40 protein-coding genes (2 of these 40 running past the window's edge) are annotated in these 57,671 nt (G+C 50.4%); 12 read left to right on the top strand and 28 right to left on the bottom strand.

What is annotated here, in order from left to right:
* Positions 1–502, top strand: partial view of a methyl-accepting chemotaxis protein gene (locus AAIH57_RS22015; protein WP_430022997.1) — the 3' portion only. Its footprint begins 338 nt before the window's first position; 502 of the gene's 840 nt are visible here — the last part of the coding sequence; its start codon lies off the left edge, out of view; the stop codon is at positions 500–502.
* Between the two features lie 112 nt (positions 503–614).
* Here the strand turns inward: AAIH57_RS22015 and AAIH57_RS22010 are convergent, their stop codons facing one another.
* Positions 615–1,223 (bottom strand): LysE/ArgO family amino acid transporter, encoded by a 609-nt coding sequence (locus AAIH57_RS22010; RefSeq protein WP_430022996.1) that lies wholly within the window; start codon positions 1,221–1,223, stop codon positions 615–617.
* A 153-nt stretch (positions 1,224–1,376) separates the two neighbouring features.
* Between AAIH57_RS22010 and AAIH57_RS22005 the strand changes: the two genes are divergently transcribed.
* Positions 1,377–2,864 (top strand): PLP-dependent aminotransferase family protein, encoded by a 1,488-nt coding sequence (locus tag AAIH57_RS22005; protein WP_430022995.1) that lies wholly within the window; start codon positions 1,377–1,379, stop codon positions 2,862–2,864.
* Between the two features lie 93 nt (positions 2,865–2,957).
* Here AAIH57_RS22005 and mobA read toward each other — a convergent pair whose 3' ends face one another.
* On the bottom strand, positions 2,958–3,587 hold the full coding sequence (gene mobA / locus AAIH57_RS22000; protein WP_175396708.1) for a molybdenum cofactor guanylyltransferase: 630 nt from the start codon (positions 3,585–3,587) through the stop codon (positions 2,958–2,960).
* Positions 3,588–3,676: 89 nt separating this feature from the next.
* Here mobA and AAIH57_RS21995 point away from each other — a divergent pair, with 89 nt between their 5' ends.
* Positions 3,677–4,915, top strand: coding sequence for an MFS transporter (locus tag AAIH57_RS21995; RefSeq protein WP_175396709.1), 1,239 nt, complete (start codon positions 3,677–3,679; stop codon positions 4,913–4,915).
* 338 nt (positions 4,916–5,253) lie between these two features.
* Here the strand turns inward: AAIH57_RS21995 and AAIH57_RS21990 are convergent, their stop codons facing one another.
* Positions 5,254–6,981, bottom strand: coding sequence for a glutamine--tRNA ligase/YqeY domain fusion protein (locus AAIH57_RS21990; RefSeq protein ID WP_175397063.1), 1,728 nt, complete (start codon positions 6,979–6,981; stop codon positions 5,254–5,256).
* Positions 6,982–7,171: 190 nt separating this feature from the next.
* Between AAIH57_RS21990 and AAIH57_RS21985 the strand changes: the two genes are divergently transcribed.
* From AAIH57_RS21985 to AAIH57_RS21975, 3 genes are all read left to right on the top strand, one after another.
* On the top strand, positions 7,172–7,429 hold the full coding sequence (locus AAIH57_RS21985; RefSeq protein ID WP_175396710.1) for a DUF2164 domain-containing protein: 258 nt from the start codon (positions 7,172–7,174) through the stop codon (positions 7,427–7,429).
* 32 nt (positions 7,430–7,461) lie between these two features.
* Complete coding sequence (locus AAIH57_RS21980) at positions 7,462–8,010, top strand: GNAT family N-acetyltransferase (protein WP_175396711.1); 549 nt, start codon at positions 7,462–7,464, stop codon at positions 8,008–8,010.
* 208 nt (positions 8,011–8,218) lie between these two features.
* Positions 8,219–8,794, top strand: a complete 576-nt coding sequence (locus AAIH57_RS21975; protein WP_430022994.1) for a hypothetical protein — start codon at positions 8,219–8,221, stop codon at positions 8,792–8,794.
* 128 nt (positions 8,795–8,922) lie between these two features.
* On the opposite strand, the gene AAIH57_RS21970 is transcribed toward AAIH57_RS21975, so the two are convergent.
* Both AAIH57_RS21970 and AAIH57_RS21965 read right to left on the bottom strand, forming a co-directional pair.
* A complete protein-coding gene (locus AAIH57_RS21970) occupies positions 8,923–9,711 on the bottom strand; it encodes an SDR family oxidoreductase (protein ID WP_175396713.1) in 789 nt (262 codons plus the stop codon).
* A 24-nt stretch (positions 9,712–9,735) separates the two neighbouring features.
* Positions 9,736–10,239 (bottom strand): GNAT family N-acetyltransferase, encoded by a 504-nt coding sequence (locus tag AAIH57_RS21965; RefSeq protein ID WP_175396714.1) that lies wholly within the window; start codon positions 10,237–10,239, stop codon positions 9,736–9,738.
* A gap of 201 nt (positions 10,240–10,440) precedes the next feature.
* Here AAIH57_RS21965 and AAIH57_RS21960 point away from each other — a divergent pair, with 201 nt between their 5' ends.
* Positions 10,441–11,592, top strand: a complete 1,152-nt coding sequence (locus tag AAIH57_RS21960; protein WP_430022993.1) for a MerR family transcriptional regulator — start codon at positions 10,441–10,443, stop codon at positions 11,590–11,592.
* 127 nt (positions 11,593–11,719) lie between these two features.
* On the opposite strand, the gene AAIH57_RS21955 is transcribed toward AAIH57_RS21960, so the two are convergent.
* The 3 genes from AAIH57_RS21955 to AAIH57_RS21945 form a co-directional block, all read right to left on the bottom strand.
* On the bottom strand, positions 11,720–15,100 hold the full coding sequence (locus AAIH57_RS21955; RefSeq protein ID WP_430022992.1) for a GH36-type glycosyl hydrolase domain-containing protein: 3,381 nt from the start codon (positions 15,098–15,100) through the stop codon (positions 11,720–11,722).
* A gap of 131 nt (positions 15,101–15,231) precedes the next feature.
* Positions 15,232–15,999, bottom strand: coding sequence for an alpha/beta hydrolase (locus AAIH57_RS21950; protein WP_430022991.1), 768 nt, complete (start codon positions 15,997–15,999; stop codon positions 15,232–15,234).
* Positions 16,000–16,125: 126 nt separating this feature from the next.
* Positions 16,126–17,142: a LacI family DNA-binding transcriptional regulator gene (locus tag AAIH57_RS21945; protein ID WP_175396718.1), complete on the bottom strand. Its 1,017-nt coding sequence runs from the start codon at positions 17,140–17,142 to the stop codon at positions 16,126–16,128.
* 461 nt (positions 17,143–17,603) lie between these two features.
* Between AAIH57_RS21945 and AAIH57_RS21940 the strand changes: the two genes are divergently transcribed.
* From AAIH57_RS21940 to AAIH57_RS21930, 3 genes are all read left to right on the top strand, one after another.
* Positions 17,604–19,250: an ABC transporter substrate-binding protein gene (locus tag AAIH57_RS21940; RefSeq protein ID WP_430022990.1), complete on the top strand. Its 1,647-nt coding sequence runs from the start codon at positions 17,604–17,606 to the stop codon at positions 19,248–19,250.
* 97 nt (positions 19,251–19,347) lie between these two features.
* Complete coding sequence (locus AAIH57_RS21935) at positions 19,348–20,376, top strand: iron-hydroxamate ABC transporter substrate-binding protein (RefSeq protein ID WP_430022989.1); 1,029 nt, start codon at positions 19,348–19,350, stop codon at positions 20,374–20,376.
* A gap of 97 nt (positions 20,377–20,473) precedes the next feature.
* Complete coding sequence (locus AAIH57_RS21930) at positions 20,474–22,186, top strand: ABC transporter ATP-binding protein (RefSeq protein WP_430022988.1); 1,713 nt, start codon at positions 20,474–20,476, stop codon at positions 22,184–22,186.
* Between the two features lie 101 nt (positions 22,187–22,287).
* Here AAIH57_RS21930 and AAIH57_RS21925 read toward each other — a convergent pair whose 3' ends face one another.
* From AAIH57_RS21925 to AAIH57_RS21905, 5 genes are all read right to left on the bottom strand, one after another.
* Entirely contained in the window at positions 22,288–23,202 is a 915-nt protein-coding gene (locus AAIH57_RS21925; protein ID WP_430022987.1) for a class I SAM-dependent methyltransferase, read from the bottom strand.
* A 197-nt stretch (positions 23,203–23,399) separates the two neighbouring features.
* On the bottom strand, positions 23,400–24,623 hold the full coding sequence (locus AAIH57_RS21920; protein ID WP_430023117.1) for an MFS transporter: 1,224 nt from the start codon (positions 24,621–24,623) through the stop codon (positions 23,400–23,402).
* Positions 24,624–24,800: 177 nt separating this feature from the next.
* Positions 24,801–26,864: a molybdopterin-containing oxidoreductase family protein gene (locus AAIH57_RS21915; protein ID WP_430022986.1), complete on the bottom strand. Its 2,064-nt coding sequence runs from the start codon at positions 26,862–26,864 to the stop codon at positions 24,801–24,803.
* 383 nt (positions 26,865–27,247) lie between these two features.
* The gene (locus AAIH57_RS21910; protein WP_175396724.1) at positions 27,248–28,087 is read right to left on the bottom strand and encodes a formate/nitrite transporter family protein; all 840 of its coding nucleotides are present in this window, start codon (positions 28,085–28,087) and stop codon (positions 27,248–27,250) included.
* Between the two features lie 249 nt (positions 28,088–28,336).
* The gene (locus tag AAIH57_RS21905; protein WP_430022985.1) at positions 28,337–29,698 is read right to left on the bottom strand and encodes an FAD-dependent oxidoreductase; all 1,362 of its coding nucleotides are present in this window, start codon (positions 29,696–29,698) and stop codon (positions 28,337–28,339) included.
* Between the two features lie 516 nt (positions 29,699–30,214).
* Between AAIH57_RS21905 and pelA the strand changes: the two genes are divergently transcribed.
* Complete coding sequence (gene pelA / locus AAIH57_RS21900; protein WP_430022984.1) at positions 30,215–31,387, top strand: pectate lyase; 1,173 nt, start codon at positions 30,215–30,217, stop codon at positions 31,385–31,387.
* 72 nt (positions 31,388–31,459) lie between these two features.
* Here the strand turns inward: pelA and AAIH57_RS21895 are convergent, their stop codons facing one another.
* The 11 genes from AAIH57_RS21895 to AAIH57_RS21845 all read right to left on the bottom strand — a co-directional run bounded on the left by AAIH57_RS21895 (position 31,460) and on the right by AAIH57_RS21845 (position 49,296).
* The gene (locus AAIH57_RS21895; RefSeq protein WP_430022982.1) at positions 31,460–31,939 is read right to left on the bottom strand and encodes a glutathione peroxidase; all 480 of its coding nucleotides are present in this window, start codon (positions 31,937–31,939) and stop codon (positions 31,460–31,462) included.
* A gap of 139 nt (positions 31,940–32,078) precedes the next feature.
* The gene (locus tag AAIH57_RS21890; RefSeq protein WP_430022980.1) at positions 32,079–32,891 is read right to left on the bottom strand and encodes a hypothetical protein; all 813 of its coding nucleotides are present in this window, start codon (positions 32,889–32,891) and stop codon (positions 32,079–32,081) included.
* Between the two features lie 91 nt (positions 32,892–32,982).
* On the bottom strand, positions 32,983–33,873 hold the full coding sequence (locus AAIH57_RS21885) for an ABC transporter ATP-binding protein (protein ID WP_175396729.1): 891 nt from the start codon (positions 33,871–33,873) through the stop codon (positions 32,983–32,985).
* A 321-nt stretch (positions 33,874–34,194) separates the two neighbouring features.
* Entirely contained in the window at positions 34,195–34,713 is a 519-nt protein-coding gene (locus tag AAIH57_RS21880; protein ID WP_430022978.1) for a hypothetical protein, read from the bottom strand.
* Positions 34,714–34,912: 199 nt separating this feature from the next.
* A complete protein-coding gene (locus AAIH57_RS21875; RefSeq protein ID WP_430022976.1) occupies positions 34,913–38,113 on the bottom strand; it encodes a hypothetical protein in 3,201 nt (1,066 codons plus the stop codon).
* Entirely contained in the window at positions 38,110–39,369 is a 1,260-nt protein-coding gene (locus AAIH57_RS21870) for a TRAFAC clade GTPase domain-containing protein (protein WP_175396732.1), read from the bottom strand. The genes AAIH57_RS21875 and AAIH57_RS21870 overlap by 4 nt, the downstream gene beginning before the upstream one ends.
* 48 nt (positions 39,370–39,417) lie before the next feature.
* Positions 39,418–40,065 (bottom strand): beta-mannanase, encoded by a 648-nt coding sequence (locus AAIH57_RS21865; RefSeq protein WP_430022973.1) that lies wholly within the window; start codon positions 40,063–40,065, stop codon positions 39,418–39,420.
* 21 nt (positions 40,066–40,086) lie between these two features.
* Complete coding sequence (locus AAIH57_RS21860; protein ID WP_175396734.1) at positions 40,087–41,370, bottom strand: vWA domain-containing protein; 1,284 nt, start codon at positions 41,368–41,370, stop codon at positions 40,087–40,089.
* 72 nt (positions 41,371–41,442) lie between these two features.
* Positions 41,443–43,863: a transcription initiation factor TFIID gene (locus tag AAIH57_RS21855; protein ID WP_430022971.1), complete on the bottom strand. Its 2,421-nt coding sequence runs from the start codon at positions 43,861–43,863 to the stop codon at positions 41,443–41,445.
* Between the two features lie 25 nt (positions 43,864–43,888).
* Positions 43,889–47,278 carry a tubulin-like doman-containing protein gene (locus AAIH57_RS21850; protein WP_430022969.1) on the bottom strand — a complete coding sequence of 1,130 codons (3,390 nt, stop codon included), beginning with the start codon at positions 47,276–47,278 and terminating at the stop codon, positions 43,889–43,891.
* Between the two features lie 224 nt (positions 47,279–47,502).
* A complete protein-coding gene (locus tag AAIH57_RS21845) occupies positions 47,503–49,296 on the bottom strand; it encodes a vWA domain-containing protein (RefSeq protein WP_430022967.1) in 1,794 nt (597 codons plus the stop codon).
* Between the two features lie 434 nt (positions 49,297–49,730).
* Between AAIH57_RS21845 and AAIH57_RS21840 the strand changes: the two genes are divergently transcribed.
* A complete protein-coding gene (locus AAIH57_RS21840) occupies positions 49,731–50,663 on the top strand; it encodes a hypothetical protein (protein ID WP_175396737.1) in 933 nt (310 codons plus the stop codon).
* Between the two features lie 206 nt (positions 50,664–50,869).
* On the opposite strand, the gene AAIH57_RS21835 is transcribed toward AAIH57_RS21840, so the two are convergent.
* The 4 genes from AAIH57_RS21835 to AAIH57_RS21820 all read right to left on the bottom strand — a co-directional run.
* Positions 50,870–52,042, bottom strand: coding sequence for a hypothetical protein (locus AAIH57_RS21835; RefSeq protein ID WP_430022965.1), 1,173 nt, complete (start codon positions 52,040–52,042; stop codon positions 50,870–50,872).
* 356 nt (positions 52,043–52,398) lie between these two features.
* Positions 52,399–53,946, bottom strand: coding sequence for a DEAD/DEAH box helicase (locus AAIH57_RS21830; protein ID WP_175396739.1), 1,548 nt, complete (start codon positions 53,944–53,946; stop codon positions 52,399–52,401).
* A gap of 204 nt (positions 53,947–54,150) precedes the next feature.
* A complete protein-coding gene (locus AAIH57_RS21825; RefSeq protein WP_430022962.1) occupies positions 54,151–55,599 on the bottom strand; it encodes a SulP family inorganic anion transporter in 1,449 nt (482 codons plus the stop codon).
* A 542-nt stretch (positions 55,600–56,141) separates the two neighbouring features.
* Positions 56,142–57,671, bottom strand: the 3' portion of a protein-coding gene (locus AAIH57_RS21820) for an ABC1 kinase family protein (RefSeq protein ID WP_175396741.1). The gene runs 141 nt beyond the window's last position; the window shows 1,530 of its 1,671 coding nt (coding positions 142–1,671); its start codon lies off the right edge, out of view; the stop codon is at positions 56,142–56,144.

The following is a 57,671-nucleotide window of genomic DNA, read 5'->3' as shown; positions in this document are numbered from 1 at the left end:
ACATTTCACTGAATTGATCAGCAGCATCAGTGGCAGATTGACCGACATGGTCCAGACTGTAGCCGCCCAATCTGAGGAGTTGACCGCTTCCTCTTCTCAAATTCTGGACAACACCCGAGTTGCTGTACAAAATGCAACCGAGGTCAATAAAGTCGCCTCGTTTATCCGGGAAGTCTCTGAGCAAACCAATCTATTGGGTCTAAACGCGGCCATTGAAGCGGCAAGAGCGGGTGAAGCAGGCGCCGGGTTCGGGGTGGTGGCATCCGAAGTGCGCAAACTTTCCACCGGGACAAAGGAAGCTACCGTAAATATCGAACGTTCCCTCAAGGATGTACAGCATTCGATCCGTCAGATGGAACAGGAGATCACCTCCATCTCCCAGTCCAGTACCCAGCAAGCCGAGCTCGTAACGGAATTTAGCGAGGTCATTGACCAGTTGAACAATGTGAGTGAGGAACTGAAAGTCTTTATAGAATCCATGATTCTGAAGACAGAATCTTAATAAATATTAATCTCCATGTTATTAGCTCAACTTCATCTATAACTTGGCTAATCCCCGCACATTTACCGTGCGGGGATTGTTTTGTTTTTTAGACTACTGCACCTTTAGACAATTACATATGAATCAGCTTCCATAACATCATGCACGCCATTACAACCATTACCCCTGCGGATAACCGATTGAAGACCAGACTAATACGTCCGGTACGATCCGTTCTCCCAATCAGCCTTCCGGCACTTGCCAGTACGAGAAACCATATCCACGAAACCGCTGCTGCTGTTATGGCAAAGGTGACCCGATCCATCCCTTCATACTGAAGCGAGCTGGTACCGATTACAGCTACCGTGTCCAGCAGCGCATGCGGGTTAAGCAAGGATACGGAAGCGGCGAAGGCAATCTGACGTCCTGCAGACAGCGCGGTTAACGAACCATTTGCTGCCCCGGATGACCTCCAAATATTCCATGCCATATATAGCAGAAACGCAGCCCCTCCTGCATACAACACACCTGCCAGCAGCGGCCACTGGAGCAATATGAGGGATATCCCTCCCACTGCCGCTCCAATTAACAGCGTATCGCTGATCCCTGCTGTCACTACCGCCGGAAGCGCACGCATTAAACTTCGCTGACTCATCCCCTGGTTAAAAATAAAAACATTTTGCACACCAAGTGGCAGGATCAGGCCAAACGCCAGTACCACGGCATGAATAAACACACTCATTGTTCATCCCCCTTATATCTGTCTCCATAATAGGTGAGATGAATTCCGGTGTGACCAACCAATTGGATGGCATAGAACCCAACCAAATGATATAGTGTTCGATACAGAAGCAAGAAGCTTCAATTACCCAAACAAACTGGAGGCAAACTCGGCATGAATCATTCCGATCCACGGCAAGGCATCGATTGGAAACCTGACCCGGCACAATCCTTGCCCCTGTATCGCCAGATCGAATTATATATCAGTCAAAAGATAACGACTGGAGAGTGGACAGCGGGCTACCGCCTTCCCTCGCAGCGAGCATTGGCACAATCTATGGGAGTAAATCGCAGCACACTGGTTACTGCCATGGACAACCTGGCAGCCGCAGGCATGATTGAGGGCAAACACGGCGGCGGAACGTATGTATCCGGCTCCGGTTGGCATGCACTTGCCCATGGAGCCGCACCGGACTGGAACGAAGCCATTCAGGAAGGCTGGTATTATCCCAACCTGCCTGAAGTGCAGCTCATTAACCGAGCTGAGTTCCAGCATGGCATCATTCGACTGGGAACCGGAGAACTTGCGCCTGAACTGATGCCCGAGGACGCCTTCAAGGAAATTCTTCGTTCCTTGTCCAGGCGCTCACGTACACTAAACTACCTTGAGCCCCAAGGCAGTCTCGAACTTCGCGAGGCTTTGTCTGACTATCTACTGACCTGTGGCATTCAGGCGTCTCCAAGTGCCATTCTTATCGTCTCGGGTTCGCTTCAGGCACTGCATTTGATATCGGTCGGTCTGCTTCCCCGCGGATCGGCTGTTCTGCTGGAGAAGCCCTCCTACCTCTACTCCATTCATGCGTTTCAATCTGCCGGAATCAAAATGAATGGCATTCCCATGGATGCGGGTGGATTACACATTCAGCGTCTGAAGGACACTCTACGAAACGGACTTCCTCAGAGTCACACCTCGTCGCTGCTCTATACCATTCCAAGCTTCCATAATCCGACAGGCTCTGTCATGAGTGACACTCGCCGAAACGAGCTGATATCTACAGCCCATGCCGAAGGCATTTCCATTCTGGAGGATGCCGCCTACACGGATTTGTGGCTGGACGAGCCTCCGCCGCAATCGCTTAAGGCGCGGGATCTGGATGGACGCGTGCTTCATATGGGCACACTATCCAAAGCTGTCAGTCCTGGCCTGCGTCTTGGATGGCTGGTTGGGCCAGAGCCGGTTATTCGTCGCCTGGCTGATATCAAGATGCAGACAGACTATGGTACCAGCTCCCTGGCTCAGGAAGCCGCAGCGTTATGGTTTGCGGAAGGGTACCACACCCGGCACATGGACTGTCTGCGGCCTGAGCTTCGCCGTCGCAGAGACTTCATGCTTGAGCTTCTGAAACGTTATTTCACGGAAATTGCCGAGTGGAATAAACCAGCCGGCGGCTTTTACATCTGGCTCCGGTTCACAGCTGGCTCTCTTTCGATTCGCCAGCTGTTTCATGCCTGTCTCCGGGATGGCGTGCTCATTCATCCGGGTTATCTGTATGACCGCCTGGATGCGGACCATCTTCGGCTGTCCTACGCGTATGCTTCGCCTGAGGAGATGGAGCGTGGAATGCAGCTGCTGGCGCAGACAGCCAAAAACCTGTTTAAATGACAACAAATAACCGCCTTAAACCGTAACGGGACACCCTCAAGGCCAAGACGGTTTATGACGGCATTCTATACTTAAATCCGGATGCATCATCGATCACATGATCGGCGGACGGTTGCCCACCAGGTTATGATACTCCTGCATGGTGTTCATATTGCTTAACTGGCCTGCTGCATCCTGGACGCCTGCCTTTTCCAGATCCTCTCCGTCGACATACCTACCCCCAATCTCCTCCAGCCAACGGGTGACCCGCAAACGGTCTTCGACCAAGCACTGTTCGAGGCTGGGAAGTACGCGCGTATGATAAATGCCCACCAGTGGATGAACCCATCCTTCCAAGCGCGGCACAATCGCCGGATGCTTCTGGTCCGATTCAGCCAGCCATTGCAGGGCGGTAAAAAAGGCGGGCTGGATCAGAGGCAGGTCACAAGCACAGACCAGATTCCATTCGGTCTCCGATGCTTCTAGGGCTGCATGCAGCCCGGCCAGCGGGCCCTTTTCCGGGTAACGATCCTGAACACAGGTATAACCGAGCTCATGATAAACAGCTGCATTGGGCCCAGCAGCAATAATGACCCGGGATACTGCAGGAGCCATAGCTGCGGCCACATGCTCCAGAACAATGGAACCATGCAGAGGGAGCAGCGCCTTGTTGGTGCCCATCCGGCTGGACAGGCCGCCTGCCAGTATAATGCCGGTCCATTCCTTCATGTTCACGGTAATCATCCCTTCCGGTTCTCATATAATAAACTTATTCTATACATTGAATCCCCTTTCAACAAATGATACATTGAAGAATATTGATTCTGAAAGGAATGGCTCTATTGGACAGATATGCACCCGGAAGAGGCAATGCCTCTTTGGTCTCGCTGAAACTATATAACTTTTTCATTTACGGAGCCATCTCCATCTTCGCTGGTTTTCTTCAACTGTACCTGCAGGAAATCGGCATGACCAAGCTGGAAATCGGCAGTCTGATGGCAATCGGTCCATTTGTATCCCTGTTCGCCAATCCGTTCTGGGGCTTCTGGAGCGACAAATCCCGCAATATTCGTATTATTCTTATGATGATGATGGGAGGCACATTTGTGCTTGCCCAAGCCGTCTTTCATGCACCGACATATGCCTGGATCTATGGAGCCATGATTTTCTTTTATTTCTTCCAAAGTCCGCTGTTTGCCCAGACCAACAGTCTCATTCTCGGGTACATCGATGGGACCACCCAGAAATTCGGCACCTTCCGGTTGTGGGGCTCACTCGGTTGGGCTCTGACTGCTGCGGCTGCCGGACCACTTATTGACCGCTTGGGCGTGGGCAGTGTATCGATTGTCTTTGCCTGCATGATTGCCATCGCCTTTGCGTTTGCCATGTTTCTGCCAAGGCAGCCCATTGCTTCGGATACCCCAGTGGTCACGTTCCGCCGCTTTGGCAGGGTGATGTTCAATCCGTACTTTATGACGTTTATTGCGCTAGGTGTGCTGGTGTCGGTACCTAATGCGATGAACAGTACATTTATGTCGCTCTACATTACAGAGATGGGTGGCAATAAACAGATGGTCGGGTGGGCCATCTTCACGTCATCCATTCTCGAAGTAGGTGTCTTCCTGCTGCTGGATCGCTTTCTGAAACGAAAAATGAGCATGCTGCTTGCAAGTCTCGTACTCGTCAGCCTGCTGTTCGCTGTCCGCTGGCAGCTGATGGCTGAGGCCGTTAACCCGCTGCAGATTGTATTTATCCAGCTGATGCACTCGATTACGTTTGGTGGGTACTTCTATGTGGGCACCCAGCTGACCATGCTGTTTATCCCAAGGCCCTATCGTTCCTCTGGTCAAGCAGTGTATACGATGGCCTGGGGCGGCATATCCGGTGTCATTGCCGGCTTGTTCGGCGGCTGGTTATTCCAGAGCTTTGGTGCCGAGGTCATGTATAACATTGGCGTCTTTTTCTCACTCATCGGCGCAGTCGGCTTTGGAGTGATGTGGTTGATCAACCGCAGAAACGGTTACCAGCCTGTTGTACTAACCGAGATGGGCAGCATGGATGAGGATGGATAATGTTTTGTTGGCAAAAGTTGAAAGATTTACACTGGAGCACTACAAGGACAGAACAATCTTTCGATCGCTGTTATCCCCAAGTTTTTATGAATTGGTTATATACTGAAAAAATCCGAGGATAAACGCGAACGCTTCGCTTCTCCAGTTTTGTTCTGCCCTCTCCGTTATGGTGTATATAAGAAGTTCAAACATTCCAACAAAGGATTAAGAATAGTAGTAGAGAGAAAGGCGTCTCCATTGGCTTGTTGCCCCGGAGACGCCTTTTACGTTTATAGCTCTAACTTGTAGCCTGACCTTAAACCTTTTACTTTACCTATTGTTCTACCTCTGTTTGTACCTTATGCCTTCGGCAGTTGGAACGAGCTTTTCAGGGACACGACCCGGTTGAATACAGGGCGGCCTGGCTCGGAATGCTTCGGATCCACGCTGAAATATCCATGACGGAAGAACTGGAATTTATCCTGTGCCTTCGCTTCCTTCATCTCTTGCTCCACGTATCCGTGGACAATCTCAAGGGAGTTCGGATTCAATTGATCCAGGAACGTTTTTTCCGGTTGCTCTTCCACGACTTCAGCCCCAGCTACTTCCGCCTCTGCATCTGCTTCCGGTGCTTCTGCCGAGATCAAAGGCTCGTACAAACGGAACTCAGCAGGTACGGCTTGGCTCGCTTCTACCCAGTGGATCGTACCTTTGACTTTACGACCCGTGAAGCCACTGCCGCTCTTCGTCTCCGGATCATACGTGCAGTGAATCTCGACCACATTGCCTTCCGCATCCTTAATGACATCGTTGCATTTGATAAAGTACGCATGCTTCAGGCGAACTTCATTGCCAGGGAACAAACGGAAGTATTTGTTCGGCGGATTTTCCATGAAGTCGTCTTGCTCAATGTAAATCTCACGGGAGAATGGAATTTGACGATTGCCCATTTCCGGATTTTCCACATTGTTCTCCGCTTCCAGCCACTCCACTTCTCCTTCAGGGTAGTTGGTGATGACCACTTTCAGCGGATGCAGAACCGCCATCGTGCGCGGAGCTTTCAGTTTCAAGTCTTCACGTACAAAGTGCTCCAGCGTTTGCAGGTCGATAACCCCTTGGCTCTTCGAAATGCCTGTCTCGAATACAAAATCACGAATCGCTTCCGGTGTATACCCCCGGCGACGGAGACCCGAGATCGTTGGCATGCGCGGATCATCCCATCCATCCACATGTCCTTCGTCCACGAGCAGTTTCAGCTTCCGTTTGCTGGTTACCATCTGGGACAGATTCAGGCGGCCAAATTCATATTGATGAGGTTGGCTCTCCATCTCGCATTCGGCAATGACCCAGTCATAGAATGGGCGTTGGTCCTCAAATTCCAGGGAACACAGGGAATGCGTTACACCTTCGATGGCATCTTCCAGCGGATGAGCGAAGGCATACATCGGATAGATGCACCATTTGTCACCTGTGTTATGGTGGTGCGCATGAGCGATACGGTAGATTACCGGATCACGCAGGTTGATATTAGGCGAAGCCATATCAATCTTCGCACGCAGCACTTTTTCTCCGTTCTGGAATTCACCTGCGCGCATCCGTGCGAACAGGTCGAGGTTCTCCTCAACGGTACGATCTCGGTACGGGCTGTTCTTGCCCGGTTCTGTCAGCGTACCACGCATTTCCCGAATTTTGTCGGCGCTTTGGTCGTCGACATAGGCCTTTCCTTTTTGGATCAGCAGGACAGCACGGTTGTACATCTCGTCAAAATAGTCGGAGGCAAAACGTTTCTCGTTCCACTCGAAGCCGAGCCATTTGACATCCTCCTGAATAGATTGCACGTATTCCACATCTTCCTTGACCGGATTCGTGTCATCAAAACGCAGGTTCGTTTTACCGCCGAATTCAGCGCCCAGCGTGAAGTTGATCCAGATGGCCTTGGCGTGGCCAATATGCAGATAACCGTTCGGTTCCGGAGGAAAACGGGTAATGACTTCCTGGACTTTTCCTGACCGGAGATCTTCGGTGATAATATTTTTGATAAAGTTAGGAGGGGTTGTACGATTGTCCACAGGTATCAAACCTTTCATGAATTGATTGGTGCTTTCAGAAATTACAAAGTGTTTCATCTAAATATACCTTTAACGAGGGACGAGTTCAATAAAGAACGGCACCAAAGTCCGGATTGCCTGCACACAAGATAGGCCAAAAACCATTTTGACGGGTTCGCGCGAATCATGTAGCATGATAGTAAAAACAAAATAAAGGGAGGGATTCCCATTGAACACGCTCAAACTGACCAAAGAACAGCAGGATGAAGCCATCCGTACCATTCAATCGTATTTCGAAGAGGAACGCGGCGAAGAACTTGGCGACCTGGCGGCTTGGGGGGTGCTGGATCTGTTTATGACGGAGCTCGCTCCCTACATATATAATCAGGCAGTCCGTGACGCCCGTACCACCGTGAATCAGCGTATGGCCTCCATGGAAGAAGATTTGTTTGCACTGGAGCGCAAACTGCCTCCAGCCTCCCGCTAAACCACTAATTATAAAGAAAGAAGGTTGCACTCATGTTTACCTATTCATTGGATGAATATACCGAGCTCCGTCCACTCTCCATGGAGCACACCAAGCCTCTGTTCGAACTCACGGATCGCTCGCGCGATCAACTGAGACACTGGCTGCCATGGGTGGATCATGTAACGGAGGTAGAACACACCTCAAACTTCATTAGCAACGCGCTGAAGCAGGGCGCTGAAAACGGAGGCTTCACCGCAGGTGTCTGGCTGAAGGGTGATCTCGCTGGCATTATCGGCTTTCACGAGATCAACTGGACCAACCGTTCGGTAAGTATCGGATACTGGCTTGGAAAAGGCTTCGAGGGTCAAGGCTTAATGACCAGTGCTTGCCGTGTTCTGGTTGATCATGCTCTGGTCACCCTGGATCTGAACCGGGTCGAGATTCGTTCGGCCACCAATAACAAGCGCAGCCGGGCCATCCCTGAGCGTCTTGGATTTGTTCTTGAAGGCGTAATCCGCCAGGCAGAGAAATTGCCCAAGGGATATGTCAATCATGCCGTATACGGCATGCTGCAGCATGAATGGGAACTATTGCGTTAACCCGCATACATAATGTTACACACAATGGATGTCTCTCTCCCGTAAGAAGCTACTCTTCTTGCGGGAGAGAGACATCTTTGGTTGGGCACCCTATTTATTTTACTGCACCTTAAGGTCTCTTTCAGCCTCTCTTCATCCTGGTTGCCTACGATAACGTTGTGGGTCCAGTATCCACACCTACCATACTGAGAAAGAAGGATGATCGCTGATGAAGAGAAGCAGAACTTCAAGGACAATGATGATGACCAGCACGATGGCTTTGACGATCGCACTTGGCGGAGGATTGCTTGCCAACAACCTCGCTCATGCCGATCCGGCTGCAGGCACTTCTGCTCAGACCAAGAACGCCAGCAACTCCGCAACGAATTCACATACATCGAAATCCACAGACGGCAAAAAGGGACATGGACTTGGCCGATATTCGGACGAACTGGCCTCTGCCCTCGGCGTAACAGCAGACGAGCTGAAGGAAGCCCGTAAAGCAGGAAGCACCATTGCCGAGATCGCTGCCAGCAAAAATGTGAACGTGCAGACCGTCATCGACAAACTTGTCGCTGCCGGAAAGAGCGAGCTGCAGCAGCGGCTGTCTGATGGAGAAATCACGCAAACCCAGTACGATAAGCGAACAACCGGCCTGAACGAGCGTGTGACTGACTTGGTGAACGGGGTTCTGCCGGAAGGACGGAATGGTTACCGGGCCAAACGTGGCGATGAATCCGGAGCCCAGTCCGACTCGGGCAGCTCCGACCAATCAACCAGCACAAGCAGCACGGATCCTTCCTAGTTGGAAGTACCAGCTGGATTGTATGCTTCCAATCAAAAACCCTCTGTCTTCACCATATGGTGTAGCAGAGGGTTTTAGGTCTATTCAGATCGCATATCAGATTCCATTCAGATGAAATAGCTTTCGCCCTATAGAGCTCGTACCATACCGCCATCTACCACTAGAGAAGTACCGGTAATATACGTATTGGCACCGGACAAAAGAAACACCACTGCTTTGGCGAATTCCTCGGGCTGGCCGTACCGTCCCAGCGGAATTTCCTTCCGGAACTGCTCCGCTACCTCTTCCTCACTGATTCCATTCTGCTCTGCCCGCGCTGAGTCTAGTTCACGTATCCGGTCCGTACCAATTCGTCCGGGCGCTACCGTATTGATTAAAATGCCATAAGGCGCCAGCTCCTGTGACAACGTCTTCGCCAGACCAAAGACTCCGGTGCGGAACGTATTGGACAGAATCAGCCCGGGAATGGGCTGCTTCACCGAAGTTGAAGCAATATTCACAATATGTCCGCCATTAGCCTTCATATAAGGAAGCGCACCCCGAATCATGCGTACGTAGCTCATGACATTTAACTCAAATGCCCGTTCCCAATCCTCATCCGTAAGGGATTCGAATGTGCCCGAAGGGGGACCACCCGAGTTGTTCACGAGAATATCAATCTGCCCGAACAGCTCTCCTGTCCGATCTATTAGCGAGCTAATGTCTTCCTTGCGTGTAACATCCGTTACACAGTATTCAATCTGTCCTCCACCATTCAGTTCCAGCAGCTCTTGCTTTACGGCTGCAAGCTTCTCCTCGTTTCGACTCGCAAGCATCACGTCTGCGCCTTCAGCGGCCAGCTGTGCTGCCACCGCCTTGCCCAGTCCCTGACTGGATGCAAGCACCAGCGCTTTTTTACCCCGAAGCCCCATGTCCATCGTTGTTCCTCCTTTGTCCCTGGACTATCGTTCAGTCCGGATAAAATAACTCATGAGAATATCGTCTACATATTTCCCTGCGATATAAAATTCCGACACCAGTCGGCCCTCTGTCTCAAACCCGCACTGTGTATAAAACGCAATCGCTCCCGGATTGCTCGACAGAACGCGGAGCCGCAGCTTGTGAATCCCTTGTTCACGAGCATGTTCTTTCATCGCATGCATTAAGGACGTTGCCACGCCACTGCGCCGATCATTGGGATGAACAGCAATATTGATCTCATAGACATGACGATTGACAGGCATTCCCGTAGCCGGATAAAAGCCCACATAACCGCAGACCCGCTCTCCCTCTACGGCCACCAGTTGGCTGCCGGGCGGACAATGCTGTAAAAATTGCTGTCTCGACTTCCAGTGAAACGGCGCGGGGGAGGTATGTATATCCCACACCAGAGCATCCATCTCCATCAGCTGGGGTGCATCCTTCATCTCGGATGGTCGAATCTTATACGTTTGACGGGTAAGCATCACATTTCAACCTTTCGTGCAGTTATCACATTATCTTAGCGCATGACATGGCTTGCAGCTTGAACGAACCTATGCGCATTTTTTTCTTTTGACTACATTGTAGCACAGCCCTGAGCCCGAACTAAAATCGGGTATTCCCTCTTAACCTTTACGTAACGTCATCGTTTATACTGATGATAATGATTGAAGGAGGTTGGGTTCTTGAATATTAAAGAGGCGGCAGGCAGGCTTGGCATATCCCCCAGGGCTATTCGCTTTTATGAGGAAAAAGGGTTGATTCTCCCTTCCAAACAGGCCGGTAACGGATACCGGAGCTACACGGAGAATGACATTTGGCGGCTGCAAACCATCGCCGCACTGCGTGAGATCGGCATGTCGCTTCAGGATATTACTCATGCGCTCGGAGAGATTGACCAAGGCAATCAGCAGCGGCTGGAAGAGTATCTGGAGCTGCAGCAAGCCGTCATGTATGCCCAGTGGATTGAACTGAAACGCATGCTGGATACAACCCAGCGCATGATTGATCTCAACCGTCAGGATGGGCCGCTGGACGTAAGTCATCTGCATGAGCTTGCAGACAGTTCCCGCCGCCTGCGGGAAGCACGCCAGAACTGGCATGACCGTTGGAATTATGATACCCAGGCAGCGATTCATGATGAGCGGGTGCAGGCGGCAGACGGCATGACCGCTGGGCATGACCCGGAGGAAGCAGGTAGCATGCCTTACAACGAATCCACGAACGCCGGAGAAGGCCCGGCAACCAAGGAGGCTCCGTCTTCCTTTTACCTGTATCACAACTATGACGAGGCACTGGAACAGACAGCACATTGGATATCCCCTGCTCCTCGTGAACAAGGACTGGATATTGGGACAGGCACTGGCAATCTGGCGGGCAAGTTATTGGAACGTGGTGCCACCATGACCGGGATTGACCAGTCGAGAGAGATGCTGCGCACATGCCGCACCAAATATCCCAAGATGCATGTGAAGCTGGGGAACTTCCTCGCACTGCCTTTTGCCGATCAAACCTTTGACTTTCTCGTATCCAGCTTCGCCTTCCATCATCTGAGTCCAGATCAGCAGCAGCTGGCGCTGCAGGAAATGCAAAGAGTTTTAACCGTACGAGGACGGATCTGTCTAACGGATCTCATGTTTGTGGACGCTGCACACCAGGAAGAGTATATAAGACAAGCTGAGACGGCAGGAGACACCCTGCAGCTGCGTGCCATAAGGGAACGCCACTTCCCCCTGTTGGACGAGCTGTGCGGCTGGCTGGAGGACCACGGTTACGTTACGAAGCATATGCGTTACAATTCACTTCTGCATACGCTGCTCGCGGTACCACTGCGCTGATAACCAATGATCAGTAATACTCTTGGGGGTAATCATCATCTATAAAATTATGAAAAAAAGGCCATCCTGCCTGTGAAGGAGGATGACCTTTCGTTTTAATCAAACATCGAGCTCATATAATGTTGAATTACATATAAATATCAACGATGGTACGTTCCGAAGTACGCAGCTGTCTGAACTCATCCAGGGAAATGCAGACTCCGCCCTGGCGATAACGGTTCACAGTAGATTCAGTGCGGATATCCTCACCGTTCACAGTTACACGATTAACTGATCCTTCGTTCAAATGATAGATAAACGTTACCGGCTCTCCTGCATATTCAAACTCGAATTGCATGCCGTCCAGCTCTGCTGGCAGGACAGGGTCAATGACCAGATCCCCACCTTCCTGACGAATGCCGAGTGCATTCGAAATCAGTTGGTTCATGTAGATTCCAGGGCCGCTAGAGTAGATTCTCCATCCACCCTTCACCTGTACTGTTCCTTTACGAAGCTGGTCAAAATGCTCCTGCGCCTCATAACGCGTGTTGAACTTGCCGTCAGAACTGCTGAAATACGCATTGGCCTGGCGGATTTCAGCGTTAGGCACAACCTCGCCGATTCCAACCGGGTTGATCATCGCCAGCCCATTCCATACCTGATCCGTCTTGCCCAGCTTCGCCATCGCCTCCACATAACGAATGTGGGCGTGTACGTACTGCAAACCAATCTCGCGTCCGAAGTTGGACGCTTGCTCTGCCCGCTTGAAGTGACTGCTCACACCGCCAGCGTATTGAGCCGGACGGTTCATCAGGCGCACCCCATCCGGGCACAGGAACTGCTCGCGAATCAGTGCATAATGTGATTCTGCCTGTTCTGCCGTGAGCAATTCACCGATCATGCTGCGTGTCATAGGCAGCAGGCGGTATTGGATGCCTGTCTCCGTATCGGTCGGATGCAGCATCAGCTTCGCCTGATCTGCGTCTTCCATGTACACAAAGCCTGGAATGACATCGGTCCCCAGCATGTAACGGTTAAAGTCTTCGCGGATGCCAACAGCCAGAGCTTCAAGCTCCTCTGCAAAGGAAGCATCCTTATATTTCAAGGCCTGCGAGAGCACGTTGACGGATTGATACGTCAAAGCTACTGTCCAGCTGCTCACCATAAACTGCTTGAGCTGTGCATTGGCCGGCTGGAGTGTATCATCCCAGTCTCCATCACCGTAGGAAGACAGGAAGGTATCGTGCAGGAAGTGCGAACGGATATATTCGATCTCTTTCTTCGCATGATCGAGTACGGTCGCTGTGTCTTCCGTGAATCCGAAGCTGTGTTTAACGGTGTATGGCACTTTCTCATCCAAAATCGCATAATCGCGAGTTGCTGTCAGATAATCCGCCAGCACTTTCAGCGGCCAGACGATAATATCGCCATGACTCTCTTCCTGCTGAATGGCAAAATATTTGTCAAACATGAACCATTGCGGCCAGTTGCCGTCATCTTCGTATTGGTGTGTGTAGACCATTTTGATGATGTCACGTACCTGCTCGTATTTTTGCGTGGCCATGAAGTATTCAACCGGACCCTGACATACATCCCGTGTCCCCCATGCTGCGCCGCCATACTGCTCCAAACCGTGAGGCACGGAGTAGTGAACCAGCATGTTGTGTGTATACCACCAAGCCAGGGCATTCACTTTGAACAAATCTTCAGCGCTTTGACCTTCCCCACGAGACAGACGGAACCCGTTCATCACACCCGCGAAAAATTCACGATAAGCCTGTACTTCCTCTTCAAAAGTAAGAGTCGATCCGACCTCATTCGCTTGACCTTCCAGTACACCCTGAACCGTAAGTGTCCACTCCGCACTCTCTTCCAGACTGAGCGTAACCAGAGAAGCAGATCCACTGCGGATACCACTTGCCAGCAGCGTTTCGTCACCTGCGTTCACTGAAGCACCTTCGACAGACATGCGATATTGCAAATCAGGATACGTTCCGGCACTGATCGCTTGCGGATCGGCCTTGAAGATTAGTGTCTGACCATCTTGCGTCATATGCAGCGGATATTCGTATTCGTTCACATTCATGGTGATCTGGTTGGTGATCAGATAGCGATAGGCTTTGCCGCTTGTCGAACGCACATTCATGCGCACTTCAGTTGTATGTGCCCCTGTGTAGTTCGTCACGATGAGTGTATCGGATTCGGTTTTGTACATCCAGCGTACATAGTTGAAGCCAATTTCGAACAGGGATGGCATGGTCAGCAGACGATACTTGCCTTCCATCTCCACGTAGATGCGTTGTCCGGCAGTCTTCGGCACGTTCAGCGCATTGCGTGCGTTACTGATCATTTTATTAAAATTGGTGTTGCCAATAACCAGCTGTGAGTTGAAGATACCATACATATACGACGTTGTCGTAATGACCTGTGCTCCAAGCTTCACGTTGCCACCGCTCATCAAAATATGACCATGTGGACGCTCCACCAGCAGCTCCTTCGCTTTCAGAACGATATGTTCGTAACTGCCTGTGAAGAAGGATAAGAGCGAATCTTCATTGCGTTCTTCCTGATGTCGATCAGGGAACAAACGATTAATTTCTTCTTCCGTCATGTCCAGTGCCACAAGCGGCTCACCCAGACTGGAAGAAAGCTTCACTTGTTCAAGGGTTTCACCGAATTGAACATCGAGCTGCTGTACAGCGTCCCATGCCGCCGCCACCTCATCTGCATATTCCAGTGCAGAGATGCCTTCCGGATGATCGGACTTCGCCAGTCCATAGAATACAACTTCAGCTTCCCCTTCCAGGTTCAAAAGCTCAGATTGCAGCGCCGTATAGGCGAACTCATATTGATACGTCTCATTCGCCAGTGTTTTACGGCTCAGTCCTTCCGGTTCGTTGGTTTCCTTGTAGGAGAGGCCGAAGAACTGGAAGCCGTCAGTGGAATATCCGACTGCTTTGGTCAAAGAACCCTGCTGCATATAAGGGAACGCGCCGCCCTGAGGCTGGTTCTGACGGGAACAAACGACGTAACCCTTCGCTCCATCTTCAAATACGGTATGGTCAATGTACTGCGACAGATAGGCCTCATTGCTGCGTACCGCACCTGGATCAGCCAGTCCCACATCCTGTCCGTATACGATATCAACACCGTTATGCTGACCTTTTAGTTTCACATCCCAGAACCAGACGCCTTGGGACGCTGCAGTGAACACAACCTGGTAGCCAATGCTTTCTTCGTTGCCTTCCAAAGCAACGCTGCCTTCCCAAATCAGCTGATTGCCTGGTTGAGTCTTGCTTGTCATCACCTTACTGTTCGAACGTGCACCGAGCAATGGAAAAGAGCTGATTTTCTCGCCCTCGTGTACGCGCAGGTACAGATTGTTCAGAGATCCATCGATCTGGTTGCTCAGCAGCTGGTTCAGCATGGTTGTACCGGATGTTGCCTGATACAGGTCCCCGCTGTTCAAAAAGGTAAAGCTCAATTCCCCGGCAGTCAGCCGGATCGGTTCATTAATCATCGTTGTCATGTCATTCACTCCTTCATGTAGTATAAATCGAAACGTTTCGAATCTTCCAAAAAAGAATAGGGCTCCTCTGCAAATCGGCCTCTACAGGCCAATCCGGTTCCGAACCCCTTGGTTTCATTCCCACTGGCTTGTTACACTTTAACGGGCAGCCATTCCAGGACACGTTGGATCTTCATATCCCAATAACTCCACTCGTGGCCTCCTGGCTCTTCCTCATACGTTACCTGCACATCAAGTTCTTTCATCATATGGCGGAATGTCTGGTTGGCTTCATACAAAAAATCTTCTGTTCCGCAGCATTGATACAGCTGTGGGAACGCCGTCCCCGCTGCTGCCAGCCTGCGGCTTACAGCCAGCAGATCATCATCGCTGCCCTCGATCCGCTCAGGGCTGCCGAAGATACTCTGCATTTCCGCAGGAGTGAAGTTCCCCTGCCCACGCACCCTAGCCGCCAGATCGAGCCCACCTGACAGACTGGCTGCCGCAGCATATCGTTCCGGAAAACGCAGACCCAGTTTGAATGCACCATACCCGCCCATGGAAACGCCCGCTACAAAGGTATCTTCACGGCGGTCCGAGATCGGAAATAGGGACTTCACAAATGCAGGCAGTTCCTCACTTATATATGTAAAATAAGACCCGCCTTGCTGCATATCCATATAGTAGCTTCGTCCAGCCGAGGGCATCACAACCGCAATTCCTCTGGCCTCGGCATAGCGTTCGATACAAGAATGGCGTGTCCATTCGGAGTGATCGGCACCGCGTCCGTGCAGCAGATACAGTACAGGCAGTTTTCCATCCCGGCTTGCACGGAGCGGTGAATGCTCCGGCAATATGAGAGTGATGTCTGTCGACAAGCTAAGACTTTCAGCGAACAACTGGCATTGTATCAAAGCCATTCCTTCATCTCCTGTCCAACCAGATTTACAATAGGTCCATTGAATGTCTGACTTGAGATATGGCAATTCATATAGCAATCCATATGCCACGGCAGCAATCAATCACTCTCATGCAGCCGATAACTCTTACGCGGGCTGTGTGCCCGATTCCGCCTGTACGGAGCGTACAGACTGACGCTCTACCATATCAATCGTTAACGTATAGGATGGATTCACGGCCTCACCGTTCAGCATCTGGAACAGCAGATGTCCTGCAAGTGATCCGGCTTCGTGTTTCGGCTGGCGCACCGTAGTGAGCGGAGGATGAACAAACTCGGACAGTTGAATGTCATCAAACCCGATGACCGAAATGTCATTCGGTACAGATATGCCGCTCTCTTCCAGTGCTTTTAAGCCCCCGATGGCCATTTCATCATTCCCGTAAAATACGGCAGTTGGAAGCTCGCCCTGCATAATCATCATTTTGGTTGCGCTGTACCCGCCCTCACGTACGAAATTGCCGCTCAGACGCCATTTGGATTTCTCTTCAAGTCCCGCTTCCTTCATGGCTCTCAGATATCCTTGGTAACGCAGGCCATTATCATAAGAGTTGGACGGCCCGCTAATATAGGCAATCATCCGATGCCCCTCATCAATGAGGTGACGCGTAGCCAGATATCCGCCTTGTTCCCCGTCAACCAACACGTTGACCAGATGGTCACCCGACAGATGACGATCCATCACAATAATGGGGAAACGCTGTCCAGCAGATTCCACCAGAATATCATCATGAATGTTGTGTGCCAGTATAATCGCACCATCCACTCTTTTTTCCCGCAAAAAACGAACCGCAGTCGAATCACGTCCACCCATCGAACTGCACGCGATCAGATCATATCCGTTCGCAAGCGCCACATCCTGAACGCTGCGAATCAGCTCCGAGTAATACGGACCCGAAAGATCAGTCAAAATCAACGCAATTGTATTCGTCCGGCTCCGTTTCAGGTCCATGGCAAAGCCGTTTTTGCGGTAATTCAGTTCCCGTGCTGCCTCGAGCACTTTTGCCTTGGTCTTGGCACTGACCTTACTATCCCCGTTCAGGGCATAGGAAGCGGTCGAGAGCGCCACACCTGCCAGCTTTGCCACATCCTTAATCGTTGCCATTCCACGTTCGCCCCTTCTAACTTGACCAATTTCATATGTTATCTACATTTTATACTGTAAATGGTTGCGACAACCACCCAATTCTATACTTTTCCATGGGATAATTGTCGGTCACCTCTTTAATCGAAACGTTTCGAAGGTATTTCAAAAAAAATGCTACGATCCAGCTTCCTGCCCCGCGGCTCATTCATATAAGCTTTATTCAGGGAGCAATCAGCGTCGAGACACGTTTCTTCATGCGAAGCTCTGCAGACAACTCCATACTCAAATGGTATGGACATTGCTTCTCAGCAAGACATTGAAACGTTTCGACATTTTCATTATAGTCGGAGTTGATAGCGATTTCAACCTCTTTATTCATTTTCACTGAAATAAGTGGACCGAATGATCCATGCAACCACATTCAGCAATTATGGTTTATACTGCATATGAATTAAAACCAAGTAAGGAGACACTATGTTATGAGCTATTTGGAGCAAAACGTTTATCAACACTCTCTGCCCAGAAACGCCTCTGTGCACGAGATTTGGTCCTTTCCACCGGCTATGTACAGGCCGCGACATCTGATGCAGTTCCATGACCAAGAGGCCTTCTCCCGTACAGACGAAGAGTGGCACGGACTGCATGTTATTTATGTCGTCACTTCAGGTCAGGCACGACTAGTCAGCATGGATAGTAAATGGACAGTAAACACGGGCTCCGCGGTGATCCGGCAGGCCGGGACCATTCTTCAGCATGAACGCACACGCGGCTCCCTCTCACCCGTACAGGGCATTGCCATAGCATTCGAGGAAGCCGATAATACACCACTGCTCTGGCCATTCAGCTCTCCTGTTTCCATTACAAGCCGCGGGATCGCTGAGATTGCATCAGAACTGGTATTGACCTGTTCCAAAAACGAGGAGTCCGGCCCGTTCAAGTCTCACATGCTGTTCTATCAGCTGCTTGATGTAATACGTGATCATTCTCACCGTTCAACTCGTGATGAGCATTCATGGCTGTCCCTTGTCATCAGACAAATTCATGAGATGGTTGAACATCCACTGACCCGGGACCAGTTAGCGAGAGATGCCAATGTGAGCCCCGAACACTTTTCGCGCGAATTCAAGAAACATACCGGTCTTACCTTTGTGGAATATGTCACGCGGCTAAGAATCAGGCTGGCACAGGAGCATCTGCTGTTCGCCAATCCCACTTTGCAGGAGCTTGCACAGCTGACAGGATACCGGGATATTTTCTATCTAAGCCGCAAATTCAAGCAGATGGTCGGAACAGCACCGACACTCTACCGCAAAACGCCCAAGAAGATTGTATCCCTTACGTATAACTGCACAGCCTCTCTGCTGGCATTGGGTTATACCCCTCACATGGGTGCGGTGGCCTCCTGGATGGAAGAGAAACTCGTCCGGAGTGGAGAGATTTCGTTCAAACAGCATTCCGAGTATGAACTGATTACTCGTTTTGATCTCATTGCCGAATCTGGCGCCGATGTCATCATCGGTTATGCGCCGCACTCCAGTACGGATGAGCTGCGCCAGATCGCGCCAACCGTTCTCTTGCCCTTCGAGGAAATGGACTGGCAGGAGCAATTCCTTCAAATTGGCCGGGTTACGGGCCTGGAGAACCATGCCAAGGCACTGCTGAGCCAATACGACCAACTGCAGCAAGAAGCCAATCATACGCTGGACCAACGGATCGGAACGCGCGGATCGGCTGTATGCATTTTTTGGACTGGTGAAGGTGGAGCATATATCTATGGCCAAGGTTGGGGCAGGGCTTCGCATATCCTGTATCAGTCACTCGGATTCAGCCCCCCAGCACGTATGGAAAAGGACGGCCAACTGCTCACCGGATACGTTCATGTACCCATTTCAGACATTCACCTGTATGCTGCTGATCACATATTTATGGCTTACCCTACAGATAAAAAGGAACGACAGGCTCTGGAAGCCCTGCTCGGTCAGGAACCCTGGAGCAGCTTGAATGCCGTTCGCAATGGACATGTATATGAGATTGATGCGGACATGTTTTACGGATTTGACCCACTCTCTGTCACGGAGCAGCTGCAGGATATCATACACAAACTCACATCACAATTGTCCATGTAACAGTGATCATAGTTGTCCATTTACAAATGTAAGATCTTCCTCTATGTTATTAATGAGAATAATAATCATTATTGATTATCACAGGGGGAACTTACCGATGTTTGTCGTTAAAAACCGCTTTTCGGGCTTGCTGCTTATGCTGGCCATCATCATGATCTTGTCTGCCTGCAGCAGTGGCGCAGGTTCTGCCACTACAGAACAGACCACAGCAGGGACGGAAGCCACAAACGGGTCGACAGAAACAACTACAGCATCTTCGAACGACTCAGGCACTTCCGCCAATGCAACACGAATCTATAAATCCCTTAGTGGGGATGTTGAAATACCAGCTGAACCCCAACGCATTGTAACGGATATGTACGTAAGTGATCTGCTTGCTCTGGGTGTGAAGCCCGTGGGGGCAATTAAATACTACCTGGAGAATCCATTCTATGCCGATCAAGTCGCAGACGTCGAAAATATTGGGGATCGCGGCTCCGTTTCTCTTGAGAAGGTCGTTGAATTGAATCCGGATCTGATCATTACCTACTCCGCTGACGCTGAAGAGATTGAGAAGTATCAGAAAATTGCTCCTACCGTTGTCATTCCCTATGGCACATTCACCAATGTGCATGATGAAATTCGGGGATTCGGAGAACTGATGGACAAATCCGAAGAAGCTGAAGCCTGGCTGAAAACGTATGACGAGCACATTGGAGCTGCGCGTGCCAAGGTTAAGGCGGTTATTAAACCGGAGGAGACGTTCTCGATTCTCGAAGTATCCGACAAGAGCTACTATGGCTACGGAGATAATTTCGGCCGTGGTGGACAGGCCGTCTACCGTGCATTGGAACTCGCACCGCTCGAGATCACCAAGAAAGAACTCATGGGTGATACGCAGTGGAAGGAAATTTCGCGGGAGGTCATCGGCGACTATGCAGGGGATCATATTTTCCTTACCGTGGATGAGAGTCATGCCAATTACCAGGGTGATTCCATCTGGCAGAACCTTCCAGCTGTGAAAAATAATCAGGTGTATGAATTGCAGGAGGACCGTTACTGGTACTTCGATCCGATCGCAATTCAGGGTCAGGCAGAGGAATTCGCCGATATGATCGTGGAACGTGCAGAGCAAAACCGGAAGTAAGCAGGATTTATCCAATACATTGAATACGACAGAAAGCTGTGTCCGGACAGGCCTGAGGCCTGCCTGGGCATTTGCGTTATAGAAGGGAGAACTACATATGCTTCGCCGTTTCATGGCGTATTACCGTCCTTACAGAGGACTATTCATTCTGGATTTCTCCTGTGCCATCGCAGCAGCCCTGTTGGAACTGGTATTTCCGCTTGCTGTAAACCAGGTAGTGGATAAGCTGCTCCCCGAGGGCAACTGGTCCATGATTCTAACGGCATGTGCTGCATTGCTCGGCATCTACCTCCTCAGCTCCTTTTTCCATTATGCGGTCACTTACTGGGGACACAAGCTGGGTATTAACATTGAGTCCGATATGCGGAGGGAACTGTTCACGCGCGTGCAGAAGCAATCCTTCCGCTTCTTCGACAATAACAAAACAGGCCATCTTGTCTCACGGATAACCAACGATCTGATGGATATCGGAGAGATTGCGCACCACGGACCGGAGGATCTGTTCATTGCACTGATGACACTTGCCGGTGCCTTCGGCATCATGCTCAGCATCAACTGGCAGCTTGCCGTGATAACCTTCATCATCGTGCCGCTGATGATCTACCTTTCCCTGTATTTCAGCCGTAAAATGTCGAAAGCCTTCAAACGCATGTTTGCCGATATTGCAGACTATAATGCACGGGTGGAGAACAATGTGAGCGGAATTCGGGTAGTACAGGCTTTTGCCAATGAAAATCATGAAATCGGCCGTTTTACTGAGAATAATGAGCGTTTCCGGCTCACCAAACTGATCACTTACCGCATTATGGCGTGGAACTCCTCGCTCAGTTTTATTTTAATGAAATTCGTTTCGCTGTTTGTTCTCGTATGTGGAACATGGTATGTCATTCAAGGAAGTATGACCTACGGGGAATTTATTGCTTTCGTCATGCTCTCCAATATATTCCTTGGTCCGATCCAACAGATTAATTCCGTCATCGAAACCTATCCCAAAGGCATCGCCGGATTCAAACGCTATCTGGAGCTGCTGGAAGCTGTGCCGGACGTAGAAGACACACCGCAGGCCAAACCGATCACGAGCGTAAAAGGAGACATCGCTTTCCATAACGTTACTTTTGCCTATGGTGAACATAAACCTACGCTGGATCAGGTCAACCTGGAGATTCAGGCCGGGCAGACCGTAGCACTGGTTGGTCCCTCCGGTGCTGGTAAATCCACGCTCTGCAGCCTTATCCCGCGCTTCTATGATGTAGACGCCGGCGAAATCTCCATTGATGGCATTCCAGTAAAGGACATGACTTTGGAGTCACTGCGCTCCAATATCGGCATTGTACAGCAGGATATATTCCTGTTTGACGGCACCATCCGTGAAAATATTGCCTACGGCAAACTGAATGCATCGGATGAAGAAATCTGGGAAGCCATCCGCCGGGCACAATTGGAAGAACTGGTACGCTCACAACCAGAAGGATTGGACACCATGATTGGTGAACGGGGTGTCAAATTGTCCGGCGGGCAGAAGCAGCGTCTGTCCATCGCACGCATGATTCTGAAAAACCCGCCCATCCTTATTCTCGACGAAGCAACTTCAGCTCTGGACACCGAAACAGAAGCAGCCATTCAACTGGCGCTGTCCGAGCTTGCCCAAGGGCGCACTACGCTGGTTATTGCACACCGATTGGCGACCATCAGACACGCAGACCGCATCGTTGTTGTGGAAAACGGCGGCGTTGCCGAACAGGGCAGCCATGATGAGCTTCTCGCACGTAAAGGCTCGTACAGCCGACTGCATCAGGCGCAATTCGGGTAACGTGATTTAATTAATTTACACTGTTCAATACAAATACCCTTCCCCTGTAAAACCAGGAGAAGGGTATTTTTGATTCAAAGCGAAGCATGCTGAACAGGCATTTATTTTTTGACCGCATGGATAAAATGGATGGTTTCAAATGCAGAGAGGTCATCAGTACGATTACTGAAGTATCGCTCTTGGATATCTTCTGGCGACAGATGCTCATAAATGAGAAGGCCAGCATCCACCAGCATGCGCTCAATCTCGCTGTACGTAAAACAGGATTGCATCGGCTCGCCACCTACGGCAGCCAGCTTTACCATGTTCTCTACCCGGTTAAACATTCCTTTTTCCTCAAAGAGTCGTTCGTCTGCAGCATCCAGTACAATTGAACTTCCGGAGGGGAGGTTGGCAAAGGCATGCTTCATGAGATTGGACAACACCTCTTTGGTCAGATAATACGTAACGCCCAGCAGGCTAAAGAACGTTTTCTGATTCCGAAAGCCCCTGTTCGTTAGATTCCCGTAACTAAACTCATGCGTGAAATCCATCGGAACAAAATGCAGGTTGCTAGGAATAGATAGGTCGGCCCCATTCAGCCTATCGATCTTGAACTGCTGTGTGGCCGGGTGGTCTACTTCAAAGATATTCAGACTGTCGCTCAGTTCCGGAGTTCTTAATGCAAAGGTATCCATTCCTGCTCCCAGAATGACATACTGTCTGGCTCCCAGTGTAACTTCATGGAGCAGCACCTGCTCGCAATAGGCAGCCCTCGACAGAGCGATCGGGGACAGCTGAACTTGTGTGATCCACTTCAATATTTGATCGGGATTCTCCTTAACAATATCAGCCTTTTCCGGATTAAAAAAATGAATGCCCTTTACCATTTGCTCACGAATCTGTTCAAATTCCTGCGGAGCAATCAGCTCCCTGGCTATATAATCATTGAAAATCAGAGGTGTGTCATACTGACTGTGATAAGCGCGGCCAAAGGCCGAGATCAAGGATGTGATGCTGGATTCATTTGGTTTCATCGTGATCCTCCCGCACAACAAAAATAAGGTTCCCCCTGGCCAGGAGAACCTTAGTATATACGGAAACAAATAATATGTAAATTATAGCATAAAAACATTATTTTGTCAATCATGATTTTGTGGAACATACAGACATGCTGGATGGACTTTCATCCCGTCCAACATGTCTGCTCCAATGATACTCCATCTAGAAGACTCTAGGTATCCAAACCATACTCCTTCACCTCGCGGTGGCGATTCAGCACGGCATGGAGTACAAAACCGAGCAGTGCCACCCCCGCCATGGCTGTCGCCAGCCAGGCTACGGAAATCAAGCCTTGCTTATCATACATCACACCCATCACATACGGGCCTATGACACGACCAATCGATCCGATCCCGCCTGACACCCCGATATAAAATGGTGCGGATCTGCCAGCATGTTCAGATATAAAGGCCGGAGTTGCAGGCGAGATCAGCATTTCCCCAAAGGTAGCCAGAACCATTGCAAGAACCATACCTGGGTAGCTGTACATGGTAATCATGACGATGTAAGCCATACCGTAGAACACCGCACTTGCTGCCATCTGCGCAGTGGAGGTGCGGGCCATGGTACGTTTAACCCAGCTGGTGAACGGTTGACCTATGAAGATCAAAACCCCATTAAGTGTCCAGAGCAGGCCGTACATCCGTTTTTCCATACCTTCAGAGATAATATACGGTGACACGCCAGTATTCCAGATGGAATTGCCAAACAGGATGAACAACACACCCAGACTCATAAACAGGTATAATCTGGTGTTGCCGAGCAGCGCCCAGATCCCCGGGCCATCCTGAACAGTTTTGCGTTTCGTCAAATGGACTTCTCCCTGATCCGGTTCCGCCCGCGACAGATAGTACCAGAAGAAGATCGCAAACCCGGCAGAGGTCACTCCGTTCAGTACAAAACTGAGATGATAGGAAAAGTCGGCCAAAAAACCACTGAGTGCCGTACCAATCGCTACACCGATATTGTTTGCCACATAAATAATATTGAACAGTTCTCCCCGCCGCTCCGCAAACCGAAAGCCAATGAAGGCCTGAATGGCAGGCAGTGACAACGAACTGAACAAACCGATCCAGCCCATCGCACATATAAACACGACCCAGTACGCACTAATCCAGGGCAGTGCAAACAGCCCGAGAGCATTAAGGGCAAGCGATCCGATAATCAGTTTCTTGACGCCTACCCTGTGATATAGTGCGCCACCAAGCAGCTGGCCAAAGATACCACCCAGCGACTGGATTAATATAACGAATCCCGCATTAGCCATGGTCCGTCCGAGTTCATCAAACACATACATCGTGGTCAGCGGCCACATCAAGGCACTGCCTGTCGCGTTAACCAGACTTGCCAGCAAAAATACTTTGACTTCCTTTGGATATGTATCCAACCATCTCATCATCTTATTCATTCTCCTTAACACCATAAAAAAGCAAAACAACCTCTGCTCACGGCTATTCTTCGACCAGAGCAGAGGCCATTCGTATTTATTAAAGATAACTTTAACTTTCTACATTCTGCTCCAGGGTTTATCCATTGTTCATCTTACCTGAAAAGGCACAATGCGCAAGCACACTCATTGACGCTTCACTTCGACAGTGGCCGAGAAGAATGTTGCCCCGTTGCCCATATCGGACAGCCGATTGGACGTCAGCGAGTTTACCCGCTGCTTCCGGCCACTGCCATCCCACCACAAGCCCTGGCTGATAACTGTACCCGGCAGCATGGCTTCACTCACCTTCGCGGTAAGTTCGATCCGTCCTCGCTCATTCCATACCACCACCGCATCGCCATCTTCAATGTTTCTCCTCGCAGCATCCTCCGGATGAATTTGCAGCATTGGCATTTTCTCCATACGCTGATGCTTCTCCGTATTGGCAAAGGAAGAGTTCAAGAAGTTGTGGTTCGGTGGCGACAGGAACATAAGCGGATGCACATCATCAGGTCCGGCCGGATGTTCTCCGTCATACCCTTCGACCAAAGCACGATAGGTAGGCAGCGGTGGCAGGCCTCTCTCCGCCATCGCCTCGGAGAACAACTCAATCTTACCCGACGGTGTAGGCAGCTGTTCCAGATATGATGCATGTGGAGCCATGTCCAATTTTACAAAACGATGCTCCTGGAGTGCCTCGAGCGTAACTCCGTTCATATAAGGATTACCTGTATCCGTAAGGGCACCCGCAATCATCTGTTCCGGCGTTTCACCGAAAATCTCAGGATCATATCCCATGGCCAGTCCCAGCAGTGAAAACAGCTCCACGTTGCTCTTGCTCTCACCCACAGGTGCAATAACCGGCTCCTGCAGATGAACATACTGATGCCAGTAGGAGGTGTAGAGATCCGTCGCTTCAAATGAAGATTTGGCTGGCAGAAGAATGTCCGCATATTTCGCTGTATCCGTCATGAACAGGTCATGCACAACTGTAAACAAATCTTCCCGAGCAAAACCTCGCTCGACCCGCTCGGTATCCGGTGCCACAACCAGTGGATTGCTGCAATAGACCATCATGGCCCGGATGGGCTGCTCCGCTTCCAGCAGCGCTTCACCAATCCGGTTCATGTTCACGACTCGCGGCTCTGGATTGCTGCGAAGCTCCGGACGCTCCAGTGCGTCGCTATTGGTGCTCGCATAGCTGTTGGTGCGCACGGCACCGCCACCGCGCTTCAGCCACTGCCCCGTAATGGCAGGCAGACAGGCTACACTTCGCACATTCATGCCTCCATTATCATGGTGCTGGAGACCGTTACCGATGTGGATGTGCGCCGCCTCTGCCTTACCGTACAGCTCAGCCAGCTTCACGATATCCGTTTCCGGTACGCCAGTAATGCGTGCAACACGCTCAGGGGTATAGCTGCGAACATGATCACGGAGAGCCTCATGGCCCACGGTATACTTTTGCATGAAGGCTTCGTCCGTCAATCCCTGTTCAAACAGTACATTCATCAATCCCAGTGCGAGTGCGCTGTCTGTGCCCGGATAGAGGGGGATAAACCAGTCCCCCCATTGCGCCGTACGATTCCGGTGAACATCGATGACCACAATTTGGGCTCCCTTTTTGCGGGCTTTCTCAGCCAGGACCACCTGATGCATGTTTGTGCTGACAATGTTGCCGCCCCAGATGACAATGAGATCCGCATGCTCCGTATCTTCGGGCAGGGTTCCCCGGTTAGCGCCCATCGTATATTTCCATCCTGTATTGCCGGCCGCATTGCAGATCGTTTGCTCCAGCATACTGGCACCAAGCGCATTGAAGAAACGACGGTCCATGCCGTCTACCCCGAGGATGCCCATGTTGCCGTAAAAGCTGTATGGCAGGATGCTTTCAGAACCATACGTCTCGGATACAGATTTGAATTTTCCCGTTATCTCATCAATGGCTTCGTCCCAGCTTATACGTTCGAACTTGCCCTCGCCCTTCGCTCCCACACGTCGCATCGGATATTGCAGCCGCTCGGGATGATATACCCGCTCCGCCATGTTTCTGACTTTATTGCAGATGGCACCCTTTGTAATCGGATGATCCGGATTGCCTGCAACCTTTACGATTCTACCGTTTTCCTTATGAAGCAGCAGGCCGCAAGTATCCGGGCAGTCAAGCGGGCAAACCGCCGGAAACACGCCATTCTCCTGATCGATCATATGTACAAGTCCTCCCCATTTAAAACTATCCTTACATCATATAATTTTGGAGGTAATGGCGTAAAGAGAACAGTCTTGTTTTCGACGCTGTACGCACGATGCATTTTTTCTAAAAAAAGTTTGCACCCCATGATTCACCTCCTAAATTCAGGGGTAAATTAAGAACAAGGCATTAGGTTAGTGTTTCCCCACTTCCTCCTCATGCCATATCATGGACCACTCCCGAAATTCGCCATGAACAGGTTTCGTTCCCCCGAACCTTGTCATGGCGAATTTATTTTGTCTGGACATAAAAAGCGATCCCCTGCTCACCCGTTCACAGCATACAATCACTGTGTTCCAGGCGATATGGAATCGCTACTATATATGATTGAAATATATTGTTATGCCTGCTTGCTCCACATTGGTCTGGCTTCCGGCTCCACCGTCGGAACAACCGCTTTGACCTCGGGTTCCGTCTTGCGCAAGTACACCATCCAGTAGGCTGCAGCAACGAACAGCGCGCCTCCTGTAAGATTACCGAGCCATACCGGAATGAAGTTCATGATATACTGCCCCCACGAATAATGTCCTTCGAAGATCGCAGCCGGAATAAGAAACATGTTGGCAACCACGTGCTGAAACCCAATAGCGACAAAGGCCATCGTTGGAAACCAGATGCCGAGCACTTTGCCACTCATCGTATCGGATGCATAAGACAGCCAGACCGCCAGGGCAACCAGCCAGTTACACCCGATTCCCGATATAAACGCCTGAAGAAAGCCATCATGCAGCTTGTGTCCTGCCATATCCACAACCTTGGCCAGATATACGCCTTCTCCCGTGAGGCCAAGCACATGCCCGAATGCATATGCCACGAACAGTGCACCCAAAAAATTGCCTATCGTAACTAAAGTAAGGTTTTTCAGCATGCTGCCCACGGACAATTTGCGTGCCAGCGTGGCGAGCGGTACAGCCATCATATTGCCTGTCAGCAGTTCTCCTCCGCCGATCAATACCATAATCAATCCTACGGGGAATACCGCAGCGCCAATCAGGTTGACCAAGCTGCCCCATTCTGCCGGGGCCGAGGCAATAACCCGAATATCCAGCAGGAATCCAAGCGCGATAAATGCCCCTGCCAGGAAACTGAGAACGAGCACAGAGGACACCCTGTTCTGTGCCTTCTTCATCCCCGTTTTCACCGTATATTGTGCAACCTCAAGAGGTGTTTTTGCCGCCATAACCATCCTCTCCTTCACTGTTCACGAAACGCTGTAAACCGTATGACATAGGGAACGTTTGAACGTTTCATTGGATGATATTATTGTATCGCGGCTCGCTTTAAAACTTTGTGCAATTAATCACAACCTCATGGGTTTATTCCAAATTGATCTGTTTTGAATTTAAGGAATTACCTGGCCGGAAGAAAAGATGCGAATATATAAAAAGGAGTAATCCCCAGAGGGATCACTCCTTAGATAAGGTATTTTTTAAACCAATGCAGGTGCTTTCACTTCCACTGGAGGCAGAGCTTGAAGGCCAGCCGAGTTCAGGAAGTTCCACGGTTTGTTGTAATGAGGCTGGAAGAAGAAGTCGATGAAGGCGAGCTCATCTACGGTCATGTTATTCTGTATGCATACCGAGATCGTATTGATCGACTGTGTCAGATCTGCCTTGGACATGACTTGTGCCCCGACAATCCGGCGTGTGGCCTGCTCATAAATCACTTTGAGCAGCAGTTTCTCAGCCGTCGGCATGAACTCCGGACGGTAAGCATCTTCCAGCGTCACGGCTTCGACCACCAGACCTTCATCTGCAGCAGATGTTTCGGTCAGACCTGTACCTGCAATATTTTGGTCATAAATTTTAATGCCCGATGTTCCCTGCGTACCCATGTACGGCGTCGTAGGACGAACGAGGTTACGGGCTACAAGTGTACCCATTCTTACGGCATTGGTCGCCAGCGGAATGTAAGAAGCTTTGCCGGTTGGGTTATAGTGAATTGCACAGCTGTCTCCAGCGGCAAAAATGTCTTTTTGACTTGTTTGCATGTATTTGTCCACGATGATCGCGCCGTTTGGCAGCATATCCACCTGCCCTTTGAGCAATTCGGTATTTGGACGGAATCCAATGCATAGAATTACGAGGTCGGTTTCAAATTCACCTTTGGATGTAATCACCTTTGTCACTTTGCCATTCTCTCCGGTAAATTTCTGCACCGTTTGGCCCAGCGCCAGTTTGATGCCCCGTCCCGTTAATGTCTCTTCAATGGCATCTGTGAATTCAGGATCCAGATATTTATTCAGAATGCGGTCCACGCTATCGATCAATGTTACTTCCTTGCCGTTCATTTGGAACGCTTCAACCAGTTCAACACCGATATACCCTGCTCCGACAACAGTAACACGTTTAGCTTCTTTTGCCTTTTCGATGATCGTGTTGGAATGGTTATAGTTTTTGCAAAGTAAGATGTTTTCCATCTCGATTCCCTCGAGTTTTGGAACTACCGGCCATGAACCTGTCGTCACAATGAGCTTGTCGAACGTGTCTTCAAATTCTTCCCCGGTTTTCAGGTTTTTAGCCTGAAGCTTATGATTCGCAGCGTCCACTGCCGTAACTTCATGCAGCATTTTAGTGACTACACCCAGCTCGGCCAGCTGGTTTGGCGAAGAGTAAAACAATCCATCCGGATCTTTCACGACGCCACCTACATAAAGTGCGATACCGCACGACAGGAAGGAAATATTGTCATTGCGTTCATACACCGTAATGGTAGCATCCGGGTACAATTTGGCGGTATTCACGATCGCTGCGGTTCCTGCATGTGTACATCCGATAACTGCGATTTTCATAATAAAGGTCCCCCTTGGAGTTATAAAATAAAGTTCTTCATTTATCATTGTGCTGCCTTGATTCCTCGAATTTGGACGATGTTTGCTATCTCACTTTCCCATACTTGTGAATATATTCACTAATGAGATTAAATGATATTGTGAAAACATTCACTTTACGTCGGTTGCCTTTGTGATTTATTTCACTTCATGTACTCATTATAATGTGATCTTTTTCACATTACAAGTGTTTTCTCAAAATAAATAAAAAACTTCTTTCGATCCTCTGGGGAACATCTCATCCTCACTCAGAATATTGTCCCCTGTTCGAGCCATGATTATGCTTCCGGAACTTCTTGAGAAATCAACTCTTCAATATGTATCCGGCGGCTAGCTGTCCGTCTCTCATGATTAAATTAGTAAAAAAAATTCTAGATGAATGGTTGCTTTTTATATTGGTAAGCGCTTACAATAATATTGATCCTTAATTTGGGTTTTATATGAATGGAATACCAATTACTATTGGGAGGCGTTCATTTGAAGAAACGTTCAATCTCTGTTTCATTAAGTCTCGTACCTGTCACCGCAATTATTGCCATGCTGACCGCAGACATTGCTAAACCTGTTGTTGCTTTCGCCGATTCGCCGCCTGTTACAATCAAAACGGAGGTGCTATCTTCCAAAACTTCCGCAGGCGTTGATGTATCTTCACTGCTGAATAAGCTCAGGGATTACAGCATGTTCTCCACAGGTGACATGGCCAAGGACACCGCATATGCGCTGAACATGGTATCCTGGCAGCTGCCGCATGGGGGATTTTTCAAAGCGATGGAGGAGAAGTATAAGTCTTCATGGGACGGGATAACACCACGCTCTGACTGGAAAGACTCAAAAGGCGTAGAACTCGGAACGTTTGATAATGACGCAACTACAACAGAGATCCGCTTCCTGGCTGACATGTATGAAAAAACGGGCAATCCCCTCTTCCGGGACAGTGTTCGCAAAGCGGTGGACTTTATCCTCGTTTCCCAGTACCCATCAGGCGGATGGCCTCAAGTCTACCCGCAACGTGGCAATTACTCAGATAGTGTCACTTATAATGACAATGCCATGGTGCGAACCATGGTTCTCATCGATGACATCATTGAAAAGCGCAAAGGTTTTAACAACGATATCCTGAGTGAGGATACAAGGGGGAAGCTGGAAAAAGCCTTGGATAACGGGATTGCGTATACACTGAAAGCCCAAATTATCAACGACGGTGTACCTACAGTATGGGGGGCCCAGCATGATCCTTCAACTTATGCACCTGTATCCGGAAGGGCCTATGAGCTGGCGTCCAAGTCAGGCTCCGAATCCGTAGCCATCACCGCTTTCCTTATGTCCAGACCTCAGACACCGGAGATTGAACGAGCAGCCAAGGGCGCCCTCCGCTGGTTCGATCAGGTTCGTGAGGATGGAACCAAGTACAATCGCCAAGGGCCTGTTTATTTTGAGCCTGATCCGACGAGTGTTATCTGGTACCGTTTTTACAATATGGAAGAAGATGCGCCCTTCTACGCCGACCGCGACGGCAAAAAGTACATGGATATCATGGACATTAGCGAGGAGCGGCGAAACGGCTATTCATGGGCTGGCAATTACGCCCGTAATCTCCTTCAGCTTGCCTCAGACCAAGGATATTACACCTTAAAAAAACCGTTGCCCTAATCTGAATGATTTAATTGATCCAAAAAAGCCTGTCCTCCAGCAATGGAGACAGGCTTTATCTGTTCTATTTGTTTAGCCCAGCAGCTTCTCAATCTCTGCAGTCATGGCTTCAGGAGACTCTTTGGGTTCAAAACGTCCGACAACTTCTCCTTCACGATTAACCAGGAATTTGGTGAAATTCCATTGAATCGTGTTATCTTCACCTGCGCCAGGCTGCTGCTCGCGAAGATACTGGAACAACGGATGAGCATCCTCACCGTTCACGTCGACTTTGGCAAATACGGGGAAGTTAACGCCATAGTTTACTTGGCAGAAGGATTCGGCTTCCTCGCTTGTACCTGGCTCCTGACCACCAAACTGGTTACAAGGGAATCCAAGTACAACCAAACCCTGATCGCGGTAACGATCATATAACTTTTGCAGCTCTCCATACTGCGGAGTCAGCCCACACTTGCTCGCCGTATTGGCGATGACAAGAACTTTACCTTGGTACAGATCCAGCGGCACTTCCTGATTGGCAGTCGTTACGGCCTGATACGAATATACGGACATGACTGATTCCTCCCATGACAGATGTTGGTTTTTGGGCTGCTGCCTTTACGTTGCAAATGACAAAGTAATACAGCGCCTGTCTCCATATTATAGTCCTGTGCCAACCATTTACCAAATTCACAATCCGAACCTCTGCGGGTTACCCTAATTTGGCTGCCACAATAGCGTCATAACGCTCCTGCCGCTCTGCCTTACTGAGTTTGGGGCAGCTATAACAATAGTTCTGGCCTCCATACACCTGATGATGCAGGCAGCATACCGGCTTCATTAGCATGGTCTCTCCAGGTTGGTGCGGATTATCAATTTCGACCGGCTTGAAAGATAGCACATTCTTTTTTAGACCGAGCAGATCTGCAGGCATAGCAATAACGTGCTCATATCCTTCAATTACCGCTTCACGCTCTGCCTCTTCAATGTTCATCTGCAGTGCTGTTGTTTTGTACCAGCGGAGCATGGAGGCAAGCTGTGACCACATCTGACCGAGGTTAGCATCTCCAGCAGATGCTACTCCTTCAATCAGGGGACGCAGCTGCTCCCTGTAATATGAGGTCAGGACATCGGTACGCCATGAGATCTTTGTCGTATCTGTAGGACACACCGGAGATGGGTGAGGATACTCTGTACCATCCACCAGTTGAAAACAGAAGGCCGCGCGGCCATCCTTCACTTCCAACTGCAGATTCATGTTTTCCAGCGATAGATCAACCCACGTATCACAGAGTGCAGTCATGTAATGAACCCCGAGCATCAGCCCGCGAACCGAATGCATGAAATATACGGCCGCAGAACGGATGGATTCTGCCTGAAGGTGTTTGTTATACACTTCGAGCATCTCTCTCGCCTTCTCCGGTTGCGTTAACGCCCCCATGGGCATTTCATATACCGATTCCATGCTCGCCTCGGTTGTGATTCTTCCATATTGCTGTAACCAGGTGTAGTTGATAGCTCCCATTCCTACAGTCCTCCCATGAATGCGAATGAGCCGCCTGCACAAGTGCAAAGCGGCTGCATTCTATAATTTAGGACCATACAGGTCCATTTCTTTAACTTCCTGTTGCGGTACGAACACGTTGTTCCGAGCGTCCAGCAGCAGCATTCATCATTGCACTGTTCATCACCATTTGATCTGGCGCTGCCGTTTGCTGGCGTTCACCAGCAAGAGCGTATGGCAGGCACAGCGGCACACCGGAACGCGGATCAATCACGATATCGGCCTCAATGTTGAACACTTCGCGAAGCACGTCACAGTTCATGACTTCTACAGGGGAGCCTGTAGCGATCGCTTTACCTTTTTTAATGCCAATCATGTGATGTGCGTAACGGGAAGCATGATTCAGGTCATGTACAACCATGACAATGGTGCGATTTGCCGTTGCATTCAGCATCTCCAGCAATTGCAGAACTTCAAGCTGGTGAGCCATGTCGAGGAATGTCGTCGGCTCGTCCAGGAACAAGATGTCAGTCTCTTGTGCAAGTGCCATGGCAATCCAGGCACGCTGGCGTTGTCCACCAGACAACTGATCAATTGGACGATCATGAAACTCGGTCATGCCAGTTACTTCGATGGCCCATTCAATCATGCGTTTGTCTTCAGCACGCATGGAGCCAAATCCTTTTTGATAAGGGAATCTTCCGTAGGAGACCAGTTCCGTTACTGTAAGTCCCTCGGGTGCCGTAGGATTTTGCGGCAAAATCGCAAGCTGCTTGGCTACTTCGCGGGTGGATTGCTTATGAATGGACTTCCCGTCGAGCAGTACGCTCCCTGCTTTTGGATTCATGATCCGTGCCATCGTTTTCAGGATGGTCGACTTACCTGAACCATTGGCTCCAACAAGCGCAGTAATTTTTCCTTGGGGAATTTGAATATTCAGATCCTCAACAATCAGTCTTTCTTCATAAGCGATATCCAGCTTGGACGTCTCCAGACGAAACATGCGATCATCCCTCTCTCATTTATCCCGGTTATGTATTCCGGCTATCGATAACGAAAACGAATTTATATGTTCAGCGTATTTCCGGCACAACAAATCTTCTATACTAAAGATACTGATAATCATTATCATTTGTCAACCCAAAAAACCAATCTTTTCGCTTTGTTTTAGGATATCTTGGTGTGTTTAAAGGTTCTATTGTCGGGGTTCCTATGATTGTTGTGAGAGCTTTTCTCAACGTAAACGCGCATTTTATCACTGTTGTTCACTCTCCAAAATTTCTGAATCCAGGTTATTGTGTCTGATTTGTGAACAAGCATAATTCTATTCCTTATTTTCCAACAGAACTTGGGATGCATTTAAAATCATTCTCTTCTCATCTACAAAACCGGACTGCTCGGATTGAAAATAGGCATTGAGCACAATGGTCCCCTCTGATTCGGTTAACTTTTGAATTTGTGCTCGAGTGAGTGTGATCTCAACTTGTTCCGTATACCATTCCTCATTCGTCAAGTTTGTTGTCAGACCTTCACTTGTCGTTGTCCGTGGCGGAAGAATGGTCTCCCCACTCACTTGTATATCCACTGCAAAAACTTGCTTGGAATGCAGAATCACATGACTGGCATCATTCCCCACATACTTCAAACCTGGTTGAAAAGTGAACGTATGATCATCTGATTTCTGAATGGCGAATCGGAGCATGTACTCCCCTAATTGTTTCGTTGCAATCACTGGGCCGCCATCTTCTTTTTGAATATGATCCGGCTGTGCGTCTCCACTTGAAGTGTTCGAACAACCCAAGAGCACAATACACATCAAAAGTATGAAATACACACGCATCATTGGTTACCTGCCTTCATTTTATTATTAGAATAGCTCCTCTCATGTCAGACATCTCCAAAAATCAGAAAGTTGCATATTTTGATAAATATAAGAACTCCCTAAATTATTCGTGAGAAAATAAAAAGTAAAAAAGATGACCCCGACTACATGCCAAGGTCATCTTGCATTCCCATTTTGGTTATAAATAATTACGATAGGGCTACAGCTTCGGCTCTGGCATCAGGTTGATTACCACCGTACCCATCTGGACACTTACGATGTCTTCCGGATTAATTTCAGAAGGTAACGTCATCTGCTGCCCATAGGGATACAGGCGATCCGCTTCAGCGACCGTTAGCTCTTTTGATGAAGTCGAATCTGATCCCACCGCTGTGTCCGAAGTATCGGACGATGTGGTGTCCGTTCCCTGCTCCATATCTCCATCAGCATCTGCGGAGCCAGATGTATTACCGCTTTCTCCATTCATCTCTGCATCTGCTGCTTGATCTGTAGTGGAATCATCCATCGTTGGTGTACCTGTCCCCTGGTCGGAGTCCTCCACCTGCTCTTCATCATTCGCAGAGCCTGTAGACGTACCCCCAGAAGTTCCTTCAGATGAACTCGTATCTCCTGTCAGCCCCTCCGCATCCGGTTCCTCATTTCGGTTAAAGCTCTCCCAATCGGCCGCCGCATCAACCTCATGCGTTGTTCCATCCTGCATGGTTAATTGGAGCGAGCCGGGCGATAACGCATTACTGTCTGCTTCATTTCTGAAACGGAGCACCAGCTGTGCATCTTTGTTCGTCCCGTCTGCCTCGGATGCCGGAATTACATAAGCGATCTGCTCTGCAAGCTGCACCTCAGGTTCGATCGGAACCACGGGCTCCTGTGACTGTGGAGGTGCCGCTTCTGGCGATTCTGTTTTATTCACCGTCAGTGCATACGTAACCCCGGTTATACCCAGAATCAGGATGACGATAACCGATCCGAAAAATAGGTTCTTTCTTTTGCCCGTCAGCATGCGCACAAGCGGTGAAGATAATTCCGTTTTGGCCCGATCGTAGGCTGGCTTCATCGTTTTGCCCGCTCTCGCATAATACGGCTTGAACGCCGACTTGGACTTGAAGGCTTCCCGATCATGTTCCTTGAAATAGGCTACAATGGCGTCCGAATACGCTTTGTTCGCCTGGGAGCCCCGAATAAACAACCGCTGATTCCCCGACCATTCGAAAAATGAATACAAGACGTCCGCACTGCCAGCATTGCTTCGGACAAACTCAATCAGCCCCGCATAGTCCAGCTTGCTGCCGCTCCCTCCCCGATAGAAGGCCAGCGGCAGCGCCTCGTATGCAGGCGTTCCCGGATGATTCCGCAGTTCGTCCGCGAGCCAGCGGCGTGCCCAACGCTGGAGTTCATTCCGCTCCGCAAGGCTCAGCGATTCCAGTTCCTCTTCTTCACGTCCTTCACCGCTCAGCAACGCTCTGGCCGCCAGCATCATGTTCGTACGCGCGGATACATCCTGGCCCTGACGTGCCGCCCAGTCACGTACCTCGCTGCTGTGCAGCAAAATATCTATGCTCAATAGCTGCTCCCGGTTTACCCGTTCCAGATCAAGATCCTGGATGAGAAACAGATTAATGACATATGCCAGCTTATCGGCGAGACGTGTCAGCTCCTCCTGATAAGCGGATAATCCTGCTGATTCGGCTCCCCTCGGGCGGCCGGACCTGGTCACCGTCTCAGACTGCCCAATTCGAGCTTTAATCCCATCGTTGACCAACATGTCAGAGGAAACCCGGTCGAGCACACTCACCCTTTTGAGCGCTTCATTGGCAGCCTGAACCGGGTTCGGCGCAGAACATAATCGTTCACGCAGCTCCGTGGCTGTCCGTTCCAGCAGGAAGCTGTTGTGCACTGCAGTTGTATGCTTGGTTACCCAACGCTCGATCACCCCTATAACATCCGATGCGGTTTCCGTACGTTTCAGCTGACTGTCCAGATAAGGCTCAAACAGCAGCTTCGTCAGTGATTCATTGGCCAGTACTTTATCGAAGAATGCAAGGCGCAGCCCAGAATCACGATCCAGTAAAGCATACAATTCCTGTACGGCCATCATCCGTTTCTGGGACCTGGCATTGTTCACCGCATAGATGAAATAGTCCACGATCCGAGACTGAACGACAGGCGCAGCGACACGGAAGTACTCCCCGATGCGTGCAGCGACCGTTTCCTCAGGTACATTCTCCCTTTTAACGCTGTCGAGCTCCCGGCTGAGCAGGGTAAGGAACAGTTCATTCAGGCGCGAACGCCGCTGGGCTCCGCCTTCCGGCTTCAGATAGGTAAGCAGTCCGCTTAGGACCCCGCCCTTATTATTCAGGTAGAGCTCTTCCATCCCTTGCTCAAGACGGTAAAACACGGACAGTTCCCCGTAAGCTTCAATGGAAAGCTCGCGTCCTGGTTCTGTGCCGGATAACATCTCATCTGCAAAGGTATAGAATGAAACTGCCGTTTCCGGCTCCTGCAGCAATGACCAGGCAAACTCCGCATAAGGAAGCTGGGCTACCGACGCTTCCGCATGTGTTACCCTCCCGGTAGCCAGATCGAAGGTAAAATCCTTCTCCGTATTCCGGTCTTTGGGACGGAGCGTTCCCCGCTCTACAAACTGAAGATGGACTCCCTTCTTGGCCTGCGGCTCCTTGGCAAATGTCATGAAGCCGAGCTGCCGCCTGAAAGCGTAAGGCAGTGCAGCAAAGAGCAGGCGAAGCAGTTCCTTGGCTCCAGCCGTGATCTCCTCAGCAGGCAGGTCCAGCGAAATGTATACCTTTCGCCGGGTCGCTACGGCCTGCATGACCGCATAGAGCAAACGCTTGAAGAGTGTTTCGTTCATTTTGAGTGCTCCCAAAATATCGGCTGGTGCTGCTGCACGGGCACTAGCTCCGGCTCCCAAGCCAATCCCTTGCCCATTTAATGGCGCACCCGGCAATTCAGTCAAGGCAGGCAATACCGTGCCTTGTTCGATGTCATATGACGTGGCGAATACAGCATCCAGCCAATTCCCCTGCTTCATCTGTTCTTCGGAGCGTTCCGGAGACAGGACATAGTTATGTGCAAAAAAGGCGCTGCGCAGCCCGGTGAAATCTGCAGACTGGTACACATTTTGTCCAAGAATCGTTTCTCCGCTCTCCAGATGAATCAGATGAATGGATGACGGGAACTTCGCCTCGTCCTTCTCACTCCGGCCCGTCAGCTCCGCAGGAGCGTCGTAGACACAGTAGGGATGAAGCACTTTTTTGATAAAAGAAGGGTCCAGACCCGGCGATGCGGCAACCGTATCGAACCCCTCCGTTGTGCGAAACACCCCGCGCCGCTCTCTTGTGTACATCTGTTGTTCAATTGGCGGGGTCATGGAAGAACGCATCATCCCACTCTCCCCTCAATGTACTTCAGCTTGTACAGCAGCCACAGAAACGGCTCGTCCACCCGGATGGGACTCACGACACCCTGAAGCTTCATATCCACCGGATTGCTGCCCAGCGCAGATACTGCGAAATAGGCTGTATCCTTGAAGTACACATCCATCGTGCCTTTGAACGGACGGTCCACCTTCTCGATAAAACGCCGGATCTCCCCGTCGATATTTTCGAATTCGGTCAGATCGAACCAGTCGCGGTGTACCATATTGCGGAATACATTGCTGTTGGATTTGATATAATCCCCCTCTTCATCCTTAAGGGAGTGCAGCATGTCGCTCTTGGTAAGCACAACGGCCGTAGGGATATTCGTCTTGGCTTTGTCCTGATAGGCGATGAAATCACCGAACAGCGTCAGTACGACATCGCGCGGCTCATCATATCGTGGTGTCCACTCGCCCGGCTCGTTGCCGAGGTTAATGCGGATTTTGTCCCGAATCGAACGAATCTGAAGTGGGTCCACCATAAACAGGATACCCGCTGAGTTCTTGATATGCTGTCCATGCAGACCCAGGTAATCCTGCTCAACCATACCCTCGCCGGCCACGTCAAAAAAGACCAGGGTCAGCGGTGCTTTATCTTCATCCTTGAACACAAACTGAAAAATAAACGGCTCCTGCAGCTTCTCTTTTTGCGTCGAATCCAGCAGATCCCCCCGCTCGAACAGCGGTTCTTCGTAATCTGCGCGGAACCTGCGGCTAATCTCCGCATTTAGCGGCATGCAGGCTGCATCGAAGTGGTCAGCGGTATAGTGCTGCAGTGTATGAATCAACGATGTCATATACACCGACTTGCCCACCTGGGATGCACCGATAATGGAAATGATATTGCTTGGTGCCTTGCCTGCCGTTACCGGCAGCTCATTATGGCAGTGTGGACACAGCCGGCGCCGAGTAACTACTCCGTACCGGTCATTCAGTCCCATCACAATGTTATCCGAATAAATGCGATGTTCCTCAGGCACATCATGCGGAGCCAGAACGGCTTCCATATCAAATACGGTATCCAGCCCAAAGCGTTCGCGATACCGATTCAGCTTCGCATCTTCCCCCAGTGCATAATCTTCATCGTCGTCCCGGTGATGGGCAGCGCGGAACACCACCTCTTCCGGTGAAAACTTGCTGAAGCAATAAGGACATACAATATCGTAAAACGGCGGCCGTTCTTCCGGCTGCTGTCTCTTCAAAAACCGACTAAAAAAACTCATAGCCACTCCCCTCCCTGTTCAGGCAGCTCGAGTCTGCCTCACATTCATCTAGTCTGATATTAGGCGGTAAACGGCTCCGTATTTCGGTCCGTCCGTGAAGAACAGCCTCACATAGTCATCCTTGGCCACTTCCACGGGCGGCATTTCATTTCTTCCTGGAGCAAAATCACTGACAAAAGGGTACACCGTACCGTCTTCCTTGTTCAATGGAACTCCGCCCTGCTTGCGTACATAACAGAGCGCTTCCTTAGGCACCGGCACTTCTGCCGTTACGGTCATGAGTACACTTTTTCGTTTTTGAAAAAAACCGCTTTTGTATCGGATGGAAAAATGGATATCCGCCTTGCCTGCGCTTGCAATGACCGTATTCTCGTCATTCAACTGACGCAGCAGCACCGGGCCGTCCTCGTCCATTCGGCAAACATGTACCGTATACCGAATGGCGCCAAACCCTGTCATCCGGTCCATATATCCGTTACTCGCCTTGTATTCTTCTCTCGTATACAGCTTCAACTTGCCTGGAGCAGTCTGGTCCCTGCTCTGCTCGTCGCCAACCAACTCAAGCTCCAGCCGTTCCACGTACACAGCTTCCACACCTTCCGGCCAAAGCCAGCGAAGCGTACAATAGCCATCGTCCACCGCAAGTGTAAGTCTGCGAATCAGAGGCACCGAAGGGTCCGCATCTGCAAATCGCATGTGTCTCCAACCTCCCGATGTTTAAAATCCTTTGCTGCGTGTATCTCTCGCCCGCTGACCGAAACCGTCTGCCGACGGGGTTCCCCTGCCTGCTTCACGGCGACCCCGGCTGCTCCGCGGCGTATTCTCCTTGATGGGAATGATCCAGGTAAACAGCGTAAGCACAGCCGATAATATGAGCATCGCACCGAATCTTACAAACGTATCACCAATAGGTGATCCATCCAGCCCCCATTCCAGCAAAAGTCCTGCAAGCAGGCCTGATACCGCTCCACCAATACCGAAGCTGACAGCCAGGTGGCGGTTATCGAAGACCAGCCCAAGCGATACACCCAGCGCTATACCAATCAGCAGCATAGCGCCAACACGGAAGATCGCAAGATAGGTACTGTGTTCCATCATGCCCGTGCGTTCGGTCACCAATGTCCGTTCGTCAATCGTATCGTAAATTTGCTGAAATGCCATGTTGAGACCACCGGAATCCGGTACGTCATAGTACATGCCACCTGTCTGCTGAGCGATGCTGCGCAGCAAGTCGGTGCCGGATGGATCTACCAGACTCAGACCGACGGTGTTGACGGCAATCTGTTCATTCGCATATTCGTCCAAAATATCTGAGGTATCGGCCTCGCTGAATCCATCCGAGAGCAATATGGCAACCGTTCCGCGTTTAGGGTCCTGCTTGCCTTTGATCTGCTCCATCGCTTCCCGGAGCACGGCATCGAAGTTTGTACCGCCTGACGTTGTGACAATGCCGTCGATCTTGCTGTTCACCTCGTTTTTGGCTGCTTCACTATCCAATGCGATAAAGGGCTGCAGCAGCTGCGGCTGATCATCAAAGGTGAACACCGCAACCTGCTTGTCACTTTCCATTTGATTGATCAGCGTCTTGGCTGCTTCGAAACGCCCATTATCGGGGTCCGTATCCGTCATACTGCCCGAGTTGTCGATCATCAGCACGATGTCTTTCACCTGTTTCACACCGCCTGGATTGATCTGATACAACAATTGAAAAACCAGCCCAACGACAAACAGCAGAGCCAGCGTTGCCGGAACGAGCAGTTTCCACGATAAGCCAAGATATCTCAGCTTCCAGGAAGACCCGTTCAGCTTGGGCGAGATCATCTCGGCGAGCAAACAGAACAGACCCACACTCAGCGCCAGTACGCCGAAATATAATCCCATCAGCAGTAGGCGCGGCATTTCCCCGAGCCACTGACGCAGCATGATTTCTCCTGCCGCAAATCCCACGGCTCCGCCAATCAGGCTGAACAGGACCAGGAGAAGATTGATTTTTCGCTGCATGTTCGCATGCATCCTTTCCAAACCAGCCTATTGTAGGCTGAATTAATACCAGAGTTGATCTGACATGTCGTACTATCGCATAGGTGACAGTTTATCAGCCAAATCGGAGGGGTGAAGCTCATAACCGTTCTCCGTATACGATTCGTAATAAACCTTGCCGTTGCGATAGACCATCAGATCCTCCAGATGGAACCCTCCCATCAGGTTCAACTTTTCCACACCACTGCTGCGCTCTTCGTACACAACACCCAGCTTATAGATGCGGGACGTTTCCTCGGCATGCGCCGCATAGTCCATGAAGGCACTGTGATGATCACCAAAGAAATACTTTTCTTCATATCGATGTTCCTGTGTATAGTCAAATACCCGTATCCGAATAACCGCCTGATCTTCCAGCGTACGATACAGCCTGCGGAACAGATCATCACGGGTCAATACGTTCTTGTCCCCATAAGCAATGGTTACATTCGCCCGCTGCAGCAGCTCTTCCTCAAAAGGCACCCTCAGCGGTTCCGCTGTGAGCAGTAATGTATGGCATACCTCCATCAGACGCTGAAGCAACCGCTCATTGCCTTCGGCAGCAAGCCGGTTTATGTCTCCCATATAACGATCCTCAAACCATACATCCCGTCCACGCTTGCCCTCCAAATCGGCTATCAACGCTTCTGTCACCTTGCCGTAATACTCCATCACATTTTGCCCGATGTATTCGTCCGCGGCAGCGATACGCTCTTCAGCCGTCTCACGCAGCATGCGTTCCAGTGCTTCCAATGCTGCCGTTACGCTGCGGCTGAAGCTGTGAAGCTCTTCCATCTCCGAATCGCAGATCCGGAACAACTGCAGTTCATTTTCCAGACGTAGCAGTTCGACTTTGGGTACATACACTCTCTCCAGCAAACAATCGATCAGGTTCCTTACGTTCTGTTTGTCGCGAAACAATGCCCGTTTGAACGACTGATCCTCCACCTGCTCCTGTTGACGCTGTTCCAGCAGGGCACGTGCAGAATCCAGCTGAATGGACTTATCACGAATGAGTCCCAGCAGAGCCTCACGTACGCTTCCGGGGCTGCTGTCACTCCATGAGGCCCACTGAAAATAGCCAATCTCTGGATACTCCGTCCGTGACTGCTCCGCTTGCCGGCGCAGGGAGCCCTGGCTGCTGCGCTGACGCAAACGTTCTTCAGCCGGACGTACCATGTTATCACGGAAGTACGCTTCAGCTCCCTGACCGAATAGCGCTCGCTCCGCTTCACGCAGCGATAGCGGCTTCAGATCGGAGAAGCTGACGTTATGCGTCATAATGCCGCTCATGCCGCCCACCAGATCCTGTTCAGGCAGCAGGCCTTCGACCTTACGCTCAACGGAAGCCGCATCCAGTCCGAAGAAAGCAAGCTTGTCCTTCATGCTCCATTCGGGTTCCTGCCGCATCCGATCCAGCAGATATCGGTACAGATGATACAGGACTGCGAGCGCGATTGGTTTGTTTGGCCGTCTGATCTCGGCAAAACCTGCACTGGCATAGCCATGCTGGTCCGAGGTGGTACGAATATTGTTTTTGAATGACGTATTGTTATAGGTGTTGGCTCCTGTGCTTGCAACAGCGCCAAATGCATCGGGATCCTGTTTCCGGTTCTTCAGCAGGCAGATTCGGCAGATGATTTCGGCATTCTCCATCCATCCACCGGTTACACCGGTTCCGCGCTCATTTTTGTCTGACAGGATATAGACGAGATCGAACAAGGGCGAAGAAGGATGCTCCACCGGAATCGAAATGCCATCTTCCGTCACTAACAGATTGCCGCTGAACGTATAGTCCAGCGCCTGCATATAATCCAGTTCACGCAGGAAAGCGAGTCCGGCTGCACTTGCATATCCGAAGGAATCCACCTGCTCCATTTCGCTGACCAGCACATGCAGATCTGTCTGAACTGACTTGAAGGATTGGGCCAGAATGGTTTCGGTCAGCTTGGTCAGTTCGGGCAGGAGCACATTCAGCGGATCATCCGCCCTCGTGACAACCGTCACGTAGATCCGGTCAAACGATGAATACAGCCGCCCGTATTCAGCAATCCGGTTGCTCACCCGGCGTAACGTGCGATTCAGACCGAAGAGCGCCTGCTCCGAATCGTGAAAGCTGCGGTGCACATCCTTGCGCATGGTCTTGGAAGGCCGCTCCGCCTGTACGGTGGTTAGAGGCAGGGTATGATGGGTCACCTGACCATCATCCGATGAATCAAGATGTTCCCGTCCCCCCCGGCCTTTCCCGCCCTCCGTTCCAATGTGTAGATACACCACGCCTTCCCCGTTATCCCACTTCAACTGATTGATCTCTCGCACTGCAGACATGGCCGGTTCGACCAGGTCGCCTACAAAAAGAAACAGGGCCGGGTAATGGATGCTGCTTCGTCCATCCCCCAAGCTGCCTTGCCGCTCCTGCTCCGCCGCATACTGTGCCGCATACTTCTCCAGGTTACGCTTCAGGGTATTGTTCATACTGAACTCCCTCCCGGCCGCCATGTTACTTCAGCCTTCTGCGAATGTCATTCAGCTTCGACGACATCGTTCTGTAAAATTGATAGATATCTTCACCGTTCGCCAGCTCCACGCGTTCATATTCAAGTCGGTCGCGGGACTCCATGAACAGCGCAGCCAGATCATCCAGTTTCGCCAGCAGCGGAGCGATGTCCTCCGAAGCCGTTAATTCGTTATCCCGGCGGGAAGCTTTGCGCAGCAATGTGCTGCGATCTTTCTCGGACAGACCACGGAAGTTGCCAAACACTTCATACTCGGCAAAGTTGCGGCTCTTCATCAGGTTCGCAAACGGCTCCCATGCATCTTCTTCCGGATCACGGTCATAGACATAGAGCGCGCCTTTTTTGATGATCGTGTCGGTATACAGAGCTTCGATGAAGCGATCATACCACTGTTCCTCATCCTGGTGCTGTGCCAGAATGCCTTCGAGTTCGGCCACTTTGGCCGAGATGGCATTCATCTTCGCCAGTTCCTCACGTACCCTTGCGATGAGCTGCGGGGAACGTACCAGGTTTTCTTTTGCCATATCCTCATTAATACTACCGAAAATATCTTTAACCCCTACACGCTGCAGGCCTTCCGATTGCAGACGTTTCAGTTCCGTAACCGCCCGCTTCACTTCACCCAGATTCGGGGTCGTTGACGTCAGACGCATGTCGTAGGCATTCAGCTTCGCGGACAGGTCAAATGGCTCTGTTGTGACAACGGCATAACGGTTGCTCGTATTTTCATCGATCGTTTTGGCTGTAATGATGTTGTATCCAATCGCTTGCTCGAATTCGGTACGTACGCGGGCGTTATACTGTTTCACCCGGGCATTTTCGTATACATCGCCCCAAGACTTTTCCGGAATTGGAGACGGCAGGTAGGTCCAGTTGTTTTTCTCTGTCTGCACCAGATGGCGGCCAATGCCTTCCTTGTCCAAAATGGTACGTTCATAACTTTCCTCATATACTTTGAGGGGCGTGTACACAAACAGCGGCACCCCGTTGCGCGTATTCAGCCAGAAAATACGGTTGCGCACTTCGCTTTCCTTGACCGTAAAGTGGGATTTGCCCACCGCATTGTTCTGATAGTTGCGAATCCCTTTGAGAATGCCCGGTGCCTGTGTCGGCACAGAGACAAATCCCCATGACGGGAAATGCAGACTGCCTGTGCTGTTGCTCAGGTTGAACACCGGAACGGCCTCATCATCCAGCTTGCCTGCGATATGACGTTCCACGAATTTCTCAACGGACTCGTCCTGTCCATATTTGATCACCAGGAAGTCTTCCATGGAACGGGTAATGAGGTCTCCAAATTTCTCGGTCAGGAAGTCTGAAATGGAGCTGACCACGTCAATCTCATTTTCCTTCACCCACTGGTTCGAGTTCTCCAGCAGTTCACGGGAGAAGTCGCGGATCAGATCATCCGTATCACGCTTGTCCAGCAGCCCATCCACCACATTGACGATATCCGGTACACTAACCACATTCCAGTAATATGTTTTATTTCCTTTGTGATCGGACTGTTCCTCGCCACGCGTCAGAATATCCCCGTTCTTGGAGAAAATCGAGCTGAGTGCATTCAGTGTCTCCGTAAATACGTTGTAGATGCGGCTGTTCTCCTGATTGAGCAATTCGTACAGATCTTCATAAAACTCGATCATCTGATCGTTGCGCTCCACGTCGGCGTGCAGCCAGTATTCATGAATTTTTGCTTCAATATAAGCATTCTTCTTTTTCTCTTTTGAAACAAAAGCACTCTTCGCGTCGCCCAGTTTTTCCTCGGACTGCTCTTGTGCAGCTTCAATGTCACGCGGAATGCGGAACGCATTCTCACGCAGGGTTTCGATATACGACTGGATCATCTTCAGTATACAGAACCCCTTCTCCGTGTAGATCAGACGGGAGACATAGAACGGACCCTGTTCGGGATGCAAAAACATGCGCCGGATCTGTTCGGTAAACTGACCGGCAATCTCGCCCGGCAGCTGTTTTTTCGCCTTAATATATTCTTCACGGGCACGGGCCAGAAAGTTCTGCTCCAGCTCGGTGTCCATGTTCACCACCTGTGATTTCACCACATTCCCGTACGACAGACGTTCGCTGTTCTGATAACCGGGCAGAGGTTCAGGTACTCGGGATTCGAAAGATTTCACAACACTTTCGAGATCGATGCCCAGCTTGCGGGCGAACTTCTCCGTGTCCTCCTGGTTCGGTGCTTTGGAGAACATGGTGCTCATTTTGTCGAACATCCGGTAAGCCAGATAGGTAGTCATCTCTTCAATCGGGAGTACCGCCGAAGAGGCACCAATAATGTTGTAATCATAGTTGGCCGGATAAGCCTTGTTCATCTGCGCTATGTTGGTGCGAATGTTACTGATATAATCGTGAATCGCAAATTCTTCGCCCGACTGCTTCTCCTCGCTGGCCATGAAGTTGGTGATGTTCTCAGCAGTAACGTTCATGCAGTAGTCATAAGCATTCTCCAGCAGCTTGCCTTCCGTATTCGTTGCCGAAATCAGATGACACAGGTTAAATGGCGGCAGCGGTGAATTTACGGTCAGAATATTGCCGTACTTCTGTGTGAAACGCTCCCCGCGACTGTCCACGTTCATCCAGTAATCCAGCTCTTTGAGGGCAGCGTACCCGTTCTTGCGAATGTATTCGCGGGTGTGTTCGCTCAAGCTTTTGTTCGACAGGTTCACGTCTGGCGTAAACAGGTATCCCAGCGTATTGACGCGGTCAATCCCGGCAGAACCGTGATCGCGTTCGATAATACCGCGTACGATATAGGAAATATCGAGGAAGCAGCCGCTGCCCGTACCACCAGACAAACCGGTAAGCAGGAACACCATCAGCTTTTTGTTGGTGCCTACGGATAACGTTTTGATCTTTTTGTCGATGGCTTGCACGACCTGATTAATCTTGGTGAACAGCAGCAAACGTCCAGCCTGACGTACACCTGCTGCTCCATTCATACCGTCCGTGATGCTCAGTTCTGGAGACAACCAGTCTGTAATATATGGCTCAAGTACGCTGCGGTTCTGCAGCAGTCCACCGATCTCGGCATTGGACAGCAGGACGAATTCGTTTATCGGGTCAAGCCCGATGCCTTTGTACTTCTTGGCACGGTCCTGCTCGTTCGTTTCAAACGCGAGAAATTCCACGTTATCCGGCTTGTCCATTTTTTTCTTGGATACCGGGTCCTGAGGCAGCTTGAAGCGGCGGTTAATCTGATATTTGAGACGCAGCAGCGCATCAATTCCCGTCCCCCCAAGACCGATAATCAGGATCGGGTTATCGATCGTGTCGACCCTGATTTTCTCGCTGACAATCCCTCCGCCAAGCGATACGTCCAGCTGCTGAATATGTTCTCTGACAATTGGTTTCATACCATGTCCTCCCTTTGGTTAACGCAGTCGGAACTACAACATAATTACACTTGCCACTCCGATGACAGAACAACCTTCCGATCGCTGTTATCCCCAGATTTTTTGATCTTCTTTTTCAAAGGTGAAAATCTAGGGATAAAGGCGAACGCTTCGCTTCTCCAGCTTTTTTCTGTCCTCTGCGTTCTCGTGTAAACGGTTAGTACCAACTTCTATTGGCATTCCTTTTAGACCAGATACTCAATCAAAATGGTTTTATCCGCCTGTTGCAGCGGGATGCTCAGTCGGTCACCGTTCTTCAGTTCAACGCCTGAGCTTGCATCAACGGCACGTCCGGATTTCTCCAATGTACCGCCTGCGGTGTTGCGAATGATAATTCGATCCCCATTGCTGGGCGTAAATACATATTTCTCGGTTTCCTTCAATTCCGGATCGAGCTGCAACAGCTGGTGCAGATGGAATCTGCCCCGGAAGGAAGCCAGCTTTTTATATTGCGGGTACGACTTGTCCCCGGTGTTCTCATCGCGGATTTCGACAATAATTTGACCGACAAAACCACGGTTTTTGCGTTTCAGCCAGCCCATCAGGAACCAGGCACCAACGGCAATCACCAGTAAGGCCACGACTCCCAAAATTACGGGTAACCATGGAAACGGCTTGTCCTGCGCACCACCTGAAGTGGTTGGCTGCGTTCCCGTGCCTGCTGCACTGCCCGCATTGATGGTGATTGGAGCACTTTCACGGTAAAAGCTGTCTTCTTCCGCACGAATCACCAGCTCATAGTTATGATTGTCCGGCACTTCAAAGGTACCGGCAAAGCCGCTGCCCGTATTTTCCAGCGGTTGTTCTTCGCTCTTGCCCGTATCCAGATCAGTCACGACCAATGTCGCCTTCATATCGGCATACAGATCATTATCCTGAAGCGGCTGGCCTCCATTTTCCAACTTGGCTGCCAGATCCACATTGTCACCTTTCGTATAGGACTTGGTCTTAATTGGGTCCACGACGAGCTGCAGATCATAGTTGAACAGCAGGTTGATATCAATGCTATCTTTGGGAGCCCCTTTTACCCGAAGTTTCCAGTCTCCCTCCTGCGGCTTGAGAAGCTTCACCAGTGAATAACTTTTGGATGTGGAGAGCTTGGCTTCGTCCGAATTCAGGTCCACCGCTTTGCCGGAAGGATCGGTCAATTCAATCTGCACTTGCTTAGAAGACATAATCGAGATGTTCGCTTCAAGCACGCTATCATTCGGCACATTCACGGTAACTTCCTGATAACTGCCGTTCCCTGTGATTGAAGGCAATTTCACGACATTCAGCTTGGCGTGGTCTGCAAAAATCTCACTCAGAATCTGCGGCAGATCATCCGGTGTATCGGTTATGAATGACTTGCCTCCAGTCTGCTTGGCCAGATCAGCAAGTGCATCCTTGTTCAGTTTGCCGTCTGCGTTCAGTCCGATCGTATATACCGGAATGCCCTGATTCTGTGCTTCCTTGACCGCCTTGGCCAAATCCGCATCCGACTCTGCCTGCGTGCGGCCTTTGGTATCGTTAAAATCGTTGTTCCCGTCAGCCAGCAATACGATCATTGGGGAATGCGAAGCATCAGCACCGTGATTCAGCACATTCACCGCTTCAGCTACCCCGACAGAGATATCCGTATATGGCCCTCGGCCGAGCTGATCAATAAAGTCTTTCAGGCTGCTCTTGTCCGCATCGGACTGAATCTCCAGCAGTGCCTTTTCCCGCTCAACCTGATCGGTATAAGCGACGATCCCTACCTTGTCCCCCTGGACCGGCAGCATATCAATAAACATTTTCATGGCTTCATTACTGATCTTGTCACGGTCACTTGTATTCATCGAGTTACTTACATCGGCTACAAGTACCGCGTCGATCCCGCTCGTCTGTGCCTGAGCAGCTGCAGCTTGGGGCAGCAACGTCTGAGGCAGCAGCAGCGTAAGAAGTGTCAGCAGAACCAGGGTTCCACTGAGCCAGCGTATTTTGCTTGTCCGCAGCATTGGGTGTACTCCTTCACGTTTGAGATTAAAATGGGAATAGTTTATTATAGGCGTCAAGCCTTAAGGAAATCTTAACAGTCTACTAATATATTCTGAAAAGCACCCCTATCTTGAGTTACAGTTTTGTAATGACTGACAAAAATCGACCCACTCGGCTCTTTCGTTGGCATTTTAATTCCAACTATGGAAATATGATATAGTTATTGGCAGCAAACTGCAATCATACAAAACCGAACCTACTGATTTACACTATTCTGCATAACAACTATGCCTAGAAAGGAATCGACTATGGTTACATACGGATGCCTCGCCATATTGTTTCTTTTTGTCCTTATAAAAGGGGTCACCCTTTATTTCCAGGGCCGTAAGCCCGTGACACGGGAAGATTCGGACCGTACCCTATACACTATATTGAATGGTGAGCGTGATTAAGCATGAGTACCAAACAAGTGGTATCCATCAGACCTTTTAAGCGAACGACACATGCTTTTGAAAAGCTGCATGTCTGTAAGCGCTGCGGGCAATATACCTGCCTCTGGGAAGAAGAGTGTACTTCCTGTGGTCGAAGTGCCCTGGTTTCTATCCAGGAGCGTGCCGGATCACGGGTGAAACGCCGGATCGCTCGCGATCTGTTCCTCGCCGCCCTACTTGGAGCTGCAGCCACCTATTTTGGTGAAACAACGGATCAGACCATGCTGGCAGCCACGGTAACCCTGCTGCTGATCGGATGGCTCATCTTCATGCATCACCGTTCCTTCCCTGCCCAGGAAAATCGGCAAATGAAGCGCATGTTAAACGAAGATCGGGAGGATATCCGGCAGGGCATCAACCGGAACTGGGCTCTCGTGGCCGAAGCCCGCAAAGAAGACGAGGCACTCGCTTACGAGATGCTTCGCGAGATTGGTTCACTCGTCTACAACGACCGGATTCGTCTTCAGCAGGTTGCCCTGCTGCAATCCTTCGTGCTGCGCAGTGATATGGATCTGCAGCTTCAACCTCTGCTGCTCCGCAGCTTCGAGCGGCTGTTGGCCGAATATATCGGCGAAATTGCCCGGCTTAAGCCAGAGTTGATTCGTGAAGATGCGATCCGGTATATTGCCACATACGAAGTTAACATTTTACAGCTGCACAATGGAATTCAGATTTTGACCGCCGTAGCAGCTGCCGCCGTGCGCAAAAGCAAATATATTGAGTTATTCCCAAGTCTTATTACCCGCTACGCTCGCTTTATGCCCAAAGACCGGTTTATGCGGCTGTATCGAACCCTTGAGCAGTATCCAGGCAAGGCACGTGGCGGTCTGGCCGAATCCGTAGGGAGAGTGTATAACGAGAAATATCGGAATGACTATGCAGATATCCATTCCTAATGGGTGTTTTAGTGCAAAACGATTCCCTAATATATAGACGATGGAATGTCTGCAAACCCCTGCATCCATTTTGGCACAAGGGGGTTCGGGAGGAGTATCCCCTAAAAAAATAGCCTTCCTTCAACCCAAAAGCACCTTATCCTCTCCTGAGAATAAGGTGCTTTTTCCAAATGGTTAACTAACACTCCGTGAATCTGTCTGCCATGTCATTCTCTCTTTCGTGCCTTCAATGGATAGATCAGAACGTATGGGATCCAGAGCAGTACTGAGCATAATAAAACGCTCGAATACAGGGAGACGTACAATTCGGCCGCAGGCTCCGTATGATCCAGAAGCTCGAGGACCATACTTGCGACAAGCAAGTTTATAAAGGAACCTATGCCGTAGATGAGAATCTGTTTCCAGCGCAGCCTTTTGACCAATACAAAAAACAGCACACTCAACCCCATGATACAGATACTGGGTGTTAGCCAGTGTTCCGCATCCAATTTCCCCTGCATTGCCTCCAAGCCCAGGTAATAAGCGACTCCCCACTGAAGAAGAAATACAAACCAGCCTAAACCGACATTCCTGAATGCCGAGGAGTTACGTTCCTTTTCTTGATATGCTCGCACTCTCTGCAAGAACTCCTCTTCCTCTTCTTTGGACAGACTGCCTTCCTCATAAGCTCTGCTAAAATCTTCATCAACCCTGTCCAAGTAAGTGTAAAATTGCTCGTCCACATTCCCCTTAAACACAAATGGCTTTTGATCCCTGTCATTCAGGAGCTTATCCAGCAGCTCTACTTCTGACATTCGGTCCGAGGTGGGCTCTGCCGTAAACTTCAGCTGAACACCCATCGTGGTTAGACGTTCCAGCCATGTCTCTGCATCCTTATCATCCAGAAAAGAGACGCTGTGGACTCTCCGCTTCATGTTTTGGTCATAAATAAAGTGAATGACGGGCAGCATGATCGCTGTCTCCGGGGTTTTCTCCATATAAAAATGTATACGCTCCATGGCATGCCGGCCGTAGTATACATGTTGAATTCGGGATATTTCAAACCGGTTATCTTCAGAGGTGTCAGAATGAGGAATCCAAGTGACGTAGCTTACCTCGTTCTGATCCAGTTTCGTATATGCCGGGTGGTTATCCCGCCAGGACTCCATCCGCAGGGCTTGCATGGAACGATAGAACATTACAGCACCAAATGGAACAAGACCAAGCAGAAACCAGGTCGCCGCAGAAAAATAGAGTACAATCAGCAGCAGAGGAACGACAACCATCGCGATCCCCATAATCCTGTTTGTGGTCAGCTTCGATTTAACGGATGCTCTTATCGGTCTTTGTCTCTCAATCAGTTCTTGGACGTTGTTCTGGGGATTATCATAATCGATCATATCCGCCTCCTTGATGAAATTCGGTATGTACTCCTAATCTGCCTTTCTCTTCATGTCATTGTCAGACGGACTTCCCCACTTCCTGTATACCCGCATTCTCCACATATGCACCATGGCACCCGAGCAGTGGATCAAACATTTACTTTCACATATCTAATCCAATACGTTCCAGAATCCAGAGCGTTGCGTGCAATGCTGCATGTCAAAAAGGCCACGACGGATATTCGTCGTGGCCCTTGAATGGAGGACTCGGTACATCAGTACCCGAGTCCTCTGATATTCTCGCCATGCTGCTGTCCTCTGCATGGCGTCAAACTCATCGCTCAGCGCGGCTGCACCGCCGCTGACGACAAGGTTTACCGTCCGCGACGAGAATCGCGGCGGTCACCTCTTGCCGGTCCGCGTCCTGCGGATTCCGGACGGCGATTGCCTTCGCGGCCGGAGCTACGCTTGTCCGCGCTGCGGCCAGCCCAGCCGCTGCTGCGCTCATCGCCGCTGCGACCTGCGCCGCGCCCGCCTTGGCCCGCGCCCCGGCTGCTGTCACTGCTGCGCGCAGATCCACGGCCTGCGCTGCGCTCGTCGCCACTGCGGCCGCCACTGCGACCACCGCTGCGTCCACCTTCACCGCCGCGGGAGCCACGGCCTCCACGTCCGCCTTCACTGCGGCCGGTACGGCCTGCGCCGCGACGGGCACTGCCTGTCCCGGCGGAGCGTCCACCCGAACGTTCATCATCACCTTGACTGTTGATGGAACGTCTGGCCGCTCCGGTTGAGGCAACCGGACCTTCGCTCGTCCACTGGATACGGGTCAGCTTCTGATTGGTTCCTTCTTCAATACGCGCAAGTTCCGGTCTGTCATGTTGTGTTGCAAACGTCACGGCAAGGCCCGTTCCGCCGGCACGACCCGTACGGCCGATCCGGTGGATATAGCTTTCCGCGTCATGTGGAATGTCATAGTTGAATACATGCGTTACGCCTTCAACATCCAGTCCGCGTGCTGCTACATCGGTAGCAACGAGGATTTGCAGTTTCGCGTCGCGGAACGCTTTCATAACATTCTCACGCTTGGATTGGGAGAGGTCCCCATGAAGCTCGTCGCTTTCGTATCCTGCTTCGCGCAAATCTTCATTCAGTTTGGATGCACGACGCTTGGTCCGGCAGAAAATAATCGCCAGATATGGGCGATACGTATCAATCATGCCGCGAAGTGCATCAAACTTGCCACGATCCGTGCACTCGAGCACCTGCTGACGAATCTGATTGATCGGGATAACCGATTTCGAAGATACCTTCACATCTTCCGGGTCTTTCATGTAATTTTTCGCCAGGTTGCGAATGCCCTTCGGCATCGTTGCCGAGAACAGCATCGTCTGACGTTTGTGTGGCAGTTCACGAAGAATGGTCTCCACATCATCCAGGAAGCCCATGTGCAGCATTTGGTCGGCTTCATCCAGTACCAATTTTCTCACGTTATCCAGCTTCAGCGTGCCACGACGAAGATGATCCAGCAGCCGTCCCGGTGTACCAATGACGATCTGAGTACCATTTTGCAGTTTGCGCAGCTGCTTCTCCACGTCCTGTCCACCATATACAGCAAGCACATGAAGCTTATCATCATTCGCCGTCAGCTTCTTCGCTTCCTCTGTAATTTGCAGGGCCAGCTCACGTGTAGGCGCGATGATTAATGCCTGCGGCGAGCGATCCGATACGTTGATTTTCTGAATAATCGGCAGCAAAAAAGCCAGCGTTTTCCCTGTGCCTGTCTGTGCCTCAGCAATAATGTCACGTCCGCCTAACAGTACGGGAATTGAACGCTCCTGTACCGGTGTCGGCACGGCGATCCCCTGATGTTTCAGAATCTCGCACCATTCCGGGCGAATGCCCAGTTGTTCAAAGTTTGCCAATCGTTACACCTCTGTATGTTCATTTAGATAAGCCCATTTCACGTATTCTTCCCCATGAAATGGATTTTCAAAAAGCAATCAGTCCGTCTGCTCTTTTTCTCCATACCGTGTAGTTTACACGTTTGTCCAGCAAAACAAAAGGGCACCGGACCTGTTCCGGCACCCTTTTATTGTATTTTATGACCTACAGGTTATTTATACGGATTAACCGTGGCTCTGCGAAGCCGCAAATCCGCTTTTCTCCAGCAAACGCGAGCTCTCCTCGTTCAGTCCGCGGAGATGCACCGTTTTGCCCAGTTTCGCATACTTGAATTTCACCTTGCCAATGGCAACAACCGCGGTGTTATCCCAAATATGGGACCCGCCAAAATCAATCGTGATCTCCTCCGGATCAGCCTCGGCATCGAATTCATCCACAAAGCGGGATGAAGAACCGAAGAAGAACGGACCATGAACCCGGTATACCTTATGTCCTTGCTCCTGACTGGAATGAACACGAATCTTGGCCTGTTTCCATCCAAAATGCAGGGCACTGAGCACAACGCCGACCAGTACCCCGATGGATAGATCATTGGTGATCACAACAATAACCACCGTAACCACCATCACGAAGGCCTCCGCGCGGGGGACACGGGCAATATTTTTGATAGAGCTCCAGTCAAATGTCCCGATACACACCATAAACATGACGCCAACCAGTGCACCCATCGGCACCTGTTTCACCACTCCGCTGAGCAGCAGCAACAAGATGGCCAGGAATGCACCTGCGGTAAACGTGGACAGCCGTCCCCGGCCGCCAGACTTCACATTGATGACGGATTGTCCAATCATCGCACAGCCGCCCATGCCGCCGAATAAACCGTTGACGAAGTTGGCAATCCCTTGACCACGCACCTCACGGTTTTTGCTGCTTTTGGTCTCGGTCATTTCATCCACGATGGTAGCGGTAAGCAGGGATTCCAGCAAACCAACCAGTGCCATGGTGAATGAATAAGGCAGCAAAATCATCAGCGTGTCCCATGTCCATGCAATATTCGGCAAATGGAACATCGGGAGGGTACTCGTCAAATTCCCCATGTCACCAACCTGCTTCACATCCAGATGAAATACTACCGTAATGATTGTCATTACGATGATCGCAATGAGGGGCGCTGGAACGCCTCTGAAAAACCGAGGCAAAATATAAATGATCGCAAGGGTACCTGCTACCATCGCATACATGATCCAGTTCGCGCCCGTGAAATGCGTCAGCTGCGCCATAAAGATCAGAATCGCCAGGGCGTTCACAAATCCGGTCAGCACCGAGTGAGGTACAAACGTAATGAATTTTCCAACCTTGAAAATTCCCAAAATAAACTGAATAATACCCGTCAATATCGTGGCCGCAAACAGGTATTCCACGCCGTAATCCTTGACCAGACCAACCATTAGTACCGCCATGGCGCCCGTTGCGGCCGAGATCATCCCCGGTCTGCCGCCCGCAATCGAGATCACGATGGCAATGGTAATAGATGCATACAATCCGACCATCGGATCAACACCCGCAATGATGGAGAAGGCAATGGCTTCCGGAATAAGCGCCAGCGCTACCGTAATGCCTGCCAGCACGTCTCCGCGAATGTTACCAAACCATTGTTGTTTTAACGTATTCATATGTCTTGCCGTTCCTCCTACATGGTTAACCTCGTGGGTTGATTACCTGAATCGCAGCAGTATGGACCGTCACTGACCAAACCACGTTAGACAGCACAAAACAACGGAACACTCCTTCCGCATCATAGCCTGTACGTGTTTGAATGCAAGATGCTCATCATCCCGGGAAAATCCCCCAAAATCCATGGCGATCCGGTCTTATCCGTTCCAGTGCATTCCACATGATTCTGCTGCAACATTCAGGTTCTAGCTTATAAGACATCCTGATACTGATTCTGATGCCTCTGGTCTTCCCCTCTCAGAAAAACCGGGTCCGTTATGTACTGACCTATTATTATAGACAGAATGTATTCTCTGCACGAACAGGATATATCTTCGTAATTGATATATAATCCTGAAATATCTCTATTTTTTATACTATTCCTCGATTATGCTCTGTTTATCTGCGGTATGCAGTAGGGATTATTTTCCGATCAACAAAAAGAGCCGCTACTGCTTCTTTCACCAAGAAGCGTTAACGACTCTCTCATCATAAAGTGAATCTAGAATTTTCCCGATTTAAATATGGAATAGAGCAGGAATGCTACCATCAGAATGGCGACCAGAAAGCCGATCTCAATGACCGGGATATCCCACAGCATCGTTGACTGATGACTTATGGAAGAACCAATAATGAGTCCGACCATAATGATACAGAACGCGAGCAGCACTATGCTGAAAGACAACCGGTTACTGATCTGGTCCAGTCTCCGCATGAGCGCATCCAATTCAGGAACGCTGATCTCAAGCCTTAGCTTGCCTTTGCTGATAATGGAAGACAGCTGCCTCAGTTGTCCCGGTAGACCAATCACGCTCTCAGCCAGATCGGCTGCACTGCGGAACAACCTGTTCTTGATTCGGCCTGGGCTGAAGCGCTCCTTAAGCAGTTTGCGGCCGAAGGGTTCAGCCATGTCCACAATGCTGAGGGATGGATCCAAATGCTCAATTACACCTTCCATCGTGAGCAGCGATTTTCCCAGCAGCACAATATCAGCTGGCATAACGACCCGATGCCTTTGAGCGACACCGAACAGATCGTTGAGCGCTTGACCCACGCTAATCTTGGAAAAGGGAATATCATAATATTTGCTGCGCAGCTTGTCCAGATCATTATGAAGACCACGGAGATCCATATCATCAGGCATCATGCCCAGTTTCTCAATCGCCCGAATCATGCTGTCCGTGTCCTTGCGCATCAGCCCGATGATGAGCGAAGCCAGCTGCTGCTTCATCTCATCGCTTAGACTTCCCACCATGCCGAAGTCGATAAAAGCGAGTCGTCCATCTTTGAGCACCATCAGATTGCCGGGATGTGGATCGGCATGGAAGAATCCATGAATAAAGATCTGGTTCAACAAGGAATCCACCAGCCGCTGAGCAATATCATTCAGGTCATGTCCACGTCTGACCAGTTCGTCACGGTCATTCAGTTTGATGCCCTCCACATACTCCATGGTCAGCACGCGAGAGGAGGTCTGATCCCAGTAGATTAACGGGATTTTGACCTTATTGTCCTGTTGGTATTGCTGAGCAATCTTTTCCGTATTCCGCCCCTCGACCGTATAATCCAGTTCAGCCATCAGGGCCTGGGCATACTCCTCCACCATTTGCGGAATCTGGTACTGCTTCACCCAGTCCCATCGCTTCTCGGCCATAGCTGTGAGTTCACGCAAAATATCCAGATCACGCTGTACAATTCGCGAGATGCCGGGACGCTGTATTTTGATCGCTACCGCCTCACCGCTTCGAAGCTTGCCCAAATGCACCTGTCCAATGCTGGCTGCAGCCACAGGGGTATCCTCGAACCGGGAAAAGATCTCTTCCAGCGGTATATCCAATTCCTGTTCCAAAATACCCCGTGCCGTCTCCGAAGAAAACGGTGGCACCTGATCCTGCAGCTTCACCAGTTCACGGATGACCGGCTCAGGCAGCAAATCTGCTCTTGTGCTTGCCAGTTGCCCCAGCTTGACGAAAGCCGGCCCCAGCTCCTGCAGCACAAGCCTGATTCGTTCACTCAGCGTTTTGGTTGTATG

The organism is Paenibacillus sp. MABNR03 (assembly GCF_050455445.1).
Classification (GTDB): Bacteria; Bacillota; Bacilli; order Paenibacillales; family Paenibacillaceae; genus Paenibacillus; species Paenibacillus xylanilyticus.
The sequence above is the reverse complement of the archived record's forward strand: the minus strand, read 5'-3'. Positions and strand labels throughout refer to the sequence as shown.

Excerpts from the sequence above, each read along its gene's own strand:
- AAIH57_RS21865 (WP_430022973.1), bottom strand. The coding sequence starts at position 40,065 with ATGCGATTTGCAGATGCGGACCCTTCGGTGCCTCTGATTCGCAGACTT.
- AAIH57_RS21880 (WP_430022978.1), bottom strand. The coding sequence starts at position 34,713 with ATGATGCGTGTGTATTTCATACTTTTGATGTGTATTGTGCTCTTGGGT.
- AAIH57_RS21950 (WP_430022991.1), bottom strand. The coding sequence starts at position 15,999 with ATGGCTTTGATACAATGCCAGTTGTTCGCTGAAAGTCTTAGCTTGTCG.
- AAIH57_RS21835 (WP_430022965.1), bottom strand. The coding sequence starts at position 52,042 with ATGATCGATTATGATAATCCCCAGAACAACGTCCAAGAACTGATTGAG.
- AAIH57_RS21935 (WP_430022989.1), top strand. The coding sequence starts at position 19,348 with ATGTTTGTCGTTAAAAACCGCTTTTCGGGCTTGCTGCTTATGCTGGCC.
- AAIH57_RS21845 (WP_430022967.1), bottom strand. The coding sequence starts at position 49,296 with ATGCTGCGGACAAGCAAAATACGCTGGCTCAGTGGAACCCTGGTTCTG.
- AAIH57_RS21990 (WP_175397063.1), bottom strand. The coding sequence starts at position 6,981 with ATGAAAGGTTTGATACCTGTGGACAATCGTACAACCCCTCCTAACTTT.
- AAIH57_RS21930 (WP_430022988.1), top strand. The coding sequence starts at position 20,474 with ATGCTTCGCCGTTTCATGGCGTATTACCGTCCTTACAGAGGACTATTC.
- AAIH57_RS21995 (WP_175396709.1), top strand. The coding sequence starts at position 3,677 with ATGGCTCTATTGGACAGATATGCACCCGGAAGAGGCAATGCCTCTTTG.
- mobA (WP_175396708.1), bottom strand. The coding sequence starts at position 3,587 with ATGATTACCGTGAACATGAAGGAATGGACCGGCATTATACTGGCAGGC.
- AAIH57_RS21850 (WP_430022969.1), bottom strand. The coding sequence starts at position 47,278 with ATGAAACCAATTGTCAGAGAACATATTCAGCAGCTGGACGTATCGCTT.
- AAIH57_RS21905 (WP_430022985.1), bottom strand. The coding sequence starts at position 29,698 with ATGAAAATCGCAGTTATCGGATGTACACATGCAGGAACCGCAGCGATC.
- AAIH57_RS21920 (WP_430023117.1), bottom strand. The coding sequence starts at position 24,623 with ATGAGATGGTTGGATACATATCCAAAGGAAGTCAAAGTATTTTTGCTG.
- AAIH57_RS21895 (WP_430022982.1), bottom strand. The coding sequence starts at position 31,939 with ATGTCCGTATATTCGTATCAGGCCGTAACGACTGCCAATCAGGAAGTG.
- AAIH57_RS21885 (WP_175396729.1), bottom strand. The coding sequence starts at position 33,873 with ATGTTTCGTCTGGAGACGTCCAAGCTGGATATCGCTTATGAAGAAAGA.
- AAIH57_RS21860 (WP_175396734.1), bottom strand. The coding sequence starts at position 41,370 with ATGCAGCGAAAAATCAATCTTCTCCTGGTCCTGTTCAGCCTGATTGGC.
- AAIH57_RS21840 (WP_175396737.1), top strand. The coding sequence starts at position 49,731 with ATGAGTACCAAACAAGTGGTATCCATCAGACCTTTTAAGCGAACGACA.
- AAIH57_RS21910 (WP_175396724.1), bottom strand. The coding sequence starts at position 28,087 with ATGGCGGCAAAAACACCTCTTGAGGTTGCACAATATACGGTGAAAACG.
- AAIH57_RS21915 (WP_430022986.1), bottom strand. The coding sequence starts at position 26,864 with ATGATCGATCAGGAGAATGGCGTGTTTCCGGCGGTTTGCCCGCTTGAC.
- AAIH57_RS21855 (WP_430022971.1), bottom strand. The coding sequence starts at position 43,863 with ATGAACAATACCCTGAAGCGTAACCTGGAGAAGTATGCGGCACAGTAT.
- AAIH57_RS21955 (WP_430022992.1), bottom strand. The coding sequence starts at position 15,100 with ATGACAACGATGATTAATGAACCGATCCGGCTGACTGCCGGGGAATTG.
- AAIH57_RS22010 (WP_430022996.1), bottom strand. The coding sequence starts at position 1,223 with ATGAGTGTGTTTATTCATGCCGTGGTACTGGCGTTTGGCCTGATCCTG.
- AAIH57_RS21825 (WP_430022962.1), bottom strand. The coding sequence starts at position 55,599 with ATGAATACGTTAAAACAACAATGGTTTGGTAACATTCGCGGAGACGTG.
- AAIH57_RS21870 (WP_175396732.1), bottom strand. The coding sequence starts at position 39,369 with ATGAGTTTTTTTAGTCGGTTTTTGAAGAGACAGCAGCCGGAAGAACGG.
- AAIH57_RS21940 (WP_430022990.1), top strand. The coding sequence starts at position 17,604 with ATGAGCTATTTGGAGCAAAACGTTTATCAACACTCTCTGCCCAGAAAC.
- AAIH57_RS21890 (WP_430022980.1), bottom strand. The coding sequence starts at position 32,891 with ATGGGAGCTATCAACTACACCTGGTTACAGCAATATGGAAGAATCACA.
- AAIH57_RS21970 (WP_175396713.1), bottom strand. The coding sequence starts at position 9,711 with ATGGACATGGGGCTTCGGGGTAAAAAAGCGCTGGTGCTTGCATCCAGT.
- AAIH57_RS21925 (WP_430022987.1), bottom strand. The coding sequence starts at position 23,202 with ATGAAACCAAATGAATCCAGCATCACATCCTTGATCTCGGCCTTTGGC.
- AAIH57_RS21945 (WP_175396718.1), bottom strand. The coding sequence starts at position 17,142 with ATGGCAACGATTAAGGATGTGGCAAAGCTGGCAGGTGTGGCGCTCTCG.
- AAIH57_RS22005 (WP_430022995.1), top strand. The coding sequence starts at position 1,377 with ATGAATCATTCCGATCCACGGCAAGGCATCGATTGGAAACCTGACCCG.
- AAIH57_RS21965 (WP_175396714.1), bottom strand. The coding sequence starts at position 10,239 with ATGCTTACCCGTCAAACGTATAAGATTCGACCATCCGAGATGAAGGAT.
- AAIH57_RS21980 (WP_175396711.1), top strand. The coding sequence starts at position 7,462 with ATGTTTACCTATTCATTGGATGAATATACCGAGCTCCGTCCACTCTCC.
- AAIH57_RS21875 (WP_430022976.1), bottom strand. The coding sequence starts at position 38,113 with ATGATGCGTTCTTCCATGACCCCGCCAATTGAACAACAGATGTACACA.
- AAIH57_RS21975 (WP_430022994.1), top strand. The coding sequence starts at position 8,219 with ATGAAGAGAAGCAGAACTTCAAGGACAATGATGATGACCAGCACGATG.